The following is a 57671-nucleotide window of genomic DNA, read 5'->3' as shown; positions in this document are numbered from 1 at the left end:
TCGTTTCGGCGGCAGCCTGAAACAGGACGTCGATCTTGTCCTCCTTGAGAATATCGCGAGCGATGAAATCGCACTCCTCGAAATGCTCGATCCTGCCGGCGGTCGAAAAGGCAAGCGCGATATCGCCACTTCCGTTGCCATAGTAAGCTCCCAGGCGTGCGAGCCCCGCCCCGGCGCGCCGGGCAATCCGTTTCAATTGCCGGCTCTCCAGGGGGACATCGGTCGCCAGGATCACGATGACCGAACCGCGCTCTTCGCTCTGTCGAGCCTCCCTCGGGTGTGGCCGCCGCCCGTCCGGCAGCACCAGATCGCCGGGACGGCCGAAATTAGCAAGCACCAGCGCGCCGAGCCTGTGCTGGCGGCGACCAAGCTCAAAGACACGAGACGCTGTCCCGATACCGCCCTTGAAGCCAAACGCGCTCATCCCTGTTCCGGCCCCGACGCTTCCCTGGTCTACCGCTGAACCGGCAGCATCCAGAGCCGCTTCCGCGTCAGCCTCGCTCAAGGCCATTGCCTGAATATCGCTCAGGTAGCCGTCGTTGCATTCCATGACCACGGGATTGATGGTGCCCGTTGAACGGCCAATCTCCGGATTTTCGGCAATCGATCTGCGGATGAGCGCATTAACGCCGGCGCCAACGCCGAAGGTGTTGGTCAGCAGAATTGGTGTTTCCAGCGTACCCAGTTCATCGACCTGTATCAGGCCCGCGCTCTTTCCAAAGCCGTTGATAATCTCGACGGCGGCCGGAAGCTTTTCGCGAAAGAGATTGCCGGGATGTGGCACGATAGCGGTGAAACCGGTTCTGAGATCACCCTCGTTCACGGTCCGATGACCGACAGAGACACCGTCTATATCCGTGATGGCATTCAGAGGGCCTGGTTCCAGTGTGCCGCATAAGAGGCCATGGGCACGGGAGGGAGAGAGCGTGAGATCGGAAGACATGGAACACCGGATGAAAATTTCACTGTTCCGTGTTGAAAAGCAGGCTCACCAAAACCTCAAGACGAAAAAGCCTCCCGAAGGAGGCCATTCGCTGATGCTGTGGATGAGATCAGTAGCAGACGCGCTGGTAACCGACGACAACATAACGGCCGTAGTAAGGGCTCCAGCGGGTCACTGGACGGTTCTGACAGCGGACCGGCTGATAGTAGCGCGGCTGCGCCTGGGACGCGATGATTGCACCGGCAGCAAGGCCGATGATGGCACCAGCGGCAATTGCGCCACCGCGGTTCTTGGCATGAGCTTCGTTCGGGGTAATGGTAACTGCAGCGGTGGCCATGGTGGCGACTGCGACGGCGGCTATTGCAAACTTGCGAAACATGACGGCTCCTTTCAATTGTTGAACAGCGGCTTTCCGTGCGCTGCTGATGATTTCAATCTAGGGGTCGCCGGCAAATTTGGCTGTGACCACCATCACGTAGCGTCACATTTGCCGGAGTGAGTTTGAAAACGCTTGCCCCTTGTGGGCTGACAAGAAAAAAGGAGTTCTCCATGTGGGTGATCATGGCCGTTTCGATTCAGCTGTTAAGTGGCCCGAACGTCTGGCCCGTCGCTGACGAAGGCACATTTCAGGATGAGGCTGAATGCCAGGCGGCACTGAGTGAAGCTGTTCCGCGGACACTGTCCGAAGGCATGCGCCTTGCCTGGGAAGGGGGCGAGCTGAAATTCGTCTGTGTGAAGGTGCGTGCCAACGGCCAGGTCGGCAACTAAGCGCCGCCTGAAGGCACCAGTCTCCGGATTTTCCGGCAGTCGCAATTTACAAGTCCTGCGGCACGCGCTAGAGCACGACCGCAGGAATGCCGGCAGGCACACAAGACGGACGGACAGGCGAACATGAGCGAGTTCAAATCGGACTTTCTAAACGTTCTTTCAGAACGCGGTTTCATTCATCAGATCTCGGATCCCAAGGGTCTCGATGCACTTTGTGCGAAGGAAACCGTAACAGCCTATATCGGTTTCGACTGCACCGCCCCGAGCCTTCATGCCGGTTCTCTCGTGCCGATCATGATGCTGCACTGGTTTCAGAAGACCGGTCACCGCCCGATTGCCCTGATGGGGGGCGGCACCACGCGCGTTGGCGACCCCTCCGGCAAGGACGAATCCCGCAAGATCCTCACGGAAGAGGTGATCGAGGAAAACAAGGCCGGCATTCGAAAGGTCTTCGAAAAGCTTCTCACCTTCGGTGACGGGCCGACCGACGCCATCATGCTGGACAATGCCGACTGGCTTTTGAAACTGAACTATGTCGACTTCCTGCGCGACATCGGGCGGCATTTCTCGGTCAACCAGATGATCCAGCGAGACAGCGTGCGCCTGCGCCTGGAACGCGAGCAGCATCTGTCCTTCCTCGAATTCAATTACATGCTGCTGCAGGGCTACGACTATCTGGAGCTTTACCGTCGCACGGGCTGCCGTCTCCAGATGGGCGGCTCCGACCAGTGGGGCAATATCCTGTCCGGTACCGATCTCGTCCGCCGCCTGGCCGATGTCGAAGCATACGCCCTCACCTCACCGCTTCTGACCACCTCGTCGGGCGCAAAAATGGGCAAGACCGCCGCCGGTGCGGTTTGGCTCAACGAAGAGCAGCTTTCCGCCTATGACTATTGGCAATACTGGCGCAACACGGAAGATGCTGACGTGGAGCGCTTCATGAAGCTCTTCACGGTTCTTCCGATGGACGAAATTGCGCGCCTTGCAGCTCTCCAGGGCTCCGAGATCAACGAGGCCAAGAAGATCCTGGCGACAGAAGCAACGGCATTGATCCACGGACGGGAAAACGCTGACGCGGCTGCCGAAACCGCTCGCAGGGCGTTTGAAGAAGGCCAGTCGGCCGAAGGCTTGCCGACGGTGGAAATCGCAAAGGCGGATCTGGAAGCGGGCCTCGGGGTCTTGTCCGCATTCGTGACCGCCGGGCTTTGCGCCTCCAACGGTGACGTGCGCCGCAACATCAAGGGTGGCGCGGTCAAGATCAACGACAATGGCGAACAGGACGACAAGCGCCAGATCACGCTCGCAGACGTCACCGATGACGGCATCGTCAAACTGTCTCTGGGCAAGAAGAAGCATGTGCTTTTGAAGCCGGTCTAAGCAACGACACCATCCTCTGACGGACAGAAGCCGGGCCCTGCCCGGCTTTTTTGTTCTGCCTGTCTGCCTGGTGACTTCGGACGCAGTCTCGCATAGGTCAGAAACAGCCCTGCGACGTCAGGCCAACACACCCGGCATGGAAAAGCTTGTTGGCTCAGTTGGCTTGAAACTCGAACATCTTGCGGAAGATGCCGGGAGCAATCGCCGAGATCGGGTTGACCGAAAGCACCGGATCGGAAACGGACCCCGACAAACGATAGGTCACGCCGATCAAGCCCTCACCCGAGTTGCCGCCGAGCGCAAAGCCCAGCAGCGGGATTTTGGCGAAGAAGTTATTGAGCGCGTAGATCGGCACGAAAGTACCGGTCAGGTTCAGCGTTTGTTGCGACAGGTCCACCGAACCGCTGACGGTTCCTCCAAGGGCATTTCCTTGAAGTGCGCCCCGGCTGATGGTCAGCAAATCGCCGTCCCGCGAGAAATTGATATCGAGCGTTTCGAAACTCGCAGTGTCGGCTGCTTCACTTGCATTGACCGGACGCCCGTCGGGTATCTGGTTAGCGCGGTTCTGCTCCCGAATGCGCTGAATGGCAGGGTCTTCCGTGATCCGTAGAGAGCGCACGTTGAAATCGCCGACCCAACTGTCCTCATCAGCCATAGCAACATTCAGGACGCCAGCACCGCCACGCATTCGCTTGTAGAGATCGAGAAACCGCAGCGTCGCGCCTGTATTCGCAAATCGGCCGATAGCCGCTTGTGAACCTCCCTGGTCCGTCACCGTGAATTCGAAATTCGCGCGGCCGTTCACCAGCCCTTTCAGATCGGCCGAAATCAGTCCCTTGGCCCCGGTATCGATCTTGCCCGCGAACTTTTCGATTGCCTGATTGTTGAACCCGGTGACCCGGTCGATATTGGCTGCAATTCTCGCGCCACCTGAAAAATCGCCGGCACCCTTGCTGCCGCCAGGGCTGCGCATGCTCTTGATCAGACCCCGGCCGTCGAACGACGATCCGGCGAAGATGATATCGTAGCGCCCGTCCGCCGCCTTCTGGATGTCGACCTCGACATCGTCTCCCGGACGCAGCTTGAATGTCGTGAAGGCAGCGCTGACAAGGTCACCGGCCAGCGACAGCTGCATCGATCCGGCCACATCGACCCCTTCGGAGACAAGCTTGAAGTCCTTCACCCGGCGCTGCTTGTCCGTCTCGACCAGCTTGAAGGATGCCGTCGCCGGAACACCTTTGGCTTTCTGCCACCCAAGCGCCTGCAGCCGGACGTCCGTCTGCTTCAGGTCGATGACAAATTCCTGTCCGTCGCTCACCTTGGCAACGCTCAACGTCATGTTGCCTTGAAGAAAGGCAGTCAGATCAACGCCCTTGTCTTTCAGTTGCTTTGCATTGAGTGCGACAACCACATCCTGGCGGGCGGCAACACCGGATTCGCCCAATGGCACAATCAGATCGATATCAGCCTGAAGTCCGTCGAGAATGCCCTTGCCGGTGATCGCGACCTGATCCTTGTTGGCTTCCAGCGTAACATCCGACTTGCGGACCGTGTGCCCCATGATCGGGTTGCTGTCCGAGAAATTCTTCAGCCGGCCGTTGGCCTGCCAATCGATTTCGGCAAGATCGATTTCCTGGCCGAGCGGGAAAGACGCTGTGATGTCGAGTTCGCCCGATCCCTCAACACCGTCATTCTTGAGGTCCGCCCTGTCCAGCACACGGAAAGGTGCACTGTTGACCATGGCGCCGAGATCGGCTGCCGATCCTTCCATGCTCGCTTTCACGCTCGCAATCTTGCCATCGCGCAGAGGCAGGTTCTGAATCTGGAACACACCACCCGGCAAGACTACCTCGCCACCGTTCGAAGACGTTGCCGTTCCGTTTTTCGCCGTCACGGTCAGCGTTTCGTCTTTGATGGTGAGCGTACCTTCCAGGCCGTCGATCTGGGGAACGTCACCAACCGGTGTCACCGCGCCGTCGGAAAAGGTCATGTCGAGGCGCATGTCATCACCCGCCCAACCCGGATCAGGGTCACGCGGATCGAAGGCCGGTGGACGGAGTGCGCCCGTATAGGAGACCGTCTCGATGAGGCCGCCTTTGAGGCGTTCGATGATCCACTGGCGTGCCGGCGGCACAAGTGTGATCGGCCAGAGCTGCTTGGCAACGGCCACCGGGATCAATTCGCCGTTGGCGGCCAGCGCCAGATAAGGCCCTTCCGGGGTGATTTGCAGCGAGGCCACCCCGTGGACGACCGCCTTGCCGGAACGCGCGGTGAACCGGTCGACTGTCAGAAGTTTTTCAAGCGGATCGAACCGGGCACGGACCTGAACGCCGTCCAGCATATGCGGCTCTTCGGGAATATCAGCGGAGCCAAACTGAGGATATTCGGAATCGAGATTGATCTGCCACTCGGGTGTTTCCCCAGCGGCCGGTCCGATAGACCCCGTGAAGAAGATGCGTGAGTTGCCGCGAATGACATGCGAGCTGGTAATTTCAATCACGTCCTGTCCAGCTTCGAACAACAGCGACAGAGCCGCGTCGTCAAAAGCCACCAGGGTTTTGCCAAGTTGAAACCAGCCATTGCGAATGCGAGCCACAGCGTTGGCGGAAACGAATTTGCCGTCTCCCGTCAGGCGGCTTTCGATTTTGGCGGAAGCCGGAAGTCCCAGCCCCTTGCCTTGCACCGATTTGGCACTTGGGCCAAGCAATTCGGCAAGTGTGATGCCGTTGACCACAACACCGATGCTCTTGGCATTGGCGCCCGGGGGCGCATTGCGTGCCAGCTCCAGCCGCCAGGTCGACACATTGCCGGCAACACGGGCGAAAGCACGTATCGAGCGGTTATCGTCGCGCAGAATATCCGCATCGATGCCTGAGTAGCGCCGGGGGAACGATCCGGCCAATTCGAAAGAAGCGTCGCGGATCTTCACGAAACTGAGGCCGCGGCGGGCAAACTGGTCGTCGACGACATCGCTGACCCTGTCGACCGCCTCTATGAGTGGCCCCATTTCAGGAAGCTTTGCCGGCCCGCCGGCCAGGACGATCCGCACATGAGGCTTGGTGAGGTTGAGCGACGAAAAATGAACCTTGCCCGAAAGCAGCGCGTCGCGGTTCAGCGGCGCGGTGAGCTCCGGAAAACTGATGCTGACAGGTGACTCACCGGCAATGTCCACCTTGGCATCGGACACCAGGATGTTGATTCCATCCGGCGCGGTGAAATCGACGCTCGCACTGCCAATGGAAAGCTGAACCTGGCCGCGCGTGCCCTGATAGGCAAGCAGGCTGCCGAGAAGCGGTATGCGCACCGGTCCGGTTGCAAACAGAATGACAAGCCCGGCAACGAAACCAAACAGAACGGCGGCGGCAATGTAGCGCAAGCGTTTGCGTTTTGGCCGCTCCACCTTGGCCGTTTTCTGAGGTTCGCCGGTTTTTGGCAAATACGTCAATCCAATCTTTCGCCTGCAAGCGTAAGACAGGCACTTCGGTTCGAGGTCGGAGCAAAGCGCCGTGTTATTCCACCGCAGTTCCGGTCGAGTCGCTTGGCGATTGATGATACTGCGAAAGCTTTGCTAAAAGCGACTGCAGCCGTTGCAGAAGCAGCCGGAAACCGGCATTAACGCACAAACTTTGACAGAAGGAAGGCATGATGAGCGAATTGGCCGTCGGAGATGTCGCACCGGATTTCGAACTGGAAGGGGATGGCGGCAACAAGGTATCGCTGAGCGCCCTCAAGGGAAAACCCGTTGTGGTGTATTTTTATCCCAAGGATGACACCCCGGGCTGCACCAAGGAGGCAATTGCCTTCACCGAGCAGGCCGATGCTTTTGCCAAACTCGGTGTGACCATTATCGGGCTGTCGCCTGATACCGCCGCAAAGCACGACAAGTTCATTGCCAAGCACAATCTGGCGATCAGGCTTGGGGCGGACACGGAAAAGGAAGCAGCCGAGGCGTATGGGGTCTGGGTCGAGAAATCCATGTACGGCAAGACCTACATGGGCGTCGAACGCTCCACGTTTCTCGTCGGCACGGACGGCAAGATCGCGCAGATCTGGCGCAAGGTGAAAGTTCCCGGCCACGCAGACGCCGTGCTTGAGGCCGCGCAGGCCCTGTGAGGCCTTCTCCGCGACACCATCCGGCAACCTCGTGAAGCACACTGGAATGGAAACCATGCCCCACAGCCTCGTTGCCGGAGCAAAGGCGATTGTCTGCGCGACCGACACGGCCGAAAAGGTGCGGCTTGCATATGCTGTCTCCCGGGCATGGTTTCAACGGGACCTGGCACTCGGCTCCCCTTCCTTGGACGGAGGGATGCCCGACCGACCCGGGCGGCCGGACAAGCCGGTTCTGCTGGCCCCTCGCGACATGCCCAAACGCAACTTGAAGGGCAAGGCGGGTCGCCTCGCCCTGATTCACTCGCTGGCACACATCGAACTCAACGCCGTGGATTTGACCTGGGACCTGATTGGCCGCTTTGCGTACGTCAGGCTGCCGCGATCCTACTACGACGACTGGGTCCGGGTCGGGCTGGAGGAAGCCAAGCATTTTGCAATGCTGCAGGAACGACTGGCAAAGCTTGATACCGCCTACGGGGATCTTCCCGCGCACGACGGTCTTTGGCAGGCAGCACAGGACACCGGGCACGACCTTGCAGCAAGGCTGGCCATCATCCCCCTTGTCCTGGAGGCAAGAGGTCTCGACATCACGCCGCCGATGATCGAGAAAGCGCGCGAAATCGGTGATGAAGACACCGCAAAATGTCTCGACATCATCTATCGCGACGAGAAAAACCATGTCGCCTTCGGCGCGAAATGGTTCCGATTCTTGTGCGACCGGCAGGGAATCAGACCCGAGCCGGCGTTCCAGGGCTATGTGCGCCGCCATTTCCGGGGAGCGTTAAAACCGCCTTTCAACGATCGCGCGCGTTCTGAAGCGGGCCTAACCCCCGGTTTTTACAAGCCTCTTGCGCGTCTCGTCGGATAAATTTCACACACATGAAGACGAATTATTAACCTTACCAAATTCTAATCAGGCTCAGATCTCTTGCAGAATGCAGACAGTGACTGAGTGACAATGCAACAGCGCCAAGAAACGACGCGGACCTATCAAGCCCCCCGCACAGAGCCACATCATCCGGTACTGGAAAAGGGCGCAAAGACGACCACGTACAGCGTGAGGCCGGTTCACCTGATTTGCGGAGCGATCGGCTGCGTAACGGCCACCTTGGCAGTCGCAGGCACGATCGGCTACTACGCCCTGCGCACCGACATGATGGCAGAAGCCAGTGCGGAACGGACAGAACTGGTGCTGGAATACCAGGACCATATCGACCGCCTGCGCACCGAGATTGCCAATCTGACAAGCCGCCAGATGGTCGACCGGGAAACCGTCGAGATAAAGGTCATGGATGTACTGCGCCGGCAGCAGGACCTCAATCAGCGTCATGCCATCGTTGCCGACCTTGTTGCACGGGCAGAAAGCGTCGGGATCTACCTGAGCAGCGACAAGCCGATGCCGCCGCAAAAACCCTCCCTCGACGAACGTAATCTCGCCTCCCTCGATGGCAGTGACAAGTCGGCAATCGGCGGCGAGAGCGAACTGATCGAAGAACCGGTCAAGGCTCTTGGCTTGCGAGACGGGTCAACGAGATCCTTTGATCCGCTGACCATCCTTCAGCAGCCGGCAACCGACGCCGCCGCATCTGCCGCCGACGTAAAAAAAAACTCTGAGAAGCAGGCTGCGCTTGACGCAGTAAAGGCGCATATCTCCGTCATGGACGAAGAGAGTACGGCCGCCGTTGACGCGATCACCATCGCCACGGAGGGCCGTATCGAGGATATTCTGGGCATCACACGATCGATTACGCCCGGCCTCAACGCGACCTTGCGTGAAAAGACTTCTCTTGGCGGCCCGTTTCAGCCACTCAATGACGAAAATTTTCCCGATCGTCTAGACCGCGCCAACACGGCCCTTGAAACCCTGCGCCGCGTGAAGTTCACCGCGCTGCGTCTGCCGATCAAGCGGCCGGTACGCAACGGCTCGGTCTCCAGCACCTACGGCCCGCGGGTGGACCCGTTTCTGGGACGCCTTGCGATGCACACCGGCATCGATTTCAAGGCCCCCTATGGCGCACGCGTCTTCGCAACAGCACCTGGTACCGTGATCAGCGCGGGACGTCATGGCGGCTACGGCAAGATGGTGGAAATCCGGCATGCGAACGGTTTCATCACGCGCTACGCCCATATGAGCCGCATTCAGGTATCGGAAGGCGATCATGTCCTGGCAGGTGATCTTGTCGGCAATGTAGGTTCCACCGGACGGTCTACCGGCCCGCATCTTCATTACGAAATTCGCCGGAACGACAAACCCAGCAACCCGGCCGCCTTCCTGGCCGCGGGTGATCGTTTCGCCGCGCTCGCGCTCTGAAAGATAGTGACCTTCTACAAACAAAAACGGGGCCCGAAAGGCCCCGTTTTCATGTGCATTGGAGATGTGTCCTCAGTCGATGTCAGCGACTTCAACCGGGTCTCCACCAAAGACACGCTGTGCCAGCGCAGCTTCCATGAACTCGTCCAGGTCACCATCGAGAACGTCGCCCGGGGATGTGCTTTCAACCCCCGTGCGCAGGTCCTTGACCAACTGATAGGGCTGCAGGACATAAGAGCGGATCTGGTGCCCCCAGCCGATATCCGTTTTCGAGGCCGCTTCGGCACTGGCGGCTTCTTCGCGCTTTTTCAGTTCGGCTTCATAAAGACGGGCCTTCAGCATTGACCAGGCAGTAGCCCGGTTCTTGTGCTGTGAGCGCTCTGATTGGCACTGCACCACAATACCGGTTGGCTGGTGCGTGATACGCACGGCGGAATCGGTGGTGTTGACGTGCTGACCGCCCGCGCCCGAGGCACGATACGTATCGATGCGGCAATCGCTCTCGTTGATGTCGATCTCGATGGAATCATCGATCACAGGATAGACCCAGGCGCTGGAGAAGCTGGTATGACGGCGCGCGTTGCTGTCATAGGGCGAAATTCGCACAAGCCGGTGCACGCCCGACTCGGTCTTCAGCCAGCCATAGGCGTTCTCGCCCTTGATCAGCAAGGTTGCGGATTTGATACCCGCTTCTTCACCGTCATGATACTCCAGCACTTCAACCTTGAAGCCACGTTTTTCCGCCCACCGGCGGTACATGCGCAGCAGCATGGACGCCCAGTCCTGGCTCTCGGTGCCACCGGCACCCGAGTTGATTTCCAGGTAGGTATCATTCGCATCTGCCTCACCGGACAAGAGCGAATTGAGCTGGAGCTGGTTGACCTTGCCTTTCAGACCACGAAGAGCTTCCTCGGCATCGGCAACGACAGACTTGTCGTCTTCCATTTCACCGAGTTCGATCAGCTCGATATTGTCGGAAAGGTCCTGCTCCAGCGATTTGATGCCACTGATGCTGTCATCAAGCTGCTGACGCTCGCGCATCAGCTTCTGTGCCTTCGTGGGCTCATTCCACAGGTTCGGATCTTCGGAAAGGGCGTTCAGCTCTTCCAGACGGACAACGGCCTGATCCCAGTCAAAGATGCCTCCTCAGCAGGCTTATGGCCTGCTTGATTTCATCGACGATCGCTTCCATTTCGGCGCGCATCGGATACCTCGCTTTTGATGTGAAGCGGCCCGGTCTTCACAAAGAGACACCGGGCCGAGAATTGGAGCGGGACATTACCCAAGCCGGACTGAGCTGTAAACCGTCGAAACGGATCCCCAGCCGACCGGCCGGTCAGGCTGCACCTTGGCCAAGCTCAGATCAGTAAAGACCGCCTGTGCCGACCGTTACAGCCTGCTGCGCTTCAGGAGAGACAGCCGTCGGAACACCCATCGTGTCCTGAAAGCCGATCACGGAATAGCTGTCCGGCGGAGCCATGCCCGGTTTGAAGGCTTCCAGAATGGATCCCGGGGCACCTGCCGCGGTTCTCAGACCTGTGCGGCGGTTGATTGGAATGAGTTGCAGACCCTTGGGTACACGGAACTCCACCGGCGGCTTGTCGGCCAGCGCTGCCTTCATGAAGTTTGTGAAGATAGGCGCTGCCACCTGCCCGCCGGTTGCCCCGCGACCCATCGGTTTCGGGTTGTCATAGCCAACGAACACGCCAACGGCCAGATCCGGGGTGAAGCCCATGAACCAGGCATCTTTTTCGTCGTTGGTGGTGCCGGTCTTGCCGGCAACCGGACGACCAACTGCACGAACGGATGTCGCGGTGCCGCGCTGAACCACACCTTCCATCATGGACGTGATCTGGTAAGCGGTCATCGGGTCGAGCACCTGCTCGCGGTCATCAATGAGGGTCGGCTCGTCCTGCCCTTCCCAGACGTCCTGCGTGCAGCCGTCGCAAATGCGGCTGTCGTGCTTGTAGATGGTGCGGCCGTAACGATCCTGGATACGGTCGATCAGGGTCGGGCGCACTTTCCTGCCGCCGTTGGCGATGGTCGCATAGGCGGTCGTCAGGCGCAGCACGGTAGTTTCCCCCGCACCGAGCGACATGGACAGAACCGGCAGCATGTTGTCGTAAATGCCGAAGCGCTTCGCATATTCGGCAACCAGCGGCATGCCCATGTCCTGCGCAAGCCGGACAGTCATGACGTTCCGCGACAGCTCGATCCCTGTACGCAAGGTCGACGGACCGTAGAATTTGCCGCCGTAGTTCTGCGGGCGCCACGTTCCAAGACCCGGCCCCTGGCTGATTTCCAGAGGCGCATCCATGATCACCGACGACGGTGTGTAGCCGTTATCGAGCGCCGCTGCATAGAGGAACGGTTTGAAGGACGATCCCGGCTGGCGATAGGCCTGCGTTGCGCGGTTGAACTCGCTCTGCGCGAAGCTGAAGCCGCCGACAAGCGCAAGCACACGTCCGGTATAGGGGTCCATTGCTACCAGCGCGCCCGAAACCTTCGGGATCTGACGCAGTTCGTAGCTTCCCGGAGCAACCGGGCTCTCTTCCACATAAACCACATCACCGGGTGTCAGCACATCGGAGACGGCGCTTGGTGCGTTGCCTTTGACGCGAGCCCATTTCATGGTGCTCAGGTACAAGGGACCGGTCTTGCGTTCTTCGGAGAGCTGGCCGCTAACCTTACGCTCAGGCTGAATGCCGATCTTGGCTTCCTCACCACCGGCTTCCAGAACCACCGCAAGCTTCCATTCCGGAAGGTCGCTCAAGGCTTCGACCTTGGCCAGATCAATGCCCCAATCAGCACCAATTTCGATTTTGTCGACCGGCCCGCGCCAGCCGCCACGCTTGTGGTCGAAATCGATCAGACCATCCATAAGCGACTTGCGGGCGAGTTTCTGCATTTCCGGATCAAGCGTCGAGCGGACCGAAAGCCCGCCTTCGTAAAGACGTTTGTCGCCGAAGATGTCAGCCACCTCGCGGCGGACTTCTTCGGTAAAATACTCGGCGGCGAAGAGACGGGATCCGGTTTCACGCGGCTTGACGACAATCGGCTTCTGTTTGGCTTCCTCGCCTTCCTGGGCGCTGACATAGCCGTCTGCGATCATTCGGTCGATCACGTAGTTGCGCCGGGCGATCGCAGCCTCGGTCTTCCTATAGGGATGGTAGTTGCTCGGGCCCTTCGGCAGTGCGGCCAGATAGGCGATTTCTTCGAGCGACAGCTCGTGCACGGACTTGTCGAAATAGATCAGAGAGGCGGCCGCGACACCGTAAGCGCCGAAACCGAAATAGATCTCGTTGAGATAGAGCTCGAGAATCTCGTCCTTGGTGTAGGCCTGCTCGATGCGCAGCGACAGAATGGCTTCCTTGACCTTGCGCTCATAGGCGGCAGAGCGGCGTTCGCGCTCCTCGCTCACGAGATCCGACAACAGAAAGTTCTTTGCAACCTGCTGCGTGATGGTCGAAGCACCTTCCGGGCGGCGGCCAGAGCCATAGTTCTGGATGAAGCGCACCCCGGCACGGGCGATGCCTTCCGGGTCGACACCGATGTGGGTGTAGAAATTCTTGTCTTCGGCCGCGACAAAAGCCTGCTTGACCCGATCCGGGATGGCCTGGATCGGCAGGAACATACGACGCTGGGTCGCGTATTCGGCCATAAGGCTACCGTCGGCCGCATGCACGCGGGTCATAACCGGCGGCTCATAGTTCTTCAGGGCCGTATAATCCGGCAGGTCCTTGGTCAGGTCCTGCAGGTACATCCAGACCCCGGCAGCAATCAGCAACGCAAAGATTGCGCCGATTCCGAACAGGTAGCCAAAAAACTTCACCAAAAATTTCATACCGCGGGCTCGTCTTTCCCCGTTCTTAGCGCTTCCAGCTTTCTAACACGGAAACTTTTGCTCAGCATCACCGATGCAGACAGTCGCACAAACTCGTCTGCCTTCCTCGTGCACCAATATGGCGATGCTGAGGCAATCGCCAGTGCAAAACTGCCAATTTTAAAGCAATGCAAGGATTTTTACTGAGACGGCGGAGCTTGCTGCCGGGCAAGCCGGGGCCGGAAAAATCCATGGACGGCCTCCGTCACGGCCTTCGACATGCGCTCGCGCCATTCGTCCGAAATCAGAAGCTTCTCGTCATGTTCGTTGGACAGGTAGCCGAGCTCGACCAGAACGGACGGCACATCATGCGCTTTCAGCACCCTGAAGCCTGCAGAACGGTGCGGATTATTGATCAGCCGGACCGCGCTTTTCAGCTCGTCCACCAGGGATCTGGCAAAATAAACCGAAAACGACCTCGTTTCGCGTCGCGCCAGATCGATCAGGATATCCGTGACCTCCGTCGGCTCTTCCGCAAGATCCACGCCGGCAATGACATCCGACATGTTTTCCGACTGGGCCAGGTCCTCGGCCAGCTGGTCCGACGCTCTGTCGGAAATCGTGTAGACGGTCGCCCCACGCGCAAATTTCTGACCGCGCCGAACAGAATCGGCATGAATGGAGATGAAAAGGTCGGCTTCGAGCTCGTGCCCGATCTCCACACGGCGCCCCAGTGGAATGAAGGTGTCGTCCTCCCGGGTCAGTCGCACATTGTAGAGACCGCTTTCGTCCAGTTTTTCCTTCAGAAGCTTCGCAAAGTCGAGAACGATCGCCTTTTCGAGGGTGCCGTGAACGCCAATTGCCCCGGTGTCGATGCCGCCGTGGCCCGGATCAAGAACGATCAAGGGCTTTTCCTTGTTCTTGGGCGCGGTCAGCCGGTCACTCTTGGGGGCGGAATTGTCTCTGGCGATGACGCGCCTTGGCCTGGAGGTTTCGACGAAGGTCCTGAAATCCTCTGCGGACGCACTCACCAGATCGACCACGAGCCGGGCCGGCTGATCGTCCACGGCCGGCAGAAAGAACGTCTTGTCGACCTTGACCGGCCCCGTCAGGTCCATGACCACGCGGGATCTGCCCACCGCGAACAGGCCAAAGCGCCAGTCGGCGACGAGCCCCCGCCCGGTTTCGCCGGAATCGGCCGGTATCGAAAATTCCACCTCCGGCAGATCGATAATCAGCCTGTCCGGATTGGCGAGACCCGAAATGACCGGTGTCACTTGCCGATTCATATCCAGAACGAATCGCGTGCGCGTCTCGTCACCCGCCACGCGCGCTCCTGTCACCTGGGCTTTCTCCGGCTCGGCAGATGCAGTCAAGTTCAGACCGGCGAGCGCACCAGCGCCGAGGCCAAGAACCACGGCAACAGACATCGCCAGTCTCAAAACTGCGCTCAGGGCATGGTTTACTTGCGGTTTCATTCCGTCCTTGAACTCAATTATCTCGGTCACGTTGTTCGAAAACTTCGCGTACTGAGCCCCCCACCAGCCCTGTCATACGCCATACGCTACGCAAGGAAAATGCCATATCCAATTCACATTGCTTGCAATGCGCTGCGTCGGACCGTAAAAGTACCTTACGGATTTCGGTTTGAAACCGATACCATCCCGGGTAGCGGACATGGGTATCTATCCACAACGCTATCGCATTCCCAGGCCTTCAAACGACAGAACAGAGGCCGTTCTGCCGCTTCAAGACAAGCCCTGGAAGAAAGTGGATCTGGTATCGGCACCTCTTTGAGACCGCCCGCCTCGCAACGTGATGCCCTTACAAAACGGCAGTTTCCCCGGCGAGGTTTTCGGCGGCCGTTGAGAGCGAACCCATTCCGGAACCGGATGCAGGTCCATTGGCGATGCCAGGCTGCATTCCGGCGCAAGGTACAATGACTTAACTAAAGGGCCTGCGTTGCCTGAAGGACCCGCGCGATGCACATGGTGATCAACATAAAGCAAGGTACCGCTTCAGCGGCTGCCTGCGTTGATCATACGACCGCGCCGGGCGCAGACGCTCTTTCTCATCTTAGCAAAACAAATACGGCAGACATCCTCCTACTGGGCGATGCGCGTTTCGCACATGCGCCCATGAGCGCTGCCGTGGAGAAGTTTAATAATGGCAAACAAAATGCTGATCGACGCGGGCCACCCGGAAGAGACCCGGGTCGTCGTCGTGCGTGGCAATCGGGTTGAAGAATTCGACTTTGAAGCAGCTAACCGGAAGCAGCTTCGCGGAAATATCTATCTTGCAAAGGTAACGCGGGTTGAGCCTTCCCTGCAGGCGGCATTCGTCGAATATGGCGGTAACCGCCACGGGTTCCTCGCTTTCAGCGAAATTCACCCGGACTATTACCAGATCCCTGTAGCTGACCGCGAAGCCTTGCTGGCAGCGGAAGCGGCAGACAGACAGCGCGACGATTCGGACGGCGAAGAAAAGCCCAAGCGCCGCCGCCGCTCCCGTGCGGCCCGAAATGAAGCCACCGATTCTGTCGCTAGCGACAAGGTTGAAGCGGATGCATCCGACGAAGCAGCTGATGGCGACGAAGCGGCGGTAAAAGCCGACGGAGAGACCTCCAACGACGAAACGGACGGCGAAGCTCTGTCTGCACGCAGCGCAGACGAGGACGCATCGGACGCAGAAGACGACGAAGCGTCTTCCTCTTCGGAAGAAACTGACGACGAAGAAGAAGAAGAGGCTCCGGTTCGCTCGCGCGGCCGAGGCCGCGGTCGTCGCCGCCAGCGCCAGAACGATGATGACGATGATGCCGACAACGATGTCGATGCCGTCGAATCCGTCGGTGCGGAAGATGCGATGGAAGAAGTTCCCGAGCGCATTATCCCGTCGCGCAAGCAATACAAGATCCAGGAAGTCATCAAGCGCCGCCAGATCATTCTGGTGCAGGTGGTCAAGGAAGAACGCGGCAACAAGGGCGCTGCGCTGACCACATATCTGTCGCTGGCAGGCCGCTATTCCGTGCTCATGCCGAACACAGCCCGTGGCGGCGGCATTTCGCGCAAGATCACCCAGCCGACCGACCGCAAGCGTCTCAAGAAGATTGCCTCCGAACTGGATGTGCCGGAAGGCATGGGCGTCATCTTGCGAACCGCCGGTGCAAGCCGGACGAAAGCGGAGATCAAGCGCGACTTCGAATATCTGATGCGGCTTTGGGAAAATGTCCGCGAACTGACCTTGAAATCGAGTGCCCCGAGCCTCGTCTACGAGGAAGGCAGTCTGGTCAAGCGTTCGATCCGTGACCTTTACAACAAGGACATCAACGAGGTCCTTGTGGCAGGCGAAGAAGGCTACCGCGAGGCCAAGGATTTCATGCGCATGCTCATGCCGAGCCATGCGAAGAACGTCCAGCCTTATCGCGACCCCTCGCCGCTGTTCATCCGCTACGGTGTCGAACCACAGCTCGATGCCATGTTCTCGCCGCAGGTTACGCTGAAATCCGGTGGTTACATTGTCATCAACCAGACAGAAGCTCTGGTCTCGATCGACGTGAACTCCGGCAAGTCGACCCGCGAGCACAACATCGAGGACACTGCGCTCCAGACCAACCTGGAAGCCGCGGAAGAAGTGACCCGCCAGTTGCGCCTGCGCGATCTTGCCGGCCTGATTGTCATCGACTTCATCGATATGGAGGAGTCGAAGAATAACCGGTCCGTCGAGCGCAAGCTGAAGGATTGCCTGAAGAACGACCGCGCCCGCATCCAGGTTGGCCGTATCTCGCATTTCGGTCTTCTGGAAATGTCGCGTCAGCGCATTCGCACCGGGGTTCTGGAAAGCTCGACCACGCCTTGCCCGCACTGCCAGGGCACCGGCATGATCCGGTCGGTGGAATCCGTTGCCCTGCACGTGCTGCGGTCGGTTGAAGACAACCTCCTGAAGGGTGCGTCCCACAATCTGATCATCCGCACCACCACGCAGGTAGCGCTCTACATCCTCAACCAGAAGCGTTCGAACCTGGTCGATCTGGAAACCCGCTTTGCCATTGATGTCGAAGTGCATGCGGACGACATGGTCAACGGCCAGCTTTATGTGCTGGAGCGCGGTGCGCCGGTCGATCGCGATCGCGTACCGATGCCAGTTCCAGCGATTGTCCAGCCGGACACGATCGATATCATCGACGAAGACACCGAGCAGCCGGACATCGAGGAATTTGCGCAGCAGGAAGACGACAACGACGGCCGCCGTCGCCGCCGTCGCCGCAAGCGCCGGAGAAACGGTTCCGACAATCAGCAGGATGATGGCGAATCACGTCATGTCAACGCCGATGCAGACGATGCCGAAGGCGATGACGACCAGCCTCAGGAAGCCCGTTCAGGCGAAGAAGACGGCGACGACGAACCGCGCCGCAAGCGCCGTCGTGGACGGCGAGGCGGACGCCGTGGACGCCGCAACGGTGACGAGGCACAGGCTGAAGGTGACGCCGAAAATGACGGCGAAACCAACGGTGACGATCGCGAGGCAGCCACCGCTGGTGATCAACAGGACGTTCAGACCGGTTCTGACACCGCGGTTTCTGCCGAAAACGGCACCGACACAGAGGCCGCCGAAGCCGCTTCCCAGGATGAGGCACAGGGCGATGAGGTGAAGGCCGTCGACGGCGAGGTAGTGTCTGACGAAAGCGGCGATAGCCCGGCGGAAGGATCTCCGCAGCAGGACGGTGTTGCCGCTCCGGCTCAGGCCGATGCTGCAGACGAAAGCCCGGCGGCTGGCGAAGATGAAACCATCGTGGTCGACACGCCGACGTCCGAGCAACCGGTCGCCAGCGAAGCCGATGCCGAAGAGGAAGCTCCGGCACGCAAAGCTCCGGCCGAACCTGTCGTCACCAGCGAAACTTCTGGCGACGACGCCAAGGAAGACAAGCCGAAGCGTGGTGGCTGGTGGCAGCGCGGCCGTTCGTTCTTCTGAAGAGCGCTCAACCAGTTTTGACATAGAAAAAGGCGGCCAATGTGCCGCCTTTTTTACTGCCCGTTGGAACGAAGTACCTAACGCCCGGCATCAAGAAAACCGGAAAGCCTTCCCAAAGCCTCCTTCATGTCTTCATGGGCACCGGCAAAGGAAAAGCGCAGAAATTCGTGACCATGCACCGGGTCGAAATCAACACCGGGTGTTGCCGCAACGCCTGCCTCGTGCAGCATTCGTTTTGCAAAGTCGAGGCTGTCCGAGCTGAAGCGGCTTATGTCCGCATAGATGTAAAAGGCTCCGTCCACCGGCAGAAGCCGGTCAAGGCCGATCTTCGGCAGGCCGTCCAGCAACAAGGCGCGATTGGCCGCATAACCTGCCTTGACCGCTTCCAGTTCCTGAACCGAAGTCAGCGCCGCACCCGCCGCGATCTGCGACAGTTCCGGTGGGGAAATATAAAGGCTCTGGGCGATTCGTTCCGTCGGCCGCACCAGTTGTTCCGGCAACACCAGCCAGCCAATACGCCAACCGGTCATGCAGTAGTATTTCGAGAAGCTGTTGACGATGATGGCGTTCTGCGAGGTCTCGAGTGCAGTTCGCTCATCGCCGTCGTAGGCAAGGCCGTGATAGATCTCGTCGGAAATGAACCAGATCCCCGCATCGTCGCAATAGCATATCAGGTCTTCCAGGGCCTCCGCCGTCATCATCGTGCCGGTCGGATTGGCAGGGCTGGCGACCAGAACACCTTTGACGGGGCCCTCCTTTTGAGCCTCTTCCAGATGGGTCGGGGTCAGGCTCCACCGGGTTTCCGCACCCACTTCGATCTCGACCGGCACAAGGCCAAGAGCTTTCAGGATGTTGCGATAGGCCGGATACCCGGGCGCGGTGAGGACGACGCGGTCGCCGGGATCAAACGCGGCGAGAAAGGCGAGATTGAACCCTGCGGATGACCCCGTTGTTGCCATGATCCGATCAACGGGAACATCGACGCCATATGCCTTTCGATAATGCGCTGCCAATGCCTCGCGCAAGGGGCGGATACCGAGGGCTTCGGTATAGCCGAGACGGCCGTGGTCGAGCGCCTTCCTTGCCATTTCCAATGCCGCTTTCGGGGCGGGCGCCGACGGTTGCCCTACTTCCATATGGATGATCTTGCGGCCCTGTGCTTCCAGACGCGCAGCTTCGGCAAGAACGTCCATAGCAATGAAGGGCGCAACGTTGCTGCGGCGAGACGGCTGAGAGGGAGATTGATTCATATGACCTGAAAATCCAGCTGTGAAACTGGCACCACCCTATCGCGGATTTTTCCATTCGATGCAACGCATCGGGTCAGTTCCAGTTTTCTCCCTGTTTCAGGCGGAGGCAAGCTGCGCACCTTACCTTTTTGTCATGCCGGTTTCCTTGACCCACACCGCTCACCTCCATACCTTCGCCACACATTCATGTCCCAGGATGAGATCTGTCTGCAAAGATGAGCCTGGAAAGCGTTCCGATCCGGATTGGAGTTTTGCACCTGTGCCTGGTTCCGCCATTTTGAACATTGGTTTTCCGCGCAGCTTGGCGCGCAAAGCGGTCGCACTTGCGTGTGCAACCGCCCTCGCCTTGCCGGTTTTTTCTTTTCCTGCAATGGCGCAGGGGCGCGGTCTGCCCCTGGTGCGCGATGCGGAGACCGAACATCTTTTGAAGGACTATGCGACGCCCATTTTCAAGGCGGCTGGTATTTCGAATTCAGAACCGGAAATCATTCTGGTGAACGACAAGAGCTTCAACGCGTTCGTTCCCGACAGCCGCCGCATGTTCATCAACATCGGCGTCATCATGGAATCGGAAACGCCCGGCGAAGTGATCGGCGTGATTGCTCATGAAACCGGACACATCGCAGGCCGTCACCTTGTCCGCTTGCGGGCTGCTGCGGCCAACGCCCAGATCATTTCGGTGATCGGCATGATTCTGGGGGCCGGTGCCGCCGCGGCGGGGGCCGCCGCCGGTTCCGGCGAAGTCGCGTCCGGCGGTGGTGCGGTGATCATGGGGGCGGGATCCGTAGGTCAGCGATCGTTCCTGTCTTATCAGCGCGGCGAGGAAGCAGCGGCAGACCGGGCAGCTCTGAAGTACCTGAGCGCCACCGGACAAAGCCCGCGCGGACTGCTGAAGACTTTCGAGCGCATGTCGGAACAGCAAATGTTCACGCGCAAATATGCCGACCCTTACGCCCAGAGCCACCCGATGGCCCAGGACCGTTACAACAGCCTGGCAACCGACGCGCAGAAATCAAAGTACTTCAATCAGCCGGAGGACTATGTGCTGCAATACCGGCACGACATGGTCCGCGCCAAGCTGTTCGCTTTCACCAGCCACCCGTCCGCGACCTTGCGCGCCTATCCGCGCAGCGACAAAAGCCCGCCCGCGCAGTACGCCCGCGCCATCGCCGCAATGAAGAGCCGGGGCAAAGGCGCAGTCAAGGAAATTGACGCCCTGATCCGCACACAGCCGAACAACCCCTACTACTACGAACTCAAGGGGCAGGCCCTCATTGAGGGCGGCGATCCGAAAGGCGCGATTGCCCCGTTCCGCAAAGCCCTGTCTTTCAAGCCGACAGAGCCCCAGTTCCTGACCTGGCTCGGATACGCGCTGGTTGCCTCGAACGACAAATCGAATCTGCCGGAAGCCGAGCGGGTGTTGAAAGAGGCAATCCAGCGGGACCAGAACTCGGGCGTAGCCTACAGCCAGCTGGCCATTGCCCATGGCCGCCAGGGCGAGCGCGCGGAGGCTGATCTGGCGACCGCAAAGGGCCTTATGGTGAGCGGAGATTTCCAGGCGGCGAAGCGCTATGCGGCCCGTGCTCAAAAAAGTTTGAAGAGGGGAACGCCAGCATGGCTTCAAGCGGACGACATTGTAGCGTACAACCCACCTAATCTGCCGACCAACGGCCGCTGATACCTGTGACACGTATGGGATGCCGTCCGAACGCAAGAGACGGTTGCCTGAGGAGCCTTGAATGACCCAGATTTTCCCGAAGCCCCTGTTCCTGAAGACCGGGTCGCTCTGCCCGCCGGTGCTGCTGCGCATCCTGTCGGCCTGCGCGCTCGCGCTTACCCTGCTGGCTGGCCCGGTTGCCGCACAGGACCTGAACCGCACCGAGATTGAAAAGATCGTGCGGGAATACCTGCTGGAGCATCCTGAAGTTGTTGCCGAAGCCTTGACCGAACTTGATCGCCGGGAAAAGGAAGCTGCCGAAGCCGCGCGCGTTCAGGCCCTGACCGACAGCGCCGACATTCTTTTCAATTCGTCCCGCCAGGTTGTGCTCGGCAATCCGGAAGGTTCCGTGACGCTCGTGGAGTTCTTCGACTACAACTGCGGCTACTGCAAACGCGCGCATGGCGACATGGTCAAGCTGATCGAGGAAAACCCGGACCTGAAAGTGGTTCTGAAGGAGTTCCCGGTTCTTGGCCAGGGTTCTGTGGAAGCGGCTCAGGTTGCGGTTGCCGTCAATTCCATCGCGCCTGAGAAATACGGCGAGTTTCATGAAAAACTCCTGCTGAGCCGCGGACAGGCTAACCGCGCCAGCGCCCTGGAAGCAGCGAAATCCGTCGGCATTTCCGAAGACGATCTTCAGGAAGCCATGAAGACCGACGAAGCCGGTCAGACCATTGAAGAGGTCTATTCCCTCGCCAATCGTCTCGGCCTGACGGGCACCCCGTCCTATGTCGTCGGCAACGACGTGGTCATGGGGGCTGTTGGTTACCAGGAACTGAGCCAGAAGCTGGACGCACTTCAGAACTGCGGCCAGACCACCTGCTGACCCGGTGGGCCGAAACATCGTTCCGGCATCCACTTGCCTGTTGGAAACCCCCATTCCTCATGTCAGTGAGAAATCGGGGGTTTTCCTGTTTCAATTGAATCCCTATAAGAAGCGTGGCTCGCCTCCAGCAGAGACGGGCTAAAGATCTTTGTCCGCCCGAACAAACGGCGGAGCAAGAGCGTGGTTGCGGCCCCGGCCTGACGGACCCTGTTAGAGTTGCAGGGAAGGATAGTCCGGGTCTGACCCCATCCCAGTATGGAGCGGTCACCCGGCGAGCCGGCCAGCCTAGTGTCTTGCGGACCGAGTATGAGAGCCAAACATGATGCGTAATGATAACAAGAAATTCGACACGGCCCTGATCCGGGACCTCGCCGTTCTCCTGGATGAGACAAATCTCTCGGAAATCGAACTGGAACAGGGCGACACGCGTATTCGCGTTGCCCGTCAGATGTCGATCAGCGCACCGGTGAACGTTGCAGCGCCCATGGCCGCCCCGATGGCGCCGGCAGCAGCACCGTCCCAGGCCGCGGCCGCTCCGGCAGCCGAACCGGCCCACGCAGGCACCACAGTCACCTCTCCCATGGTCGGCACGGCATATCTTGCGGCCGAACCGGGTGCACCGGCCTTCATTCAGGTTGGTGACAAGGTAACGGAAGGTCAGACGATCCTGATCATCGAAGCCATGAAAACCATGAACCACATTCCTGCCACCAAGGCGGGCACCGTCAAGCAGATCCTCGTGGAAGATGCACAGCCGGTGGAATTCGGCGAACCGCTCATTATCGTCGAATAAGGAGCCGTCGTGGCCATGTTCTCCAAGATTCTTATTGCCAACCGCGGCGAGATTGCCCTGCGCATCCTGCGCGCCTGCAAAGAGCTCGGCATCTCCACCGTCGCGGTTCATTCCACAGCCGACGCGGATGCCATGCATGTTCGCCTCGCAGACGAAAGCGTCTGCATCGGCCCTCCCGCAGCGCGTGACAGCTACCTGAACATCCCGCAGCTTCTTGCGGCTTGTGAAATCACTGGCGCCGATGCTGTCCACCCGGGCTATGGCTTCCTGTCGGAAAACGCACGGTTTGCGGAAATCCTCGAAGCCCACGGCATCGAGTTCATCGGCCCGACAGCCGAACACATCCGCATTATGGGCGACAAGATCCAGGCCAAACAGACGGCCAAGGACCTCGGCATTCCGGTTGTTCCTGGTTCCGACGGCGCTGTGACAGCCGGCGACGACGCACACGCGATCGCCCGCGAAATCGGCTACCCGGTGCTGGTCAAGGCCGCAGCCGGTGGCGGTGGCCGCGGCATGAAGGTGGCCCGCTCCGAAGCCGAACTCGACACGGCTCTGTCCACGGCACGTTCAGAAGCCAAGGCAGCCTTCGGCGACGATGCGCTCTACATGGAAAAATATCTCGGCAAGCCCCGGCATATCGAGATCCAGGTTCTGGGCGACGGCAAGGGCAATGCGGTTCATCTCGGTGAACGCGATTGCTCGCTGCAGCGCCGTCACCAGAAGGTGCTCGAAGAAGCGCCCTCCCCGAGCCTTAATGCCAGCCAGCGCAAGGAAATTGGCGAAATCGTCGCCGCCGCCATGCGCAAGCTGAAATATCGCGGCGTCGGCACGGTGGAATTCCTCTACGAAAACGGCGAGTTCTATTTCATCGAAATGAACACCCGCCTGCAGGTGGAACACCCCGTTACGGAAATGATCACCGGCATCGATCTCGTCAACGAGCAGATCCGCATCGCGGCCGGCGGCTCGCTGGACATGACCCAGGACGACATCAAGTTCGAAGGCCATGCCATCGAATGCCGCATCAATGCGGAAGATCCGGTCAACTTCACCCCGTCACCGGGCACCATCACCTATTACCACCCGCCTGGCGGTCTGGGTGTTCGCGTCGACAGTGGTGTCTATCAGGGCTACAAGATCCCGCCCTACTACGACAGTCTCATCGGCAAGCTGATCGTGCACGGGCGCAACCGCGTGGAATGCATGATGCGTCTGCGCCGATGCCTGGATGAATTTGTGGTTGACGAAATCAAGTCGACTATTCCGCTTTTCCGCGATCTGGTGGAAAATCAGGACATAGCGAACGGTCAGTACGACATCCACTGGCTGGAACAATATCTGGCAAAGAAGTCCAGCTGACCGGTTACTGGAACGGATGCCCGGAGCATGTCGTGTTCAGTTGAACGCGTGGCAAATGCTCCGGCATTCCGGTGACGACCAGATATGCGTTGTTCGAACTGAGCACCTGCCGGTCTGTCTTTTCCCACCTGGTGAGTGAGGCCTCATGGCTGGTTACAAAGACGACATCGTTCTGGAAATCACGTCACAGGTCCTTTTGAAAGCCTATGCCTGCGGCTTGTTTCCGATGGCGGAATCCGCCGACGACCCCGGTCTCTTCTGGCTGGAACCGGAACGCCGCGGCATTCTTCCCCTCAACAATTTCCACCTGCCCCGCCGCTTGCGCCGTACGATTCGGAACGACGTCTTCGAGGTTCGGGTCAGCACGGATTTCCAGGGCGTGATCGACGGCTGTGCCCACCCCATGCCGGGGCGGCAGAAAACCTGGATCAACCGCGAAATCAGACGCCTCTATGGTGAGCTCTTCGACATGGGCTATTGCCACACCATAGAAGCCTGGCAGGACGGTGAACTGGTCGGAGGACTTTATGGTGTCAGCCTGAACGGAGCCTTTTTCGGTGAAAGCATGTTCACCTTCCGCACCGACGCTTCCAAGGTTTGTCTTGCGCATCTGGTCGCCCGGTTGATTGCCGGTGGCTATTCCCTGCTCGACACCCAGTTCGTGACCGACCACCTCAGCAAGTTCGGGACCGAGGAAGTGCCTCAGGCCACCTATAACGAACGGCTCAATGAAGCTTTGAAACTGGAAACGGACTTCTACGCCCTGTCACCGCAGGCCAGCGGTGAGGAAGTGTTGGCGGTGATTGATAGCTGGCATGAGCGTTAGGGTCTCCTGCGTCCAACCTTAATTCGTCACCGACAATTCAGGGCCAGGTACGCTTACAACAGACCTGAAACTCTCTGGTAATGCCATGGCTTTCAGACGTGTGTTCGCCAAGCAGTCTCTGGCCTAAAATGGGCAAAACGAACCTTTTCAGGCTTCATAAACCAGCGCGACGCGCTCAGTTCTTTCCACCTGCGCTAGTGCCGACCATATCGCGAATTGTCGACCAGGACGGCGAAAGGAAAGCGCACATTCTGTGCGTAAAATCTTGCGATTCAAACGTCCTCATGGCGTTCCGGAAAGCCAGTTCGGCTGCCGGGTCCTCCAAGGCGATATAAAACATTTCCGTCGGTGACTGATTTTTCGCCCAGAAATCCCGGGCTATCTTGAGCCAGAATTCATATTCGTAAGATGGCGTGCCGCTGCCCAGGAAACCATCGGTGGATTTAGCGTTGTCACGCTTTTTCACACCGCCCGAATAGGCCCGGTCGAACGCTCCAAGCTCCTTCAGTCTCTGCCACAAGTGGTGACGGTATTTCCCGTCGGACTTTCGAGCCGTGCCGCTGGCGTTATGTCGGTCATCCTCTCCCATCACTCGGGAAACCTGTTCCAGTTTGTGATTGCTGCTCAGGTTGCTGAGCCATATCGCCCACAAACCGGCTTCGATGTTTTCTTCCAGTTTGTCGTGCTTGAACCATTTGTAGCCTCGCGGCACATGCGCGAATGGAGACCGCTCCAGCGAGCGGCGAAGCTGTTCGATGTTCACCGAACCGCCCGTGCGCGCAGCTTCCTGCATTTTCAGTATCTTCTGCGTGGAGCTGATGTAGACCAGATTGTAGTGAAACTTGATGTACTGAAGATATTTCTGCGGATTGGTATCAAACTGCGGCGGCGACGGCAGCGGTTCTTTTTCACCTTTGACGGCATCTATGATGTAGAAAGTCGCAATTCCCGCCGCCACGGGATTGGTAATCACAGCCGCAAGAGGACCCTTCATGGTGCCCTTGAGCGCCGTCCAGATCCAACCCGGCTCTGCATCGTGGCCTTTCGGCAATAGCTTTCGAACGGCCTCGTCAGCATTCACATAACTGCTGCCTGTCTTGATCAGGATATTTTCCCAGGCCGGTTTGCAGACATTGTTAAGACGGTTGCTCAACTCCTGGAGCTTCATCCATTCCTGGTCCATTTGTCTGCTCCTGAGTTAATAATAACACCTATCTCCTTTTATCTTATTTTACCTTGCGTAATATGTTTAAAATCACAAATAAATAATATTGAGTTATAAATAACTCAAATTAAATACTATTGATTGCAAAATATATTTACGTATACCCCTTTTGCAGTTCTCGCGTTGAGCGCGGATAATCTGAGGCTATCTCTCCAGACAACATTCAACCAGCCCACATCTGCAGCACCGTCTGGTTGTTGAAGGTTGGATTTGCCCAAAACGAAAAAAGCCCCGCGGTTGCGGGGCTTATCCAGTCTTTGTGTTTAAAGATTTCGGTGATCAGCTGCCTGGGGTCCAGGCTTCGTAATCTCCGGTCACTTCCGGACGTTTTTCCGGGGTCAGGATAGAGCCATGCGGACGGTATGCTGCAGGCGTGCCTGTCGGATTGGACCGGTGGGCCTGTTGCCAATGCTTGGCGTGATAGGTCTCATCGGACGGCGGCGTGTCGACGCGGTGATGCATCCAGCCGTGCCAGCCCGGAGGAATGGCGGAAGCTTCTGCGAGACCGTTGTAGATCACCCAGCGCCGTTTGCCTGCGCGTTCCTTGTAATATTTGTTGCCGAACTCATCCTCACCGACAAATTCACCCTTGCGCCATGTGAAGAAGCGGGTGCCCATTGTCTGGCTGTTCCACCAGGTAAACAGTTCTAGCAGCAGAGTTTTCATGGCCCTTTGAAGGTCCCTTGATTGCAAGTCGGAAACATCCTTTGCCCAGCTGTTGCAGCGGGACGGATTTCGGCGGACTATGGCGGCATCGGCTGCGTCTGTCCAGACTTGGCAACCAGAAAAGAACGGGTTTTTACGCCTGCGGGCCGATTGCCGCAGCCGCGCCCCGCGCACACCTCGCCCAGGTGGTCACAAACAAACCGCCTCAGTGAAGTTTCAAACCCTTGAAGGGGGCAAAGCCGGCATTGCGGATATGCTTGGCTGCGGCCGAGTGCTGTTTGGGCGGCGCTTCTTTCTTGACCCCGGCAAAGACCTTTGGAGGTTCTTCCTCCTTGGAGTCAAAGGCAGCTTCCACAGCCCCTTCCACCTCGGCGCGCTTTTGCGTGGCAACGCGGTGGTGCAACCGCGCGCCGGCAAGCGACTGCATCTTTTCCGCCTGCTCATCCATCGCCTTCTGGATGCCATAGATGTTGTAGAAGCCCGAGTTCTCCAGGATCATCGGTCGGTCGTCGGCAAGAAGCCATTTGAGGCGCTTGAAGAGCGTCGACGGAGAAACCGGCTTGACCAGCACATGATGAGCCCCTGCCCTCAAGGCCTTATCCACCAGCGGCCGCGTGCCGTGCGCGGTGATGAAAAGAATCGGCACATAGCAGAGCGGCTCCATGTGGCGATGCCGCACAAGGCGCAGAAATTGATAGCCGGACGTCGGCGCCATGCGCCAGTCGGTGAGAATCACATTCGGTGGTTCGGCGAGACTCGCCTCCAGAGCCTCGTCGACCGAATCGAACACCCGTACACGCGCGACCTTGAAACTGAGCAGTATCGAACGGAGAATCGTCTGCATCGGCTTGCTGTCCTCGACGACGACAGCATCGATGTCCTCCATCGCCAGTCCGAATGCGGCGTGATGTTTCATGAAATGCGGACCTTTTTCCCTATCCCGTCCGCATGAAACCAGACCCGGCTTAAACCCGATTGAAGTCGGTCAGTGCCATTTTCTTCAAATTGTCATTAAATCCGGTCTATCGTCATCCACAGGGACTTATGCCTGCTGCGCGGGCACTCCTTCGCCGGGAAAGCAAGCGCTAAATTCCTTGCTAAAACACTGTCCCCGCTCCGGTCCCCATTATCCACACGGCCACACAAGATTTTGCGTTTGCCCACAATCCAGGCACTACCTGTTGTCACTCCGACCTTGACCTTAAGAATTCGTTTACATTAGTTTCTCATCATTGCGATGTGAGTAGTCGGGAGCCCAACCGGGCACTCCGGTCATCCAAAACCACCAGTATCAAGCGTACCGCTCCAGGTCTTTGACCCCAAAGCCGGGAGACGGGTTTTGTTGTGCCGAGTTCCGGGCGCATGTCGTGACAAACCTGTTGATGACTACTATATATAGTGGATAGAAACACAAGATACGCTACATACAGGCTCGAAGCCTGTAACTTGCAGGGCGGCATCCGAACTTAGAGGCAGGCGGCCACGCCACGTCGGATGCGATGCGGTCAAGCCCGGTTCGGGGGAACCGGCGGTAATCTAAAAGGGGACTTGAGAAGATGCGGATCGAGCGGCGCTACACCAAGGAAGGTCAATCGCCTTACGCCAGCGTTGAATTCCGGAACGCTACCAGCGAAATCCGGAATCCGGATGGATCCATTGTGTTCCGTCTTGAAAACATTCAGGTCCCGGCCCAGTTTTCGCAGGTCGCGTCCGACATTCTGGCTCAGAAGTATTTCCGCAAGGCCGGCGTTCCGGCCAAGCTGAAGGCTGTTGAAGAAAACACCGTCCCGTCCTGGCTGTGGCGCCATGAGGCCGACGAGGCCGCACTGGCAGACCTGCCCGAAGACGAGCGTTACGGTTCTGAAATCGACGGCCGCCAGGTCTTCGACCGTCTCGCCGGCACCTGGACCTACTGGGGCTGGAAAGGCGGCTATTTCGACAAGGAATCCGACGCCCAGGCTTTCTACGACGAACTGCGTTACATGCTGGCGACCCAGAAGGTGGCACCGAACTCCCCGCAGTGGTTCAACACCGGCCTGCATTGGGCCTATGGCATCGACGGCCCGGGCCAGGGTCACTTCTATGTCGACTTCCAGACCGGCAAGCTCGTCAAATCCAAGAGCGCCTATGAACATCCGCAGCCGCATGCCTGCTTCATCCAGTCCGTCGGCGACGACCTGGTGAACGAAGGCGGCATCATGGACCTTTGGGTTCGCGAAGCACGCCTGTTCAAATACGGCTCCGGCACCGGCTCGAACTTCTCCCATGTTCGTGCCGAAGGCGAGCGCCTGTCCGGTGGCGGCAAATCCTCCGGCCTGATGAGCTTCCTGAAGATCGGCGACCGGGCAGCCGGCGCGATCAAATCCGGCGGCACCACGCGTCGTGCAGCCAAGATGGTCGTGGTCGATGTCGACCACCCGGATATCGAGGAATACATCAACTGGAAGGTCAAGGAAGAGCAGAAGGTGGCAGCCCTCGTCACCGGCTCCAAGATCTGTCAGAAACACCTTTCCGCGATCATGCGCGCCTGTGTCAACTGCGAAGCGGACAACGGCGACTGCTTCGACCCGGCCAAGAACCCGGCCCTGAAGCGCGAAATCCGTGCGGCCAAGAAGATGATGGTGCCGGAAAACTACATCCAGCGCGTCATCCAGTTCGCCCGCCAGGGTTTCAGCAAGATCGAATTCCCGACCTTCAACACGGACTGGGATTCCGAGGCCTATCTGACAGTTGCCGGCCAGAACTCCAACAACTCGGTGCGTGTGACCGACGGCTTCCTGAACGCCGTTGTCGAGGACAGCACCTGGGACCTGACCGCCCGCCGGACCGGCGACGTTCTGAAGACCGTCAAGGCCAAGGAACTGTGGGAACAGATCGGCTACGCCGCCTGGGCCTCCGCAGATCCGGGCCTCCAGTACCACACCACCATCAACGACTGGCACACCTGCCTGGCTGATGGCGAGATCCGCGCATCCAACCCTTGCTCGGAATACATGTTCCTGGACGATACGGCCTGTAACCTGGCATCCCTGAACCTGATGCAGTTCCGGCGGGAAGACCGTTCCTTCGACATCGACAACTACGAGCATGCCGTCCGCCTGTGGACCATCGTTCTGGAAATCTCGGTGCTGATGGCCCAGTTCCCGTCCAAGGAAATTGCTGAACTGTCCTACAAGTTCCGCACCCTTGGTCTCGGCTATGCCAACATCGGCGGCCTGCTGATGACCTCCGGCATTCCCTATGACAGCGATGAAGGCCGCGCGCTTTGCGGTGCGCTCACCGCCGTCATGACCGGTGTTGCCTACGCCACTTCGGCGGAAATGGCCGGCGAACTTGGCGCCTTCCCGGGCTATAAGAAAAACGCGAACCACATGCTGCGCGTCATGCGCAACCACCGCCGGGCAGCCTATGGCGAAGACGAGGGCTACGAAGGCCTGAACACGGCACCGGTCGCGCTCGACCATGCGTCCTGCCCGGACAAGGTCTTGATCGAACGCGCCCAGAAAGCCTGGGACCGCGCTCTCGAACTCGGCGAAAAGAACGGCTACCGCAACGCTCAGTCCACCGTGATTGCCCCGACCGGCACCATCGGTCTGGTCATGGACTGCGACACCACCGGTATCGAGCCAGACTTCGCGCTGGTGAAGTTCAAGAAGCTGGCCGGTGGCGGCTACTTCAAGATCATCAACCGCGCTGTTCCCGAAGCCCTGCGCAAGCTCGGCTATTCGGAAAGCGAGATTGGCGAGATCGAAGCCTATGCCGTTGGCCATGGCTCCATCGACCAGGCACCTGGCGTCAACCCGTCCGCGCTGAAGACCAAGGGTTTCACCGACGAAAGCCTGACCAAGCTGAAGGACGGCATGAAGTCGGCCTTCGACATCAAGTTCGTCTTCAACCGCTGGACCCTAGGTGACGAGCAGATGAAGGCGCTCGGTGTTTCCGACGAGCAGCTGGAAGATCCGGAATTCGACCTCCTGACCTTCCTCGGCTATTCAAAGGCCGACATTGAAGCCGCCAACACCCATGTCTGCGGTGCAATGACGCTGGAAGGTGCGCCTTTCCTGAAGGAAGAGCATTATCCGGTCTTCGATTGCGCCAACCCGTGCGGCCGTATCGGCAAGCGCTTCCTGTCGGTGGAAAGCCACATTCGCATGATGGCTGCTGCCCAGCCGTTCATCTCCGGCGCGATCTCCAAGACGATCAACATGCCGAACGATGCGACGGTCGAGGACTGCAAGGAAGCCTACATGCTGTCCTGGAAGCTCGCCCTCAAGGCGAACGCCCTTTACCGCGATGGCTCCAAACTGTCCCAGCCGCTCAACTCCCAGCTTCTGGCCGATGAGGACGAAGACGAGGATGACGCCATCGAGGCGCTGGCTGCCAAGCCGCTGGCTGCCAAGGCTGAAGTCGTTGCCGAACGCATTGTCGAGCGGATCGTCGAACGCGTTGTTCGCGAACAGGAAAAACTGCCGACCCGCCGCAAGGGCTACACCCAGAAGGCAAAGATCGGTGGTCACACCATCTTCCTGCGCACCGGCGAATATGATGATGGCCGTCTCGGCGAAATCTTCCTCGACATGAACAAGGAAGGGTCTGCGCTCCGGGCATTCATCAACAACTTCGCGATCTCGGTTTCGCTTGGCCTGCAGTACGGTGTGCCGCTCGAGGAATATGTCGACGCGTTCACCTTCACCAAGTTCGAACCGGCCGGCATGGTCCAGGGCAACGACGCGATCAAGAACGCGACGTCGATCCTCGACTACGTGTTCCGCGAACTGGCGGTCTCCTATCTCGGTCGTCATGACCTTGCCCACGTTCCGCCGGAAGCCTTCAGCGGCCCAGTCAGCGCAGGCGCGGTCAAGACCATGGACAAGGGCAACTCCGGCGGTGTGGTTTCCCACGGCCTCGTCCGCGGCCAGACCGAGCGCTTCCGTCTCGTCTCCGGCAACGAACCGGCAGGTGAAATCACAGAAGCGGTGAAAGTGGAATTGGGCGCAACGATCGCCGCACAGACCTCCGCCGTCGCAACGGCCTTCGCCCGCGGCTCGGAAGCAGCCGCCGCAGTCGAAGTGACCTCGGCCCCTGCCCCGCAGGTGAAAACCGCAGCTCAGCAAATCGCTCAGGCCCGGATGAAGGGTTACGAAGGCGAGAGCTGCTCGGAATGCGGAAACTTCACCATGGTGCGCAACGGCACCTGCCTGAAATGCGACACCTGCGGCTCCACCAGCGGCTGCAGCTAGAGCGACCCTTACAAATGGTGAAAGGACCAAAGTTTTGTTCATAACACCCAATGTTTTGTACCAACCCGAGGAAATTCCTTGGGTTGGCTCGGAATGTGAGATGGGTGAAAAACGAAGGCAGAAATTTCCGGGCACCGAAAGGTGTCCGGAATGTGCAAATGAGAACAAAGCAAGAAACATCCTCCTAAGCGTCCCTTGTCGCATAGGTAAGGCTGACTAGGACAATTGGCGACTCAAACGACCTCTACTGCATTGGTTCAGAGAGCTGCCTGTGTGAGAAGGAATTGTAACGGCATGGCTAGATGCACTGCACCAGTAAGGGGCCATCGCTCATCGGCCGCCGCAGCCGATTGTCCTGCATGCGGAGGACGCTATAGCCGATACAGTGGCTATGGCGGGTACAGCAGCAGCTTCGGCTCATACTCTGCTCCTTCCTACTCCGTCCCAGCACGCAGCAGCGGTCGGAGCAGTGGCGGATCGGGAAGTCGAACGGCAAAGCCGCGCTGGTCGAAAGCAGGTTCGGCTGCTTTGTACACTCCCGAACAGGTGCAGGCACTCACACCGGTTCGAGAAAACGTAGAGAACCTTGCGGTCTCGCAACCTGACCTTCGAGACGTGTTCTTATGTCACGCGTGGGATGATAGGCAGGGCTCCGCCAAAGAGCTCCATGATCTGCTCGAAGCTCGCGATGTCCGCGTGTGGTTCAGCGAAAAGGACCTTGGCCTAGGGGTGCCTATGATGAGGGCGATCGACAAGGGCCTGGTGAATTCACGCGTCGGGATCGTTTTGGTGACCCCGGCAATGTTGAAACGCCTCCCGGCGGAAGGTATCGCCGACAAGGAACTTTCTGCCCTACTCCGGCGTGAGCGACTCGTCCCGGTCGTTCATGGAACAACCTACGAGGAGCTTGAGAAAGTCAGCCTGCTGTTAGCCTCTCGAGCTGGGCTGAACACTGCCGAAGATTCTATGGCAGAAGTTGCAACCAAAATCGCCGAACTGGTCGCGGCTTAGCCCCGTCGTGTCGAACTGGAAAACCAAGTGCGGCAGTTCTGCGAGCCACGTTGATCGCCTGTGATCCGCTAGCTTACTCTGTCACTTCGACAAACTTGAAAGTTCCTGTTGTCCCTTGTCACATAGCAGGGCCAATTCGGACCAATAGGCGGCTCAAACAGCTGACCTGAGACCCGCTCCTCGGTGACGATCGGGCAGGTTTTCTCGTTCAACATTGGATCAAGTTCCCTAACCCTTCAACCTCCCCTCACCAGCCCCTCAACAAACTGAAAGATCCTGACCATCGCGAGCGTATCGAGCTTGCAGTACTCTAGGAGGGCCTGTCGTAGTCGCGCCTGCTTCTGTGGATCGGTTTCGTTGATCATCTTGTTCCAGCCATCCATTGCGGCTGTCCCGTCGCCGATCTCCATTCCCTCGTAGCTGAGTTCAGGCACGACAACAGGAAGAACCTTCTTGATGGAAGTCGAACCGTTGAAACGGATATCGACATAGCCCGTCTTGAAGACATCCATTAGATCGACTGTTCGATCGACCAGGCCAAGGAGAAAGTCCCGTTTGTCCGGGAACGCCTGACCCATCTCGTTGTTTCGAGCGTTTTCGAAAGTCTTGTTCCAGGTGACGACGGATCCGTTCGCACCGACGGCGCCTTCCAGGGCTTCCACCAATGGACGGGGGAGTTCCGGCCGATCCGCTAGATATTCGACATGATCGACCCGTCCATCTTCATGGAGGACATGGAGGGAAAACTGAAACGGCAACTGCTGTTGCGGCCCTGTCCCATCAACGACCGGGATTGCGGAAAGGTACGTTTCATAATCCAGAAAATAGAGCGGATACGCCAAGGCGCCGATGAAATTCTCGATGTCCGCTAGATCGACATAAGGGTTCTCGATGTTGTGCGCCCGGACAATCGGCTGCTGGAGGCGTGAAACCTCATCGAGTTCGATCTGATCCAGTCCAAACCGTCCTTCTGCGACGAAGTTCTCCAGCTTCCTGCCAAACAACCGCGGCAGAGAATAAATCGAGTATTCTGGAATGCCCGGGTTGAAGTAGTCGAAGCTGTCGCAATGATGCAATCGACTGAGGTTCAGACATGTACACGAACTCTCGTCAATCGCCGCCTCACCAAGGAGTGACAGCGCCTCGGCAATTTCTCGTTCTGTTTCGTCCAGCAGGCCTTTCACCCGAATGGTTTCGTCAGCGAAGGTAAGAAGGCCCCCCGGATCGATCTCGCCATCACGGACGTAGTCCTTATTCAAGTGAACGATGAATATGTTCCGGACGTCGCGCCCTGCCCTTGTGGCTGCGATCGTCTGAAACGCCGCATCCTTCAGCTGGTTGTGCGGTTTCCCGTCCTTCACACTGGTCGAGGACTTGATCTCGAATATGTCGATCGTTCCGTCCTCGTTTTCCCGGAGCATATCGGCACGGGCATGGAGCCCCTCATTCGTCTCGAATACATCCTGGAACGAACAGGAAGCGGCATCCGGCCACTCCTTGACCAACTGGCGTACATATCCTTCGACCTGATAGCCTTCTGCCGCTAGTTTCTGGGCGAAATCGGAGAACTCTCCCTCTGGGTAGACGTCCGGCTTGTGCTGTTTCAGCCAGAGCGACTTGGGGCAATTCAGATACTGGATAAAATCAGTTTTCGATAACATGTCACTGCCCTCAAGACTCCAGGTACAAAGGCTATAAACAACCATGGAGGATTGGCCGAACCACGGCGCCATCCCATCACAACAGAGAACCTACACCCCCCTGTCGAACCTGAACCTGTTCAGCCTCCTCCAGGGCAATCTGAAACAATTTGGCGAACAGATTACCCGCTTTGCCAACGCAACCAAAGTTTGCAATAAGAACAAGATACCAATCGCAGACTTCGCCTGGAAAATACCTTTGGGAAGACAACGACATAATGATTGCTGATCACCTGACCGACATCGAGCAATTCGACGCCGAACTCTGGACGATAGCCGACAATTTGCGAGCAAATTCCGGCCTCGCTTCGAACGAATATTTCATGCCCATCATGGGGCTCCTGTTCCTCCGCCAGGCCACCAACCGCTACTATGAAGCACTCTCCGCCGTCGAAGCGGACAAAGCTGCGGGAAATATGCCAGACCGCCCCCTCCGGGATGAGGACTTCACCCGCCGCAGGGCGATGATGTTGCCGGAAACGGCCCGCTACGATGTGATCCTTGACCAGCCGAAAGATGGCAGCCTCGGCGAAGCGTTGACCGCCGCCATGGAAGCCGTCGAGGAGCACTTCCCACCGCTGGCTGGACAGCTTCCCAAGGACTACGAGCGGTTCGATGACGAGCTGCTGGAAAGCATGATGCGCAAGTTCGACACCGAGGCTTTGCGCAAGGCGTCGGGCGACGTCTTCGGCCGCATCTACGAGTACTTCCTGGCCGAATTTTCCAAGCAAGGCGCTCACGACAACGGTGAGTTCTTCACGCCACCCTCAATCGTTCAGACGATCGTCAACGTTATCGAACCTGACCACGGCATCGTCTTCGATCCGGCTTGCGGATCAGGCGGGATGTTCGTGCAGTCGAGTCACTTCATCGAGCATGAAGGCGAGGACACGATGAAGCGTGTCACCTTCTACGGCCACGAAAAGAACGAAACGACCGCTAAGCTGGCGCAGATAAACCTTGCCGTACATGGCCTTCAGGGCTCCATTCAGGCTGGAAACGAAGCCATCACCTACTACAAGGATCCGCACGAGCTCGTCGGCAAGTGCGACTTCGTCATGGCCAATCCGCCGTTCAATGTGGACGAGGTCGACGCGGAGAAGGTGAAGAACGACCCGCGCCTCCCGTTCGGCCTCCCGGGAGTGAACAAGGCGAAGAAGGTCTCCAACGCCAACTACCTTTGGATGTCCTACTTCTACAGCTATTTGAAGGACACCGGGCGCGCTGGCGTCGTCATGTCGTCCCAGGCCTCCAGTGCAGGCCGGGATGAGGCAAAGGTCCGGCAGAGGCTCGTAGAGACGGGCGCCGTCGACATCATGATCGATATCCGAGGCAACTTTTTCTACACGCGGACGGTTCCCTGCCAGCTCTGGTTCTTTGATAGAACCAAGGAGGAAGATGCGGCACGTAAGGATCAGGTTTTGATGCTTGATGCGCGGAACATATACCGGAAAGTATCCCGCGCCATTTATGACTTTAGCCCTGAACAGCAAAAAAACATCGCCGCGATTGTGTGGCTGTATCGCGGTCAGACCGATCGTTTCCTGGAGCTGGTGGAATCCTACCTTGCCGAGGCGATTGTGAAAGGTCAGGCAACCAAGGAGCACTTCACTGCGTTCGAGACCGGATTGGCCAAACTGATCGATCTGATGGCGCCGTTTGCGATGGAAACCCGAGATCCGGATCCACTGGCCGAAACATGGACCGAATTGGTAGCCGTCCAGAAAACCCTGAAGGACGATACCGCGGTCTTTACCGCCGAGGTCGCCGCGCGGGCGAAGGACTGGGAAGGCGGCTCAAACGGAAAGCCTCGGGACAATGCGGCACTCAACACGGCACGGGAGGGTCTCCATGCAATGGCCGAGCGCTGCCGGGACCTAACCAAACAGATCGACCTGGCGGCGAAGCTTTCGGTCCGCGTGGCCGATGTGGCGGTGAAGGAACTGGAAGCGCGGGATTCCGACCTCTGGAACAACGCCGAAATCAACAAGGCCAAGCGCGCGCTCGTCGGCACGAACAAGGACAACGATTACGGTGCAAGAGGCGACGTGGTCGAGGCGCTGCGTCAGGCGCGGTATTTTGTCAAGCAGGCCGACTGGCTCCAGGAACGTTTCCCCGACGCGGTGCTGTGCGATGTCGAGGGGTTGGTGAAGCTGGTCAATCGCAAGGATATCGAAGACCATGACTGGAGCCTGACACCCGGACGCTATGTCGGCGTGGCCCCGGATGAAGAGGATGAGGGCTTCGACTTCGAGGAGGCGCTGCGCTCAATCCATATCGACCTGACAAGCCTGAACGAAGAGGCCGAGGAACTGGCTGCACGGATTGCCCGGAACTTTGAGGAGTCTGGGATTTGAGAAACTCTGCTTGGGGATGGCACCCTATCGGCAATCTATGCGCAAAGATCGGGAGTGGAGCAACGCCGCGAGGAGGAGCAACTGTCTATCGTGAAGAAGGCGTCGCGTTCATCCGAAGCCAGAACGTCTATAACGGGCATTTTGCCTATGAAGGCTTAGCCAGGATTGATGAGAAAGCGGCAGACAAACTGCGTAATGTCACCGTCGAACCTGGCGACATTCTCCTGAATATAACGGGAGACTCGGTTGCTCGCAGCTGTCTGGTTCCGAACGATATTCTTCCAGCGAGAGTCAACCAGCACGTCGCCATTATTCGACCAGAACCAAGTAGAATTAATAGTCGATTTCTCTCCTATTTCATGGTCTCGCCGTTCATGCAAAAGACTATGCTTTCACTCTCTGGCGCTGGGGGAACGCGAAAAGCGATTACCAAAGACATGATCGAGCGCTTCTTGGCCCCACTTCCTCCTGTGCAAGTGCAGTCCGAGATCGCCGACATCCTCTCTGCCTACGACGACCTGATCGAAAACAACCGACGACGGATTGCGCTGTTGGAGGAAGCGGCGCGTCTGCTTTATCGCGAGTGGTTCGTCCACTTCCGCTTCCCCGGCCATGAACACGTCCCAATCACCGATGGCCTACCGGAAGGATGGGACATTCATCACCTTTCCGACCTCTGTAATCCTAAAGACGGGATCCAGACCGGACCTTTCGGCAGTCAGCTTCACCAGTCGGACTACACCGAAACTGGTGTCCCGGTGGTCATGCCCAGAGACTTAAAGGGCTTTCGTATCGAAAACGACGGCATCGCACGTATTCCTGAAGAACTCGCGGACAAGCTTGGCAGGCACCGAATGGAAGTTGGCGATACGGTCTATGGTCGCCGCGGTGACATTGGCAGGAGGGCCTTCATCGGCCGACGCCAGGACGGTTTTTTCTGCGGGACTGGTTGTCTCCGCATACGTCCGATATCCTCTCTGATCGATCCGCGCTACCTTTTCGATACGCTCGGCACACCCCAAGTCGCCGGGTTCATCGCCAACCAGGCAAAGGGATCGACGATGCCGAACCTGAGCGCTGGCGCCCTGAAAAAAGTTCCGATCCCGTGCGCGCCGATACGATTGCAGAAGCTCTATGTGGAAGCGGTCGAGCCCCAGTTCGAACTCATGGAAACGCTGGTCGAACAGAACCAGAAGCTCGCCCAGGCCCGAGATCTCCTCCTGCCGCGCCTCATGAGTGGGGAGATCGCCGTGTGATTGCAAACGATGAAGACATTCCCGAATACCTGCGTTCCGAACTGGAACAGGAGGCCGCAAGTTTAAAATCCGCGGATTTTGGTTTGCCGGAGATCAGCAACCGAGATCGTGCTCTATTCCTGATTGACGAAACCGATCTGGAAGCTCAACTGATCGCCATCAAAGGCACGCTGAGGCGCAATACCGAAACGGAGAAGCTCGTCTCGAAGGAAATAAAGGCGCTTGATGCCGACGTCCGCGCCTACGGCGGAAATAGTGACCAATACCAGCAACACCTGGAAGACCAGTGGGTCGACGCAATGCACGGGTCGGTATTTCAAGATGCCGCACATAGCATGTCAGCCGTTGGTATGCTGGCCCCCCTCATTGAGTCGCTGTTTGTGTCAGTTTTTCGCGGTCTAGGCGAGCAGCTCCAGGAGGCCGCTACCGACGACCCACGGGCGACTGCAACCCAAAACCAATACTGGAACCCTCAGATTTACTTTGGCAAGGATGGCCCGAGGGACGACATCGTTGCGGGCATCAAACAGCTCGCTAAGTCGATTGGTCTGCACCCCTTCCTTCCCGACAATTACCAAAAGACCTTCCAGGCTCTATTCGCCTACCGCAACAACATGTTTCACAACGGCTTCGAATGGCCGACAGAAACACGCCAGAAATTTGCCAATCGCATCAAGAATGATGGCTGGCCGGAAACCTGGTTCTCATGTGCCAAGAGCAACCATGAGCCGTGGGTGTTATACATGACCGATGAATTCATCGCTCATTGCCTGAAAATGATTGACCAAGTGCTTGACGGTGTGGGTGAATACCTTTCTCAACCAAAAGGCGATTTAGATTGAGCTGATTTCGTCGAAGAGGGATTGCATGGCCGTCACAGGCATCAACAGTGAAGACCGTCTGGTTCAGAAAACTTTCGCAGACCACCTTGAACAGAAGCTCGGCTGGGAAAGCGTCTACGCTTTCAACCAGGAGACCTTCGGCGACAGCGGCACCCTCGGGCGAAAAGACACCAAAGAAGCGGTTTTATCACGCGACCTGCGCGAGGCGCTCCAACGCCTCAATCCGGACCTCCCGGACAAAGCCATTGATCATGCCATGCGGGAGCTGACCGTCTATGACGTCAGCCGTTCCCTAGTTCAGCACAATCGCGACTTCTACCGCCTTATCCGCGGCGGCGTCCCTGTCACCTACAAGGACAAAAACGGCCGACAGAAATCCGCCCGCGCCCGGGTCATCGACTTCGACAATGCGCCCGGTTCGAACCGTTTCCTCGCCGTCCGCGAACTGAGGCTGACCGGGATCCGGACCCCCAATTACAATCGCAGGGCGGATCTCGTCTGCTACGTCAATGGCCTGCCTGTCGTCTTCATCGAGTTGAAGGCGGTCTACAAGAACATCCGCACAGGCTTTGACGGCAACCTCTCCGACTATATGGACGAGAACGTCATCGCCCAAGCCTTCCATCACAACGCATTCCTGATCGTGTCGAACGGAGATCGCGCCCGCTATGGTTCCATCACCAGTACCTGGGAGCACTTCAACGAGTGGAAGCGCCTCGACGAGGATGACAAGGGAAGCGTGGACGCCGAGAGGCTCCTCAACGGCATGTTGGCTCATGACCGTCTCCTCGACCTCCTGGAAAACTTCATTCTCTTTGACGAAAGCAAAGCGGGTACAACCCGAAAGGTCGTAGCTCGAAACCACCAGGTGCTCGGCGTAAACCGTGCAGTCGCTTCCGTGGTGCACCAGGAAGAAATCAAGGCGGACTTGCCAGCTGGCCAGAGGCTTACGCACCGGGTGGTTGAACTGCCCCTGGAACGTAAGGCTCCAGCCAAGCGCAAGGCCAAAGCCGATGATGCAAAGTTGGTCGAAGCAAAGGCGGCTCTCCCGTCCTTCGTTCCCGACGGCCCAGTCGAAATCATCGAACGCGCCCATCCCGACCTTGGACGGCTCGGAGTGTTCTGGCACACACAGGGCAGCGGCAAGTCCTATTCCATGGCCTTCTTTACGGAGAAGGTACGCCGGAAGGTTCCCGGGAATTTCACCTTCCTCCTGATGACGGATCGGCAGGATCTCGACAGTCAGATTTACAAAACCTTTGTCGGCTGCGGCATTGCCGGAGAAGATACGCCTCGCGCCTCCTCCGGAAATGCGCTGGAAAAGGTGCTGAAGGAAAACCATCAATACGTCTTCAGCCTGATCCACAAATTCAACAAGGACGTCAATCCGAAGGAGCCCTACAGCGAACGCGACGATATCATCGTGGTGTCCGACGAAGCCCACCGGACCCAAGCCGGACGGCTCGCCCGGAACATGCGTTTGGCTCTACCGAATGCCGCCTTCATCGGTTTCACCGGAACGCCGTTGTTCAAGCAGGACGAGATCACCAAACGGATTTTCGGGAACTATGTGTCACGCTACAACTTCAAGCGCTCCGAGGAGGACGGCGCGACGGTTAAGCTGGTCTACGAAAACCGGGGGGAGAAACTCGGTGTCGCCCGGACAGATCTGAACGATCAGATCGCGGCGAAGATCGAAGAAGCGGAGCTTGACCCGGATCAGGCAGCACTGCTCGACAAGCTCTTGGGTAAGGACTACGAGATCATCACCGCCGATGAACGTCTGGACAAGATCGCTGCCGATTTCGTCGAGCATTGCGCCACACGATGGGAGTCGGGCAAGGCCCTTTTCGTCTGCATCGACAAGATCACCTGCGCTCGCATGTATAAGCGGATCAAGCCACGGTGGAAGGCCAAGACCGCCGAGATTCGCGAGGCTGAAAAGGCAAAAGGCGCCGAGGCCAATGCCGCAACGGTTCCACAGATTCAGGCTCAGCTAAACGATGAGGCGGCGAAGCTGAAGCGGCAGGCTGACTGGATGGACGAGACGATCATCCAGATCATCATCAGTGAAGCCCAGAATGAAGTGAAAGACTTCCAGAAATGGGGCTTCGACATCATCCCTCATCGGGCCTTGATGAAGCAGGGGTTCGAAACGGAAGGCGGAGACCGTGTCGACGTCGAGAGCGCCTTCAAGAATCCCAAACATCCGTTCCGCGTCGTGATTGTCTGCGCCATGTGGCTCACAGGTTTCGACGTGGAGAGTCTCTCGACGCTGTACCTCGACAAGCCCATGAAGGCCCATACGCTCATGCAGGCTATTGCCCGTGCGAACCGCGTGTACCCGGGCAAGGATTTCGGCCTGATCGTCGACTACAACGGCATGCTGAAGAGCCTGCGAGAAGCCCTGGCTCAATACGCCTTGGGCGATGACGGATCTGGAGAGGAAGAGATCGTCGCACCGATCGAAGAGCGGGTTCAGGCATTGATCGAAGCCCTGGAAGCCACTGAAGACCACCTGAAAAAGCTCGGCTTTGATCCCGCAACCTTGATTGGGTCTACGGGATTCACCCGCATCAAAGGGATCAAAGATGCCGAGGAGGCTGTCTACACGACAGATGAAACCAAGCGGCGTTTTGAAGTGATGGCCCGCCAGGTGTTTATGCGCTTCAAGGCCTTGCTGATGGAACCGTCGGCTTTCGCCTATGCCGAGCGGCACGACAATATTGAGGCGATCTACAAGAAGCTCACCGAGCGACGGGACACTGCTGATGTCACCGAGTTGCTGAAGGAATTGCATCGGATCGTCAATGCGGCGATCCGGACGCAGGCTCCCGGGGAAGACCAGGCCGAGGGTCTGACTTTTGATCTCAGTAAGCTAGACATGGAGCGGCTGCGCGACGAATTCGCCAAGAAGGTCCGCCACAAGGCAACCGCCGTCCAGGACATCCGGGAGATCGTGGAAGCGAAGCTCGCCCAGATGCTGGCCCGCAATCCCACTCGGATGGATTACCAGATCAAATACGAAGAGATAGTCGCGGCCTATAACGCCGACAAAGATCGCGTCAGTGTGGAAGAGACTTTTCGACGCCTGACGGAACTCATGAATGAGCTTGACGAGGAACAGAAACGGGCCGTTGAGGAGGGACTGAACGAGGACGAACTTGCCATGTTCGACCTTCTGAAAAAGAATGACCTGACGAAAGCAGACCGCGAAAAGGTCAAACAGGCCAGTCGCGATCTCCTGACAGCGATCAAGGACCAACTGGCGAAGCTCGACCATTTCTGGGAAAAAGAGCAGACCAAGGCGGAGGTCAAGACGTTCATTCTCGACAAGGTCTATATGAGCCTGCCGACGCCGCCATTCTCGACCGAGGACAAGGAGGCATTGGCCGAGAACGTCTATGCACATGTCTGGCAACAGGCCGTGAGTGGAGGCTTTGCGACAGCGGCTTAAAGCCGTTCATGACGTTAAGGGGTGCAACGACGCCAGTTTTCTGCGGAACGGTGTTTATTGCCTTGGACGCACTCCGGTACTCGCCGTAATCCCCCACGACCGAATTGGCCACAATCCATCTGCTTTTTTCTCAACGGTGAAATGCAGATTCTTCGGGATGCCATTTTCGAAAGACCTCACCAGATCCGAAAACTGTGGCCGAGTAACATTAAGCTCAAGATTCAGCAGCGGAAAATTGGCCGTCTGATGAAAAAAACCGGCGTCCTGGACCTCAGGTTTTAATGGCGTAGGCGCCACAACAGCGATTGTCGCAGGCCAAATCTCATCAGCATCATGATGTTTCAAGGCTGCCGACAGGATCACGTAAGAAAATTCAACCGATTGCCTAGGCGGTCCATCCTGAACCTCCTGACCGAAATAAACTGAACTAATCCCTATCACCTCGCCTTTCCAATGGCCCGGTTCAGCTTTACGCCTCAGCAAATTTCGTTGCTTGATCGTGTCTTTCTTTTCCATACCAAGAAACCGCCCTAACTGTCATTTCTGACAATATTATCGCTCTCATTAACGTTTTGTCCGGGAAGTTCCGGAAAAACCGGTTCTGCCGCAAACGCAGGACCCGGAACGATGCCCGTAGAACACCTATATGTCGTTGATACCTCTATATTAAGTGAGCTCGCCAAGGATCCGTGCGAACAGGACAGTTCGTTGCGTAACTGGTTAACTAAGGTCTCTCCGGACACGCTCCACGTGCCTTATGGGGCTGCGCTGGAAATCGAGCGTGGGATTCATCGGCTGAGAGACGTGAATCCTCAAAAGGCCGCGCAGCTGGACCATTGGTTCGAGGAGCTGATCAGCTGCAAGCTTCCCTTTTTACCCATGACGAGACGCGCAGTCAGGCTTCATGCCGAGATGACCTCGGAGAAGGCACTGAAGCATTTCTGGATAAACGATCCCAGGTGTCGACGGCCCCGGCCTTGTCAGGATCTCGCGATCGCGGCTTCCGCTATCGCCCATGACGCCTGCGTCGTCACCCGCAACGTCTCCGATTTCGAGCTCATCGGCCGATACTTCCCCTTGCCCGGAATACTCAACCCGATCGATCAGACAAACGTCTTTGAGACCCCTATCTCGCCAACCACCTTCCACTGACCACCCGAAGGAAAATTGATAATGACCGTTATGAACACTACACGCCGCAACCAAGACGCCAATGCCGATGAGGCGATAATAGGCGCCATACGGCGCTCCTCTCCCATTTCACATTCTCGACTGCATGGACTTCGTTCGCAGTCGAGATACGTCGTATCTCTGAGCATGGACCCTGCAAGTCATGAACAATCTCGTATCCAACTTCCGGCACATCACTCCGTTTGATCCGGAAACACTTTTCTCGCTCGCCAAAGACCTTCGGGCATTTCAGAGGATCGGCCACCCGACCGGCACCGATCTCCCCGCCGCTCCGGTGATTTCGAACTGGAGCCGCACTCTACTCCCTCACCCCGCCATTATCGGTTCCCTGAACCACATAACGGTTCTCCAGCCCGTCTTCGCCATAACGGACGACCGTTCCTGGGCACTGGTGAGCAGCGGTTGGACCCGCCTCGACGGACACGTCGATGAAAGCTTGTCCATAGGCCGCCAGCCACGCTGAAAATCATGAGCGCAATCTCTGTCCGGAAGGACGACTTGCGCCGGCCATCTGACGCCGCCTGAAGCAACATCACGTCGCATCTCGAAATCCGCAGTCTCCTGTGCCTGTCCGTAATCGGCCGCGCACGGAACGACGCCATTTGTCCAAGAGCACATTCATGAACAGATCCACAATCCGGGCGTTGGAGCGCCCGACGAACACCGGTCTTCTCATTGCCCGCATGGCTGTTCGGCAAGCGCTTCGCCACGCTCCCGGAATCCGAAACCGGGACGCCTACATCATTGGCGTCCTGTTACCCGATGACATCGACACCAAGATTTACGAGACCGCTCTGGAGATCGAACTCCAGCGGACGGAAAATGGCGCCTGGAAAAAGAACGTCGGCCCAAGCTTTCATTACTTTCTCGACGAACCGGAAGACGGAAAATTTCGAAGGCGTGTTCCCTTCGAGGAATACTCTCTTTCCAGGAGCATCGAAGATCACCAACGGCTCATAGCAATCGGAACACCCAAACATCCCATGCCGGACAACTTCTTGAGCGTCGCCGAGAACGTTATCGAGATCCGGAAGGATCCGATCCATATAGGCGCAGCCATCTTCCTATTGAAATGTCATCGCCTTCCGAAAGTTGATTGCCAACGCTTGATCGCAAACAGTCTGACCGACCTCGGAACCACCTTTCGTGGAAACCGCCCAATTGGCTCTGCCATCGCGCTGCTCGACGCCTTGACGGTTGCTAGTACCTCCCGGCTACCCATCGATGCGAAAAACGACCCCGCACCACGTTTAGAAGACACGCATGGATACGGACAAGCGCAAGCGTGGGGCCTTGAACTGGCGCGAGACCTCACCGACTGGAAGAGCGGAGTCCTGTCCTGGTCCGATGTTGATCGAGGCGCGCTTCTGGAGGGAAGGCCTGGAACCGGGAAAACCCGCTTCGCAAAATCACTCGCAGTAACCTGCAACGCAAATTTCGTAGAGTGCTCACTCGCCAAGACTCAGGCAAAGGGACATCTCGGCGACATGCTTCGAGCAATCGGTCGTGCATTCAGCGAAGCTCGAAAGAATACCCCGGCCATTCTGTTCGTCGATGAGTTCGACGCGATCGGAAACCGGGCGTCACTATCTTCTGAGCATGGAGATTACCTCAGACGCGTCATCACCGGCATGCTGGAATTCATCGATGGCGCCGAACCGCGTGAAGGCGTCGTCGTAATCGGGGCTTGCAATTCCCTGGAGAATATCGATGCCGCCTTCCTCCGTCCGGGACGGCTCGATCGAGTTATCCGCATTGATCCACCTGATCTGGCTGCGCGGCAGAAAATCTTCGCGAAATACCTCGGGACTGAACTTCCGGGAGAAACGCTGCTTGAAATCGGTCAACGGACCGAAGGCTGGACAGGGGCGGATCTTGAACGCCTTGCTCGTGACACGCGCCGGAAAGTGAGACGATCGGGAACCGCTATCGAAAGCACCCAGGTGCTGGAGCAGCTCTCTGGCACCGTCAGGAAATCCAGCTCTATCGAGCTCGAACGTTACGCGGTCCATGAGGCTGGTCATGTAATCGCGGCCTACTGTCTACAAGACATCATGCCTGTGGCGGTTTCGATCCAGGAGTTCTATCGCAGGGATGCGGGCGAAACTGCCTTGAGCGGCGGCGAAACCATTCTCATCAGGAAGGAAAGAGCCTTTCAGCTGCGTTCGGACTATCTCAATGAGATCGCGGTGGCTCTTGCCGGACATGCCGCAGAAAATCTCGTACTTCAAGTTCCTTCCGACGGTGCGGGCGTCGCAACGGGGTCCGATCTCGATCACGCTACTTTCTTGGCCGCCCGCTTGCTGGCGAGTTCCGGAGTTGGAGAAAATCTCGTGTTCCGGAGCGAAGGTGCCCGAGACAAACTTCGTCAGATCCTCAAATTCGATACCGGTTTCGCCAAGGCGTGCGACGACATCCTCAAGCAGCAGATGAAGGAAGTGGCCGAACTCCTTAAGCAAAATGAGCCCCTCCTCCGAAAATTCTCAAGATCCCTCCTTGAAAGGAAGAAACTCTCGAGGGGCGATATCGCACGTCTGCTTGAGGGAGCTGGTGCGCGCGTCGAGACGCCGGTTGCCCTGGAGATTTGAAATGTCCGCTAATCAAATCAAATTGCGCCGACCCCATTCGCAAATGATTTCCCATTCGGCCGGGTATCGCTGTCGCCCCGACAGCAGGCATGATAGGAGGCGCGTCCCTCGGAAAGCACTCCCGTGCTTACTGAGATCGGCTTCATTGACTGGCCGTTGCCAGCAAGACAAAGGAGGCAGCCAACATGAATATCTCTTATCCGTATCCGGCACCTTCCGAAGCCGCCTACGAAACTCCTCGCTCGATAGCGTGACTTCAGACCCGTCGGTTCCCTCCGGGATCGACTGGCCGAACCTCACGTATCCCCAATTCCGGGGTTGCGGCTTCAGCCGCTTGTAGACGAGGAGAATGAACTTGGCACATTCCACCTGACAGCATTTTCAACCGTCATCCTTTTGACGGTCAACTCGGCGCGGATTTCCTGACGCAGAGGTCACACTCGCCCACCGGGCGAGTGTGATCCGAGGTGTCCTCTCCGCGTCTGAATTTCCGATGAAAGACACCCCTCCATTCGACTGCGTCACCACCGGTGACGCAGACCGGAGCCGTACGTCTTTTTCCCGGTCCATCTGCGACTTCCTTCCGCGGCAAAGGCCGGCGTTCACAGCCAACCCTCGCCGCACCGGATTTCGCCTGGTTCCTGGGACTTGCCATTTGCCGGAGCCCGATCGTCGGGTGGCCCGGTGCAGAAATTGGAACGCAGTCATGTACAACAACAACCAGGAAGTTTTGGAACTTATGAAGCTCCCGGCCCACCAGCGCGGCCGTGCCGCCGCCGGTCACTCCGGATCCGGCCCGGACTGCTCCATACCGAGGTTGTTTCCAGTTATTCTGAAGAAATTCCAGCAATGGCATTTGTCTGCGACCCCAGCGTCGCCCAGAGGAGCATTCCCCCAAAGGACCGTGGTTCGTCCGTCGGTTTCGTCATCGATCCATTCCGCTTTAGGCAAATCTGGTACGAGAGTGACATCGAAATGAAGGTTTTGACCGTCTCGATCGTCGACAAAGAAGTGGTCGCCGTGCTGGAGCAACAGAAGGTCCGCTATCTACGGAACGGTGTTCTGAAGGATCACACCATTGATGTTATCCAGCACTTCAATTGCGGTTTGAGACGCGCGGTCTTCGTGAAATACGATGAGGATGTCGAAGGATCTGAACTGAAGGAGATTGTCCAAGCGATTGCCGACTATGACAACGAGCATATCGCTGATGATTTCGTCATCATGACTGAAGAGGACATCAACATCCTCGACTTTGAGAATGCCGAAGAGATCATCGAATCAGCAAAGGAGAGCAATTCTGCAACGCGGAAGACAGTGATCGACGCATTGCCAGACATGCCTGATGTCGTAACACCCTACGAAATCGGCATGTTCACAGGTCTCGGCAGATCGGCAGAAATCGCATCCATTGCTCTGCTTCAGTCTGGAGTTCTCCAGCTGTACGACCATGAGCCGATCGACGTCCACAGTGCTCTTATCAACACTGGTAAATTTGCCGCGTAGATTTTGAGCGCCAACGTTAATCAGATAATCAACACCACCAATTAGGTTGCATGCTCCAAGCGAGCATGCCCATTGGTTGTTCTTGAGTTTGTTATGAGTAACGCACAGTATCGCCCTTTTGTATTCACACCTCACGACCGGATTGTCATCGACAGCGCCCACTACAGATCAGTCGGAAAAGACAATCGTTCTCACATTTTGCAGTTGGTCAACGGCGACATTGTCGAAAACCATTTTATCATAAAATCAGACACAGAGATCGCTACGCTTTTGCGTACGCATCGCCTTCGTTGCGAACATGACTACTTCGCCCGGACTGCGGCAAAACTGAAAGCTCGCAACGATACCTCCAACCTCTATGACTGCGACGAGAAGCAACTGAGGGCCATTCTCTGGAAAAAAGAATGGTGCGATCGCTTCAATGACGCCCGTTTGGAATCGAAGATCGAAAACCGGCCGACCATGTCCCTCAAGTCACTGGGTGATTTCATCGAGAGCCGGAAAGGTCCGATGTACGATTGGTACGTACAGATCTACGGCGAACGTCCGGAAAAGGGCCGCATCATAGCTGGAACGGGCACGCGCAAGGAGTTCGCATATCCGAGTGCCAGCACCCTCCGTAATTGGCTACGAAACTACCGCAAATTCGACGAGCGGGCGGAAGCTTTCAAGACAAACTATCATCGTTGCGGAAACCGAAATCAGCTCGATGAAGTCGTCGGCAAGGTTATAGAGCAGTGCGTCAAACGCTATGCGAGTGCCAGCAAACCTGCAATGTGCGACATTTACTGGGACGTAGAGCAACGCCTGTTCTACCTAAACCAAGAGAGGAAAGACAAACCAGCTCTCTCGGTTAGCTACAAGACCGTCCGTCGCCATATCCATAAAATTCCACCTTTCATCAAGGATGCCGGGAGAGAGGGCATCGACCGCGCAACAAGGCGATATGCGGTCGTTGGTCGAGGAATGCAGATAAGGAAATACATGGAACGGGTCGAGATCGACGACTGGGAAGCCGACTTGTTCGTCCTCTTGAAGGAAACCAGTGTCTGGTCGCAACTGTCGCCTGCCGAACGCAAGAAAGTTGAAAGAGCACGGTGTACGGTGACGGCCGCGATCGACGTCGCGACGAAATGCATCGTCGGCCTCAACGTCAGCCCGCGTAGTCCCTCGACGGCAACGTCCAAGGCAGCAGTCAGACGCATCCTCACCGACAAAAATGATCTGAGAAATTGGGCCGGCGCAAAGAACGAGTGGCCGATGCACGGGCGCCCCCGAAGGATCGTTTCTGATGGCGGCCCCGCCTTCCGCGGAAGTTTCTCAGCATCTTTGGCCCGCCTCGGAATCCCCCAGCAGATACCGGAGAAAGATCCGCGGAAAAGAGGAACAATCGAAGCCTTCTTCCGGGGTCTGAAAAAATACTGTCGCCAGTTTACAGGCCAATCGTTCGCGAATGTTGTCGAACGCGGTGACTACGCTTCAGAAGCAAAGGCGAGCCTCACCTACGAGATATTTTACAAGACACTGATCCATTACGTCGTCGACGTTTATCACAACACACCTCATCGTGGTCTTGGAGATCGAACGCCAAAGCAACAGTGGGAGAAACTCACAGGTGGCGCGAAGACTGTGCCCATTTCGGGCGAGAACCTAGCCGCCTGCCTTGGCCTGTATGTGCCCCGAAAGATCGATAAACATGGAATTCTCGTGCACGGCATCAGTTATGTCAGCGAGGAATTAGGGGAGCTCCACGGACTGACCAAAGGCAGCCACGTCGACGTGTTCGTCGACCAATTGGATCTCGGCCGGGTGTTCGTCCTACCATCACGAGAGCATCGCGCAAAGCTCGGCATTTCCGACGACGCTCCCCTGCTGGCCGTCCCGACACCTGAAACTGGCTTCAACGGCCAAACGTTGGCGGAATACCTCACCACCAAAGCCGAATTGAAGGAAATCATCAAAGCAACTCAGAAAGCCGATCAAGAGATCCGGATCGAAGCCTTCTCGAAAATTCTGGAGACGAGCCGAGAAGCTCGGAAGAAGGCGGGCTTGGAAGAAGACGCGCTGACCCAGGACCAATACGACAAGCTGATTAGAGCGCTCGACCGGCTTGGAAGAGCAGCTCTTCGACGGCCCAATTATTCAAAGACGCCAGGAAAGTCTGCAAGGCAGATGGGTAAGACGATCAGTTCGTCGAAGAAACGAGGACAACGAAATTCTTCCGAGAACAAAGCTGGTGGTGAAACGCCTGACAAGTATCAGAAATATCGTGGCGGCATGAACAAATACGGTGATGACGAATGACCAAAGCAATAGAGACGTTCAATGGCACGAATGAGCGGGATGCGTTATGTGCCGAAGACGACGATGCCTATCTGGAAAGCATCTCCGCCCTCATGTCACCTGAATTCAACGCCATCAAGCCCCGTCTTGAACGAGTGAAGAGCGTCTACGTCTCATCCCGTCGCGACAAGTTCCTCGCGAAGCAGCTTCGCCGCTTGCTGGAACATGCTTTGACCAAAAAGAATGGCAGGCGCGATGATGGACGTGTCCTTTTTATCACCGGAGAGAGCGGTGCTGGAAAAACACGAGCGATCGAAAACCTCTTCAGTGTTGAGCCAGCTCTTCAACCAAAGAACACTTCGATCGGAACGATCCACCCGGTCATTTCCATAACCCTATCCGGTCCCGGCACGCTGAAGACCCTCGCAGTCGACATTCTGAGAGCTGCCGGTTATGACGCGAGCCACAACCGCCAACAGAATGAACTCTGGGATCTTCTGCCGGCGCAATTGAGACACCGCAAGGTCCTTCTCATACACATTGATGAAACTCAGCATATGCTGAAGCAGACGGAGGCTGACCGCGAACGCAAGAACCTCGCGAATGCCCTCAAGGGCCTCATGAATGCACCCGACTGGCCTGTGAGCTTCATAATGTCCGGACTTCCGCGAACAACAGAACTAGCCTCTCTGGATGAACAATTCGAAAGGAGAAGCAAGTTTGCGCTCTTGCCGGATGTCTCCTTTCCAGAAGACGAGGATATTATCCTGGATATCATTTCCCAGCTCGCAAAAGCGGCCGATCTGGGCGCAGAAGAGATATTTGAAAGCGATATTCCGGAACGCATTACCCACGCTGCGAACAACCGCTATGGGCGCATCTCAACCGTCATGACATCGGCAATTCATGTTGCGCTGACAAAAAACGCGAAATCCCTGAACCGGGAACATTTCATCGAAGCGTATTTTGAACTTAGCGAGACCCTCGATGACCCGGACCGCAATCCGTTCCTGATAGACAACTGGAAGCACCTGAACCCCGGATCATTCCTGTATAAAAATGGTGTTCTCCGATGAGTGCAGATCCACGTGCACGGTCCGCATGTGGTTTCCGCCATCGACATGAAGATTTGGAGCCCGCGGTCGGCTTTGCCTCTCGGCTCGCCCGACTGAACGGGCGACCGCTTCGATATTTCCTTGCAGATACGGGAATACCGACCAGAGGCCTCGAACAAGCTGACGAGAGCGCCATCAGGGCAGTCGCCCAACTTGGCGGAACCAACGAGAACGAACTTCTTCGCTCTACACCTGTCCGCTCGTCGGAAGGAAAGCGTTTCTACTTAGGCGGTGAGGTCTTCGACTCCCGTTCGATCCACCGGACGTACTTTCGGTTCTGTCCGCATTGTGTTCGGGAAGACCATGCAACCTATGAAGGACCGGTGATCGCCCGCCCTTGGCTGCGGCTGGGATGGATACTCGCTCCCATACGATCCTGTCCGAAACACGACGTCCTTCTGGTTCGAACAGACCCGAAGCGTCAAAGGTATCAATATTTCGATTTTTCCAAGACCCTAGATGCCTACCGCACCGAGCTTGAGCAGCTTGCGAGAGACGCCCGCCCCATGCCCCCTTCCTCATTTCAGAAATGGTTGTTGGCTCGTATCAGGGGAGACGCGAACGAGAGCACATGGCTGGACGATGTTCCGGCATACGCCGCCATCGCATTCTGTGAAGGGCTTGGCGTTTCTACCCTTCATCCACCGAAGGTGAAAACCAGCCAGCTTACCGAGGTTGATTGGGCAGCAGCCGCAGAGACCGGTTTCCTGATCGCCAGAGACGGTGAGACGTCGATCCGATTGCAACTCCAGAAGCTGAACGACGCGCAAGTGAACACCAAGGGCGTCCTTGGCCTTCGAGACACTTATGGTCACGTCTATGATGTTTTGCGAAAAACGACCGATGATCCGGGATACGAAAAACTCCGGAACACCGTCAGACAGTTCGCGATGGAAACGTTGCCGCTTGCGACCGGCACAGTTGTCTTGGGGGATGTCGTCGGCAAACAGACCGTCCACTCCATCCGGTCAGCGGCGATGGCCGCCAACGTACACGCCAACACCATGCGCAAGATATTCGAACGGGAAGGTTTCCATGGTGACATGGACATCTACTCCATTCCGGATCACCGGGTCATTGCCTCCAACGAGAAACTTCTCACGATCATCGCGGAGCTGCGAGAGGCAGTATCGACCCCAGTTGTCATGGACCGCATGCAGATCCCCAAACACTACCTGAATAGCGTGATCGAACAGGGGTATCTGCGAACCGTCACAGGATCCGACCAACGCTCGAACGCAAAACACCAGTTCCTGCCTCAGGATGTGACCAGTGCGCTGACGGCAATGTTCGATGGTGCGGAAATGGTTTCTGGACCTTCCGATCGGCAGATGACGGTTCCGGAAGCGCGAGCAGCGGCCGTGACGTCGATCGATTTCATCATGAGCCTGGTGTTCGAGGGGAACCTGAAATGGAAGGGACGGCTTCCGGGACCGGAGATCTTTCCCAATCTGCTGGTCGACGTCGACGAAGTCATTGAGCAGGTCCGTCGCGAGGCCAAGGGCTCCGGTATTCCGAAGCACCAGATCGACGAGCACGTTCCCGGGATCGGAAAGCATGTCCTGAAGTTCATCGAGGCCGGAGAACTCGAGTTGGTCGAAGAGTACAGCCCAGACGCCCGACGGATGGTGCCAGTGGTCTCCCGTGAGAGTGCTGACGCATTTGTCGCCAGATATGTGTCTCTGGGTGAATTATCAAGGAACCGCGGGCTCCATCACAAGCAGGTCCGGAAGATCCTGAATTCAGTCGATGTCCAGACGGCATTCGATACAGCTCGATTTGGCGTGTTTGTATATGACAGGAGCCAAATTCTCACAGCCGAAAGAACACGTCCACAGATGTGGGACCAATAGGTGCTTTATTCGACCCAAAGTCCTGTAACAGCAGGCTTCAGTTCGGCATCGAACGGCTGAAATTTCCCATTGCTTTCAACCCCCATCTTCCCGCACGAATAATCCCGAGCAACCCATGAACACGTTTGGGATACGGCATGACCCGGAACGCTAAGGTATTACGTCGTTTGTCCGGACACGTATTAGCGCCTTAAGACAACCCAATTTGGCAAGATTGATTACGGGGTGGCGGCTTACGTGATGAACCCGAGACGCACGCTACCTTGACGTAAAAGGGGCAAATTGCGACCCTCGTTTCTAAATGGAGGCCTTCACGATGGCTAAGTCTATTGAACTTGGCGACGATGTGATGTCGCTCGTGCGCCGCGAGGCAGGTCGGTCGCCGAACAGATCACACATTGGCTACGTATCGGCCTCGCCATCGAAATGCCCGGCACATTCGACGACGCCAACATAGCAGCAGTGCTCGCCGGCGAACACGAGACCACCTGCCTGACCGAACTGGAAAAGGCAGTTTGGTCGAAGAGGTTCCTGGAGAAGATGTCGGAACCAGGTCCCGGTGAGGAAGCCTTCTTTGCGGAGCTACGTAAGAGCGGCAACGCCTTCGACCTTGATGTTTTAGGCGAAATCGTCTGCACGGATGCTCAACCTCATAGATGAGTCCTCCGCGCAGAAGAGGATTGGGTCCAAAGTCACGTCCTTTGCCGTTCGAGCATTCGCGATCGGACCGCATTGCATTGCCGCTATAACCCTTGAGACTCTGACTTCCTGGTCTGGAAACTGCTGTTCTTAGGCATCGGGAGGGATGATTTCGGCTCCGTCAATCTGCTCCACACCTGCGGGCAGGAGAAGTTGCTCCAGCCAACCGATTGCGTTGCCCCGCTCGGAGCAATAAGCAAAATATGCTCGCTGCATGGCGCGGGTAAAGGCGACGAAGAATGAATTGAGCTCTTCACCTCTATCTGGCGAAAGGCTCCACCATGTCCGAGCATCGAGCCCAAAGAATATCATGGTGTGAAATTCTAGACCCTTGCTCTTGTGGATTGTCATGAGTGAGACTTGGTCCTTGCCTTCGAAGCGATCAAGGACGCCTCTCCAGTCCTCAGCATTCTCTACACATTCTCGCAGAAGTACCTGAAAGCCGTTGCGCACGCGCTGAAAATCAGCGTCGCGCCGATATTCGGGGTAGGCCTGACGCAGCCGATCGACCCCGGCGAATCCCAGAGCCTGCGCGAACAGCCGGTCGGCCACTTCTGGATCAGGCTGTTCGTCACGCATTGTCTGTCGAAGGTTCCTGGAGAACTCTCCGATCTCGCGCTGCAAACGTTCCTGCCCGGTCTCATCTTCCGGGCTGGTGCCGGCCAACGCTTGCAGACGCTCCTGCGTCGCGTTCCAGGCGTCCGGGTCGCGCGAGCATGCTCCCAGCCGCAAGAGCGGAAGAAGAACTTCCGTAAGAGGCTCGGCTAACAAATCCTGGATGGCGATTTCGCCGACGTTCCTAGCAAGATTTCGCAGTGTCAGGTCGTGGTCTCGAAGAACCGGCGCAAGTTCGTTTTCGACGTCGTTTGCGCGCATACGCACAAGGATTGCGACGTCGTGCGGGGCAATGCGGCCCTCATCGACTTCGCTTCTGATCCATCGCGCTATCTGCTCGGCTTCCTGCTCGCGGCTGTCGAAGCGCCAGATGGCCGCTGTATCGCCCTCGACCGCCAGCTCGCCGCGGGCCTCGACTTCCTCGACATCGGGATCGATCTGCCGTGCGATGACATGCTGAACCGCAACCAGGGCTTCGTGTGATCTCCAATTCCTGAGAAGCGCATGGCGAACGGCATTGAAATCGGCGGTAAATTCGTCGAACGCGCTATCCATTGCGCCTGCCCAGCCCATAATCTTTTGCTTGTCGTCTCCGACAGCGGTGAAGACAGAATTGCTGCCTCTGAAAGCGGCATTAACGAGACTGTATTGCGCATAAGTCGTATCTTGGAACTCATCCAGAAAAACAAAGGGATAGGTTAGACGCAGAGCGCGCTTGATCCTTGGATTTGAGCGCAGCATGTACTCAACTAGGCGATTGATCATCGCAAAAGAGATCAGTGCGCCGCCCGGCATGGCGTTCTGGTCATCCCAGTAGGCCCGAAGCAACTCTCGTGCGCGCGGATTCTCAACGGTTTCTTCAAGCGGCAGCGTCGCGCGTGCGACCGCTCGTTCAAACCGGTCTGCACTGACGTCCTGGCGGCCGTGCCTGCGCAGGAATAACTCAAAGTCTCTTCGTGTGGGAAAGGCGATACTATAGTCGGCTGGCGGTCGATAAGCCTCGGGGATAGCGAGGCGGAAGTGATCCAGCATGTGCTTCGTAAATGCGTCGAACGTCATCGAATGAAATCTGCGGGCCTGGACCGCTGGGCAGCGCTGGCGAACCCGCGCTGCAAGGTTTTGAGCGGCATCGCGCTTGAAGCTGATCGCAAGAATGCGCTTTGGCTCTGGACAAAGACCGGTTTGAAGGAGATAGGCGGCCTTCTGCGCCAGAAATTCGGTCTTGCCCGCTCCGGCTCCAGCAGTAACGCAAACGCTCTGCGCTGTCTCTCGAAGAGCCTCCCAGGCTCGCGGCTCAAGGTCAGCAACGCCTTGTGGCAGCCAATCTTCCGGCGCGACTCGCATCAATCATCATCCGGCTCAGGAAACAAAATGTCTCTGACATGATCGATCAAAGCGCGAAGTTCCGGAGGAGCGTGGCGCGAAAGGTCTCGACGTCTGATCCTGCTCAGCGCGGCGAGATGAGTTTCCGGCTTACTGCGGCTCAGGAAAAGATATGGATACCAAGCGAAGCTATCGTCCCATTGGTCGTCCTCGTATATATCTGGATTCCCATTGGTTTTGAGAACCACATTCTTTTTTTCGGCAATCGCCTTCGCGGTTGTCCGGGGGCCTCGCCCGCCCGGATTTGGGTGCTGGTAGGCAGCAGGAAACGCCTGCAACATCGCGAAATCAAGATCGATGGGGTCGGAAAAGAAGACGCCTTCATGCTTAAGTGTCTGAAGCCAGTCATTGACCTCCCAGTCTTCGAGAACATCCTCATCGGCCAGATCTTCGAGAGAATTGAGATTGATCGTGCCATTGACGACGAGGGGATTTGCGGTCAGATCGCGGCCCACCTGTTCGAGAGCAGCGAACGCGGTTCGAATCATGTTGGCTCCGCCATGGGCGCGGCCTAGATCAAAATCCAGCAGCGTGGCGTAGGGTATGCCGAGATCGCTGAGCAGTCTCCAAAAGTGCGAGACATAGCGTCCACCCAAGGGAACCACTGGAACAAATGACGGGTCAAGTGGTACGCCTCTGGCTTCTGCAAGCCGGGGCACGACGATCCGCTCCGAGTCCCCCTCCGCCAGGATCACGAACCGAGCAAAATACAGCTCTGGGTAGGAGCGGACTGCGAGGCGCACATAGGTACTCGCTTCGGCATCGTCTTCAGGCAAAGTCAGTAGCCGGACAGAGGCGCGGCGCATCTGCCGGTTAAGTCGGAAGTAGCGGACTTCATCCGCCTCGATGCGTGAAAGTATACTCGCGCTATGGCTTGAAATGAGCGCCTGAGCCGTGCTCATTTCGCCGATCTCCCGCGCCTGCGTCACGATCCGGGAGAGGAAAAACGGGGAAAGGCTGTTCTCTGGCTCCTCAATCGCGAGAACGGTCAAGTGCGTTCGACGCAGCTTTTCTTGGTCAAATGGGCTCTCTGCCGCAGCGAGCGCAAGTGCAGCCTGTTCGGTTTCCAGCGTCGCAGCCGTCAGGGCGATGTGGAAAAGCGAGCGCTGACCGTCGCTGAGGTCGGCAAGGATTCGGTTTCTACCAGCCTCGTCAGGATGAAAAACAAACTCAGCGCGCCGCACAAGCTCCTCGATCCGGCTCTCGATAAGCCGAAGATTAGGAATCGTGTCCGTGTCGCCTTCGTAAACCTGTTGCCATCTGTGCGTCAGACGCTCGATGATGAAGTTTGATGGGGCCTCCTGATCGAACTGGTTCTGGATAAGCTCGGCCCCTTCCGTCGCCCGGGCGCCAAGATCACTTGACCAGAGTGCCGCTCGCCACAAACGTCCTTTCAGAAGCTCGGTGACACGGTCGGCGGCGTTGCGAAGGGCGGGAACGTAGACGACCTGAATACTCGCGCGATCCACAGCGGAGACTTTCGGAAAGGTATCCCATTCAAATTCGTTGCCGAGCGTCGTGATCCATCTGATGTCTTCTTCGACGGTCCCGTCCGGCGTGCCGTCTTCGATCCACCTGGCGACAAGCCGGATGCGAGCTTTTAGCGG

General features: G+C 57.5%; 39 protein-coding genes and 1 pseudogene (2 of these 40 cut by a window edge). 26 read left to right on the top strand and 14 right to left on the bottom strand.

Translation table 11 applies throughout. From position 1 onward, the window contains the following. Window positions 1-943 carry the 5' portion of a DmpA family aminopeptidase gene (locus V1T76_RS15570; RefSeq protein ID WP_330561591.1) on the bottom strand. Its footprint begins 104 nt before the window's first position, so only the first 943 of its 1047 coding nucleotides appear in the window; its start codon is at window positions 941-943; its stop codon lies beyond the left edge, outside the window. 109 nt (window positions 944-1052) lie between these two features. Continuing rightward, entirely contained in the window at window positions 1053-1322 is a 270-nt protein-coding gene (locus tag V1T76_RS15565) for a tyrosyl-tRNA synthetase (protein ID WP_330561590.1), read from the bottom strand. Window positions 1323-1492: 170 nt separating this feature from the next. On the opposite strand from V1T76_RS15565, the gene V1T76_RS15560 reads away from it, so the two are divergent. Together V1T76_RS15560 and tyrS are read left to right on the top strand one after the other, a co-directional pair. Continuing rightward, on the top strand, window positions 1493-1711 hold the full coding sequence (locus tag V1T76_RS15560) for a hypothetical protein (RefSeq protein WP_022998411.1): 219 nt from the start codon (window positions 1493-1495) through the stop codon (window positions 1709-1711). 123 nt (window positions 1712-1834) lie between these two features. Further along, a complete protein-coding gene (tyrS, locus tag V1T76_RS15555; protein WP_330561589.1) occupies window positions 1835-3088 on the top strand; it encodes a tyrosine--tRNA ligase in 1254 nt (417 codons plus the stop codon). A gap of 154 nt (window positions 3089-3242) precedes the next feature. On the opposite strand, the gene V1T76_RS15550 is transcribed toward tyrS, so the two are convergent. Then, window positions 3243-6533 carry a YhdP family protein gene (locus V1T76_RS15550; RefSeq protein ID WP_330561588.1) on the bottom strand — a complete coding sequence of 1097 codons (3291 nt, stop codon included), beginning with the start codon at window positions 6531-6533 and terminating at the stop codon, window positions 3243-3245. 200 nt (window positions 6534-6733) lie between these two features. Between V1T76_RS15550 and bcp the strand changes: the two genes are divergently transcribed. The 3 genes from bcp (at window position 6734) to V1T76_RS15535 (ending at window position 9512) form a co-directional block, all read left to right on the top strand. Then, window positions 6734-7201: a thioredoxin-dependent thiol peroxidase gene (bcp, locus tag V1T76_RS15545; RefSeq protein ID WP_330561974.1), complete on the top strand. Its 468-nt coding sequence runs from the start codon at window positions 6734-6736 to the stop codon at window positions 7199-7201. 46 nt (window positions 7202-7247) lie between these two features. After that, on the top strand, window positions 7248-8069 hold the full coding sequence (locus V1T76_RS15540; protein WP_442970129.1) for a ferritin-like domain-containing protein: 822 nt from the start codon (window positions 7248-7250) through the stop codon (window positions 8067-8069). A gap of 90 nt (window positions 8070-8159) precedes the next feature. Next, window positions 8160-9512, top strand: coding sequence for a M23 family metallopeptidase (locus V1T76_RS15535; RefSeq protein WP_330561586.1), 1353 nt, complete (start codon window positions 8160-8162; stop codon window positions 9510-9512). Between the two features lie 72 nt (window positions 9513-9584). Here V1T76_RS15535 and prfB read toward each other — a convergent pair. The 3 genes from prfB to V1T76_RS15520 form a co-directional block, all read right to left on the bottom strand. After that, window positions 9585-10716 (bottom strand): peptide chain release factor 2 gene (gene prfB / locus V1T76_RS15530; protein WP_442970128.1). Its coding sequence is split into 2 segments (ribosomal slippage): window positions 9585-10646 and window positions 10648-10716, totalling 1131 coding nucleotides; the frame shifts between segments, so codons are not numbered across the junction. Between the two features lie 159 nt (window positions 10717-10875). Next, a complete protein-coding gene (locus V1T76_RS15525) occupies window positions 10876-13356 on the bottom strand; it encodes a penicillin-binding protein 1A (protein WP_330561584.1) in 2481 nt (826 codons plus the stop codon). 179 nt (window positions 13357-13535) lie between these two features. Continuing rightward, window positions 13536-14813, bottom strand: coding sequence for an N-acetylmuramoyl-L-alanine amidase (locus V1T76_RS15520; protein ID WP_330561583.1), 1278 nt, complete (start codon window positions 14811-14813; stop codon window positions 13536-13538). A 688-nt stretch (window positions 14814-15501) separates the two neighbouring features. Between V1T76_RS15520 and V1T76_RS15515 the strand changes: the two genes are divergently transcribed. Next, complete coding sequence (locus tag V1T76_RS15515; protein ID WP_330561582.1) at window positions 15502-18303, top strand: Rne/Rng family ribonuclease; 2802 nt, start codon at window positions 15502-15504, stop codon at window positions 18301-18303. A gap of 77 nt (window positions 18304-18380) precedes the next feature. Here V1T76_RS15515 and V1T76_RS15510 read toward each other — a convergent pair whose 3' ends face one another. After that, window positions 18381-19553 carry a pyridoxal phosphate-dependent aminotransferase gene (locus tag V1T76_RS15510; RefSeq protein WP_330561581.1) on the bottom strand — a complete coding sequence of 391 codons (1173 nt, stop codon included), beginning with the start codon at window positions 19551-19553 and terminating at the stop codon, window positions 18381-18383. A gap of 370 nt (window positions 19554-19923) precedes the next feature. Between V1T76_RS15510 and V1T76_RS15505 the strand changes: the two genes are divergently transcribed. The 5 genes from V1T76_RS15505 (at window position 19924) to aat (ending at window position 25077) form a co-directional block, all read left to right on the top strand. After that, window positions 19924-21231 carry a M48 family metalloprotease gene (locus V1T76_RS15505; RefSeq protein ID WP_330561580.1) on the top strand — a complete coding sequence of 436 codons (1308 nt, stop codon included), beginning with the start codon at window positions 19924-19926 and terminating at the stop codon, window positions 21229-21231. Window positions 21232-21292: 61 nt separating this feature from the next. Then, the gene (locus tag V1T76_RS15500) at window positions 21293-22096 is read left to right on the top strand and encodes a DsbA family protein (RefSeq protein WP_330561579.1); all 804 of its coding nucleotides are present in this window, start codon (window positions 21293-21295) and stop codon (window positions 22094-22096) included. 322 nt (window positions 22097-22418) lie between these two features. After that, a complete protein-coding gene (gene accB, locus V1T76_RS15495) occupies window positions 22419-22889 on the top strand; it encodes an acetyl-CoA carboxylase biotin carboxyl carrier protein (protein ID WP_330561973.1) in 471 nt (156 codons plus the stop codon). A gap of 15 nt (window positions 22890-22904) precedes the next feature. Continuing rightward, entirely contained in the window at window positions 22905-24251 is a 1347-nt protein-coding gene (gene accC / locus V1T76_RS15490; protein WP_006934762.1) for an acetyl-CoA carboxylase biotin carboxylase subunit, read from the top strand. A gap of 145 nt (window positions 24252-24396) precedes the next feature. Continuing rightward, window positions 24397-25077 (top strand): leucyl/phenylalanyl-tRNA--protein transferase, encoded by a 681-nt coding sequence (aat, locus tag V1T76_RS15485; protein ID WP_330561578.1) that lies wholly within the window; start codon window positions 24397-24399, stop codon window positions 25075-25077. Window positions 25078-25252: 175 nt separating this feature from the next. Here aat and V1T76_RS15480 read toward each other — a convergent pair whose 3' ends face one another. The 3 genes from V1T76_RS15480 to V1T76_RS15470 form a co-directional block, all read right to left on the bottom strand. After that, the gene (locus V1T76_RS15480; protein ID WP_330561577.1) at window positions 25253-26260 is read right to left on the bottom strand and encodes a hypothetical protein; all 1008 of its coding nucleotides are present in this window, start codon (window positions 26258-26260) and stop codon (window positions 25253-25255) included. A 321-nt stretch (window positions 26261-26581) separates the two neighbouring features. Further along, window positions 26582-26968 carry an NADH:ubiquinone oxidoreductase subunit NDUFA12 gene (locus V1T76_RS15475; RefSeq protein WP_330561576.1) on the bottom strand — a complete coding sequence of 129 codons (387 nt, stop codon included), beginning with the start codon at window positions 26966-26968 and terminating at the stop codon, window positions 26582-26584. Between the two features lie 205 nt (window positions 26969-27173). Continuing rightward, window positions 27174-27884, bottom strand: a complete 711-nt coding sequence (locus V1T76_RS15470) for a response regulator (RefSeq protein ID WP_330561575.1) — start codon at window positions 27882-27884, stop codon at window positions 27174-27176. Between the two features lie 640 nt (window positions 27885-28524). Here V1T76_RS15470 and V1T76_RS15465 point away from each other — a divergent pair. Together V1T76_RS15465 and V1T76_RS15460 are read left to right on the top strand one after the other, a co-directional pair. Beyond that, on the top strand, window positions 28525-32208 hold the full coding sequence (locus V1T76_RS15465) for a vitamin B12-dependent ribonucleotide reductase (RefSeq protein ID WP_330561574.1): 3684 nt from the start codon (window positions 28525-28527) through the stop codon (window positions 32206-32208). A gap of 528 nt (window positions 32209-32736) precedes the next feature. After that, window positions 32737-33219, top strand: coding sequence for a toll/interleukin-1 receptor domain-containing protein (locus V1T76_RS15460; protein ID WP_330561573.1), 483 nt, complete (start codon window positions 32737-32739; stop codon window positions 33217-33219). A gap of 236 nt (window positions 33220-33455) precedes the next feature. Here V1T76_RS15460 and V1T76_RS15455 read toward each other — a convergent pair whose 3' ends face one another. Beyond that, the gene (locus V1T76_RS15455; protein ID WP_330561572.1) at window positions 33456-34952 is read right to left on the bottom strand and encodes a DUF2779 domain-containing protein; all 1497 of its coding nucleotides are present in this window, start codon (window positions 34950-34952) and stop codon (window positions 33456-33458) included. A 185-nt stretch (window positions 34953-35137) separates the two neighbouring features. On the opposite strand from V1T76_RS15455, the gene V1T76_RS15450 reads away from it, so the two are divergent. From V1T76_RS15450 to V1T76_RS15435, 4 genes are read left to right on the top strand one after another with little or no spacing between them, the layout of a single operon-like run. Continuing rightward, on the top strand, window positions 35138-37276 hold the full coding sequence (locus tag V1T76_RS15450) for a class I SAM-dependent DNA methyltransferase (protein ID WP_330561571.1): 2139 nt from the start codon (window positions 35138-35140) through the stop codon (window positions 37274-37276). Then, window positions 37273-38532 (top strand): restriction endonuclease subunit S, encoded by a 1260-nt coding sequence (locus V1T76_RS15445; protein ID WP_330561570.1) that lies wholly within the window; start codon window positions 37273-37275, stop codon window positions 38530-38532. The genes V1T76_RS15450 and V1T76_RS15445 overlap by 4 nt, the downstream gene beginning before the upstream one ends. After that, window positions 38529-39374, top strand: coding sequence for a hypothetical protein (locus V1T76_RS15440; protein ID WP_330561569.1), 846 nt, complete (start codon window positions 38529-38531; stop codon window positions 39372-39374). Before V1T76_RS15445 ends, V1T76_RS15440 begins: the two co-directional genes overlap by 4 nt. A gap of 25 nt (window positions 39375-39399) precedes the next feature. Continuing rightward, a complete protein-coding gene (locus V1T76_RS15435; RefSeq protein ID WP_330561568.1) occupies window positions 39400-42831 on the top strand; it encodes a type I restriction endonuclease subunit R in 3432 nt (1143 codons plus the stop codon). Between the two features lie 54 nt (window positions 42832-42885). Here V1T76_RS15435 and V1T76_RS15430 read toward each other — a convergent pair whose 3' ends face one another. Next, window positions 42886-43347, bottom strand: coding sequence for a hypothetical protein (locus V1T76_RS15430; protein ID WP_330561567.1), 462 nt, complete (start codon window positions 43345-43347; stop codon window positions 42886-42888). Window positions 43348-43458: 111 nt separating this feature from the next. On the opposite strand from V1T76_RS15430, the gene V1T76_RS15425 reads away from it, so the two are divergent. The 9 genes and pseudogenes from V1T76_RS15425 to V1T76_RS15390 all read left to right on the top strand — a co-directional run bounded on the left by V1T76_RS15425 (window position 43459) and on the right by V1T76_RS15390 (window position 54027). Further along, window positions 43459-43983, top strand: a complete 525-nt coding sequence (locus V1T76_RS15425; RefSeq protein WP_330561566.1) for a PIN domain-containing protein — start codon at window positions 43459-43461, stop codon at window positions 43981-43983. A gap of 181 nt (window positions 43984-44164) precedes the next feature. Further along, on the top strand, window positions 44165-44485 hold the full coding sequence (locus tag V1T76_RS15420) for a hypothetical protein (protein WP_330561565.1): 321 nt from the start codon (window positions 44165-44167) through the stop codon (window positions 44483-44485). 157 nt (window positions 44486-44642) lie between these two features. Next, the gene (locus tag V1T76_RS15415) at window positions 44643-46610 is read left to right on the top strand and encodes an AAA family ATPase (protein WP_330561564.1); all 1968 of its coding nucleotides are present in this window, start codon (window positions 44643-44645) and stop codon (window positions 46608-46610) included. Between the two features lie 684 nt (window positions 46611-47294). Continuing rightward, window positions 47295-48116, top strand: coding sequence for a hypothetical protein (locus V1T76_RS15410; RefSeq protein WP_330561563.1), 822 nt, complete (start codon window positions 47295-47297; stop codon window positions 48114-48116). A gap of 93 nt (window positions 48117-48209) precedes the next feature. Continuing rightward, a complete protein-coding gene (locus tag V1T76_RS15405; protein ID WP_330561562.1) occupies window positions 48210-50420 on the top strand; it encodes a Mu transposase C-terminal domain-containing protein in 2211 nt (736 codons plus the stop codon). Next, entirely contained in the window at window positions 50417-51475 is a 1059-nt protein-coding gene (locus tag V1T76_RS15400; protein ID WP_330561561.1) for an ATP-binding protein, read from the top strand. The genes V1T76_RS15405 and V1T76_RS15400 overlap by 4 nt, the downstream gene beginning before the upstream one ends. Then, window positions 51472-51903 (top strand): annotated as a pseudogene (locus tag V1T76_RS29055) (TniQ family protein); the annotation flags it as partial. The gene V1T76_RS15400 and the pseudogene V1T76_RS29055, both read left to right, overlap by 4 nt. A gap of 147 nt (window positions 51904-52050) precedes the next feature. Beyond that, window positions 52051-53367: a hypothetical protein gene (locus V1T76_RS15395; protein WP_330561560.1), complete on the top strand. Its 1317-nt coding sequence runs from the start codon at window positions 52051-52053 to the stop codon at window positions 53365-53367. 390 nt (window positions 53368-53757) lie between these two features. Next, the gene (locus tag V1T76_RS15390; protein WP_442970139.1) at window positions 53758-54027 is read left to right on the top strand and encodes a hypothetical protein; all 270 of its coding nucleotides are present in this window, start codon (window positions 53758-53760) and stop codon (window positions 54025-54027) included. A 129-nt stretch (window positions 54028-54156) separates the two neighbouring features. On the opposite strand, the gene V1T76_RS15385 is transcribed toward V1T76_RS15390, so the two are convergent. Next, window positions 54157-56025: an ATP-dependent helicase gene (locus V1T76_RS15385; protein ID WP_330561558.1), complete on the bottom strand. Its 1869-nt coding sequence runs from the start codon at window positions 56023-56025 to the stop codon at window positions 54157-54159. Then, a protein-coding gene (locus V1T76_RS15380) for an ATP-dependent nuclease (RefSeq protein WP_330561557.1) crosses the window boundary here: on the bottom strand, window positions 56025-57671 show its 3' portion. The gene runs 342 nt beyond the window's last position; only the last 1647 of its 1989 coding nucleotides appear in the window; its start codon lies beyond the right edge, outside the window — the gene reads right to left on this strand; its stop codon occupies window positions 56025-56027. The genes V1T76_RS15385 and V1T76_RS15380 overlap by 1 nt, the downstream gene beginning before the upstream one ends.

The organism is Roseibium sp. FZY0029 (assembly GCF_036350355.1).
Lineage (GTDB): Bacteria > Pseudomonadota > Alphaproteobacteria > Rhizobiales > Stappiaceae > Roseibium.
The sequence above is the reverse complement of the archived record's forward strand: the minus strand, read 5'-3'. Positions and strand labels throughout refer to the sequence as shown.

Excerpts from the sequence above, each read along its gene's own strand:
- V1T76_RS15565 (WP_330561590.1), bottom strand. The coding sequence starts at position 1,322 with ATGTTTCGCAAGTTTGCAATAGCCGCCGTCGCAGTCGCCACCATGGCC.
- V1T76_RS15560 (WP_022998411.1), top strand. The coding sequence starts at position 1,493 with ATGTGGGTGATCATGGCCGTTTCGATTCAGCTGTTAAGTGGCCCGAAC.
- tyrS (WP_330561589.1), top strand. The coding sequence starts at position 1,835 with ATGAGCGAGTTCAAATCGGACTTTCTAAACGTTCTTTCAGAACGCGGT.
- bcp (WP_330561974.1), top strand. The coding sequence starts at position 6,734 with ATGAGCGAATTGGCCGTCGGAGATGTCGCACCGGATTTCGAACTGGAA.
- V1T76_RS15540 (WP_442970129.1), top strand. The coding sequence starts at position 7,248 with ATGGAAACCATGCCCCACAGCCTCGTTGCCGGAGCAAAGGCGATTGTC.
- V1T76_RS15535 (WP_330561586.1), top strand. The coding sequence starts at position 8,160 with ATGCAACAGCGCCAAGAAACGACGCGGACCTATCAAGCCCCCCGCACA.
- V1T76_RS15525 (WP_330561584.1), bottom strand. The coding sequence starts at position 13,356 with ATGAAATTTTTGGTGAAGTTTTTTGGCTACCTGTTCGGAATCGGCGCA.
- V1T76_RS15520 (WP_330561583.1), bottom strand. The coding sequence starts at position 14,813 with ATGAAACCGCAAGTAAACCATGCCCTGAGCGCAGTTTTGAGACTGGCG.
- V1T76_RS15515 (WP_330561582.1), top strand. The coding sequence starts at position 15,502 with ATGGCAAACAAAATGCTGATCGACGCGGGCCACCCGGAAGAGACCCGG.
- V1T76_RS15510 (WP_330561581.1), bottom strand. The coding sequence starts at position 19,553 with ATGAATCAATCTCCCTCTCAGCCGTCTCGCCGCAGCAACGTTGCGCCC.
- V1T76_RS15505 (WP_330561580.1), top strand. The coding sequence starts at position 19,924 with ATGGCGCAGGGGCGCGGTCTGCCCCTGGTGCGCGATGCGGAGACCGAA.
- V1T76_RS15500 (WP_330561579.1), top strand. The coding sequence starts at position 21,293 with ATGACCCAGATTTTCCCGAAGCCCCTGTTCCTGAAGACCGGGTCGCTC.
- accB (WP_330561973.1), top strand. The coding sequence starts at position 22,419 with ATGCGTAATGATAACAAGAAATTCGACACGGCCCTGATCCGGGACCTC.
- accC (WP_006934762.1), top strand. The coding sequence starts at position 22,905 with ATGTTCTCCAAGATTCTTATTGCCAACCGCGGCGAGATTGCCCTGCGC.
- aat (WP_330561578.1), top strand. The coding sequence starts at position 24,397 with ATGGCTGGTTACAAAGACGACATCGTTCTGGAAATCACGTCACAGGTC.
- V1T76_RS15480 (WP_330561577.1), bottom strand. The coding sequence starts at position 26,260 with ATGGACCAGGAATGGATGAAGCTCCAGGAGTTGAGCAACCGTCTTAAC.
- V1T76_RS15475 (WP_330561576.1), bottom strand. The coding sequence starts at position 26,968 with ATGAAAACTCTGCTGCTAGAACTGTTTACCTGGTGGAACAGCCAGACA.
- V1T76_RS15470 (WP_330561575.1), bottom strand. The coding sequence starts at position 27,884 with ATGAAACATCACGCCGCATTCGGACTGGCGATGGAGGACATCGATGCT.
- V1T76_RS15465 (WP_330561574.1), top strand. The coding sequence starts at position 28,525 with ATGCGGATCGAGCGGCGCTACACCAAGGAAGGTCAATCGCCTTACGCC.
- V1T76_RS15455 (WP_330561572.1), bottom strand. The coding sequence starts at position 34,952 with ATGGCGCCGTGGTTCGGCCAATCCTCCATGGTTGTTTATAGCCTTTGT.
- V1T76_RS15450 (WP_330561571.1), top strand. The coding sequence starts at position 35,138 with ATGATTGCTGATCACCTGACCGACATCGAGCAATTCGACGCCGAACTC.
- V1T76_RS15435 (WP_330561568.1), top strand. The coding sequence starts at position 39,400 with ATGGCCGTCACAGGCATCAACAGTGAAGACCGTCTGGTTCAGAAAACT.
- V1T76_RS15430 (WP_330561567.1), bottom strand. The coding sequence starts at position 43,347 with ATGGAAAAGAAAGACACGATCAAGCAACGAAATTTGCTGAGGCGTAAA.
- V1T76_RS15425 (WP_330561566.1), top strand. The coding sequence starts at position 43,459 with ATGCCCGTAGAACACCTATATGTCGTTGATACCTCTATATTAAGTGAG.
- V1T76_RS15420 (WP_330561565.1), top strand. The coding sequence starts at position 44,165 with ATGAACAATCTCGTATCCAACTTCCGGCACATCACTCCGTTTGATCCG.
- V1T76_RS15415 (WP_330561564.1), top strand. The coding sequence starts at position 44,643 with ATGAACAGATCCACAATCCGGGCGTTGGAGCGCCCGACGAACACCGGT.
- V1T76_RS15405 (WP_330561562.1), top strand. The coding sequence starts at position 48,210 with ATGAGTAACGCACAGTATCGCCCTTTTGTATTCACACCTCACGACCGG.
- V1T76_RS15400 (WP_330561561.1), top strand. The coding sequence starts at position 50,417 with ATGACCAAAGCAATAGAGACGTTCAATGGCACGAATGAGCGGGATGCG.
- V1T76_RS15385 (WP_330561558.1), bottom strand. The coding sequence starts at position 56,025 with ATGCGAGTCGCGCCGGAAGATTGGCTGCCACAAGGCGTTGCTGACCTT.